The organism is Salinispora sp. CH2A1_6, assembly GCF_056820975.1.
Window position 1 is genome coordinate 1 of the sequence record NZ_JBXEDG010000007.1, and the last position, 56,829, is coordinate 56,829.

The 56,829-nt window shown below is 71.3% G+C and carries 55 protein-coding genes, 2 pseudogenes and 1 riboswitch (1 of these 58 only partly in view); of the genes and pseudogenes, 8 read left to right on the top strand and 49 right to left on the bottom strand.

Annotated features, from left to right (window positions below; translation table 11 throughout):
- Window positions 1-442 precede the first annotated feature (442 nt).
- Entirely contained in the window at window positions 443-1,729 is a 1,287-nt protein-coding gene (tyrS, locus tag AC1UKG_RS11900; RefSeq protein WP_018744058.1) for a tyrosine--tRNA ligase, read from the bottom strand.
- A gap of 74 nt (window positions 1,730-1,803) precedes the next feature.
- Between tyrS and AC1UKG_RS11905 the strand changes: the two genes are divergently transcribed.
- On the top strand, window positions 1,804-2,214 hold the full coding sequence (locus AC1UKG_RS11905; protein WP_018814023.1) for a PaaI family thioesterase: 411 nt from the start codon (window positions 1,804-1,806) through the stop codon (window positions 2,212-2,214).
- Window positions 2,215-2,234: 20 nt separating this feature from the next.
- On the opposite strand, the gene AC1UKG_RS11910 is transcribed toward AC1UKG_RS11905, so the two are convergent.
- Together AC1UKG_RS11910 and AC1UKG_RS11915 are read right to left on the bottom strand one after the other, a co-directional pair.
- On the bottom strand, window positions 2,235-2,858 hold the full coding sequence (locus AC1UKG_RS11910) for a hypothetical protein (RefSeq protein ID WP_018744056.1): 624 nt from the start codon (window positions 2,856-2,858) through the stop codon (window positions 2,235-2,237).
- Window positions 2,859-2,876: 18 nt separating this feature from the next.
- The gene (locus AC1UKG_RS11915) at window positions 2,877-3,380 is read right to left on the bottom strand and encodes a GNAT family N-acetyltransferase (protein ID WP_018735502.1); all 504 of its coding nucleotides are present in this window, start codon (window positions 3,378-3,380) and stop codon (window positions 2,877-2,879) included.
- 132 nt (window positions 3,381-3,512) lie between these two features.
- Here AC1UKG_RS11915 and AC1UKG_RS11920 point away from each other — a divergent pair, with 132 nt between their 5' ends.
- The 3 genes and pseudogenes from AC1UKG_RS11920 to AC1UKG_RS11930 all read left to right on the top strand — a co-directional run.
- The gene (locus tag AC1UKG_RS11920) at window positions 3,513-4,397 is read left to right on the top strand and encodes a universal stress protein (RefSeq protein WP_018744055.1); all 885 of its coding nucleotides are present in this window, start codon (window positions 3,513-3,515) and stop codon (window positions 4,395-4,397) included.
- Between the two features lie 141 nt (window positions 4,398-4,538).
- Window positions 4,539-5,378, top strand: a complete 840-nt coding sequence (locus tag AC1UKG_RS11925; RefSeq protein ID WP_018744054.1) for a universal stress protein — start codon at window positions 4,539-4,541, stop codon at window positions 5,376-5,378.
- Window positions 5,379-5,400: 22 nt separating this feature from the next.
- Window positions 5,401-5,490: pseudogene (locus AC1UKG_RS11930) on the top strand (DNA-binding response regulator); the annotation flags it as partial.
- Between the two features lie 35 nt (window positions 5,491-5,525).
- Here AC1UKG_RS11930 and AC1UKG_RS11935 read toward each other — a convergent pair.
- Genes AC1UKG_RS11935 through AC1UKG_RS11945 form a run of 3 tightly spaced genes read right to left on the bottom strand, consistent with a single transcriptional unit; the run spans window position 5,526 to window position 6,210 of the window.
- On the bottom strand, window positions 5,526-5,792 hold the full coding sequence (locus tag AC1UKG_RS11935) for a flavin reductase (protein ID WP_080644674.1): 267 nt from the start codon (window positions 5,790-5,792) through the stop codon (window positions 5,526-5,528).
- Complete coding sequence (locus AC1UKG_RS11940) at window positions 5,789-5,986, bottom strand: hypothetical protein (protein WP_018744052.1); 198 nt, start codon at window positions 5,984-5,986, stop codon at window positions 5,789-5,791. Before AC1UKG_RS11940 ends, AC1UKG_RS11935 begins: the two co-directional genes overlap by 4 nt.
- Window positions 5,986-6,210 (bottom strand): hypothetical protein, encoded by a 225-nt coding sequence (locus AC1UKG_RS11945; RefSeq protein WP_475889201.1) that lies wholly within the window; start codon window positions 6,208-6,210, stop codon window positions 5,986-5,988. The genes AC1UKG_RS11940 and AC1UKG_RS11945 overlap by 1 nt, the downstream gene beginning before the upstream one ends.
- 229 nt (window positions 6,211-6,439) lie before the next feature.
- Between AC1UKG_RS11945 and AC1UKG_RS11950 the strand changes: the two genes are divergently transcribed.
- The gene (locus AC1UKG_RS11950) at window positions 6,440-7,249 is read left to right on the top strand and encodes a helix-turn-helix domain-containing protein (protein ID WP_482642905.1); all 810 of its coding nucleotides are present in this window, start codon (window positions 6,440-6,442) and stop codon (window positions 7,247-7,249) included.
- Window positions 7,246-7,431: a DUF397 domain-containing protein gene (locus AC1UKG_RS11955; protein WP_025617771.1), complete on the top strand. Its 186-nt coding sequence runs from the start codon at window positions 7,246-7,248 to the stop codon at window positions 7,429-7,431. Before AC1UKG_RS11950 ends, AC1UKG_RS11955 begins: the two co-directional genes overlap by 4 nt.
- Before the next feature lie 273 nt (window positions 7,432-7,704).
- On the opposite strand, the gene AC1UKG_RS11960 is transcribed toward AC1UKG_RS11955, so the two are convergent.
- Entirely contained in the window at window positions 7,705-8,331 is a 627-nt protein-coding gene (locus tag AC1UKG_RS11960) for a DNA-3-methyladenine glycosylase (protein WP_482642906.1), read from the bottom strand.
- A 71-nt stretch (window positions 8,332-8,402) separates the two neighbouring features.
- Between AC1UKG_RS11960 and AC1UKG_RS11965 the strand changes: the two genes are divergently transcribed.
- Window positions 8,403-11,123 (top strand): AMP-binding protein, encoded by a 2,721-nt coding sequence (locus tag AC1UKG_RS11965; RefSeq protein WP_018814027.1) that lies wholly within the window; start codon window positions 8,403-8,405, stop codon window positions 11,121-11,123.
- Here AC1UKG_RS11965 and argH read toward each other — a convergent pair.
- The 24 genes and pseudogenes from argH to rpe all read right to left on the bottom strand — a co-directional run.
- A pseudogene (gene argH, locus AC1UKG_RS11970) lies at window positions 11,053-12,411 on the bottom strand (argininosuccinate lyase); the annotation flags it as partial. The gene AC1UKG_RS11965 and the pseudogene argH sit on opposite strands and share 71 nt — an antisense overlap.
- An 11-nt stretch (window positions 12,412-12,422) precedes the next feature.
- Window positions 12,423-13,631: an argininosuccinate synthase gene (locus AC1UKG_RS11975; RefSeq protein WP_018744039.1), complete on the bottom strand. Its 1,209-nt coding sequence runs from the start codon at window positions 13,629-13,631 to the stop codon at window positions 12,423-12,425.
- Window positions 13,628-14,143 carry an arginine repressor gene (locus AC1UKG_RS11980; protein ID WP_018744038.1) on the bottom strand — a complete coding sequence of 172 codons (516 nt, stop codon included), beginning with the start codon at window positions 14,141-14,143 and terminating at the stop codon, window positions 13,628-13,630. The genes AC1UKG_RS11975 and AC1UKG_RS11980 overlap by 4 nt, the downstream gene beginning before the upstream one ends.
- On the bottom strand, window positions 14,140-15,099 hold the full coding sequence (argF, locus tag AC1UKG_RS11985) for an ornithine carbamoyltransferase (protein WP_018744037.1): 960 nt from the start codon (window positions 15,097-15,099) through the stop codon (window positions 14,140-14,142). Before argF ends, AC1UKG_RS11980 begins: the two co-directional genes overlap by 4 nt.
- Window positions 15,096-16,409: an acetylornithine transaminase gene (locus AC1UKG_RS11990; protein WP_482642907.1), complete on the bottom strand. Its 1,314-nt coding sequence runs from the start codon at window positions 16,407-16,409 to the stop codon at window positions 15,096-15,098. The genes argF and AC1UKG_RS11990 overlap by 4 nt, the downstream gene beginning before the upstream one ends.
- A complete protein-coding gene (gene argB / locus AC1UKG_RS11995; RefSeq protein ID WP_018744035.1) occupies window positions 16,406-17,293 on the bottom strand; it encodes an acetylglutamate kinase in 888 nt (295 codons plus the stop codon). Before argB ends, AC1UKG_RS11990 begins: the two co-directional genes overlap by 4 nt.
- Before the next feature lie 58 nt (window positions 17,294-17,351).
- Window positions 17,352-18,524, bottom strand: coding sequence for a bifunctional glutamate N-acetyltransferase/amino-acid acetyltransferase ArgJ (argJ, locus tag AC1UKG_RS12000; protein WP_482642908.1), 1,173 nt, complete (start codon window positions 18,522-18,524; stop codon window positions 17,352-17,354).
- Window positions 18,521-19,522: an N-acetyl-gamma-glutamyl-phosphate reductase gene (gene argC, locus AC1UKG_RS12005; RefSeq protein ID WP_018744033.1), complete on the bottom strand. Its 1,002-nt coding sequence runs from the start codon at window positions 19,520-19,522 to the stop codon at window positions 18,521-18,523. Before argC ends, argJ begins: the two co-directional genes overlap by 4 nt.
- 185 nt (window positions 19,523-19,707) lie before the next feature.
- Entirely contained in the window at window positions 19,708-22,293 is a 2,586-nt protein-coding gene (gene pheT, locus AC1UKG_RS12010) for a phenylalanine--tRNA ligase subunit beta (RefSeq protein WP_482642909.1), read from the bottom strand.
- 36 nt (window positions 22,294-22,329) lie between these two features.
- Window positions 22,330-23,397, bottom strand: coding sequence for a phenylalanine--tRNA ligase subunit alpha (gene pheS, locus AC1UKG_RS12015; RefSeq protein WP_018744031.1), 1,068 nt, complete (start codon window positions 23,395-23,397; stop codon window positions 22,330-22,332).
- A gap of 166 nt (window positions 23,398-23,563) precedes the next feature.
- Entirely contained in the window at window positions 23,564-24,544 is a 981-nt protein-coding gene (locus tag AC1UKG_RS12020) for a TrmH family RNA methyltransferase (RefSeq protein WP_018744030.1), read from the bottom strand.
- Window positions 24,545-24,573: 29 nt separating this feature from the next.
- The gene (gene rplT, locus AC1UKG_RS12025) at window positions 24,574-24,966 is read right to left on the bottom strand and encodes a 50S ribosomal protein L20 (protein ID WP_018215009.1); all 393 of its coding nucleotides are present in this window, start codon (window positions 24,964-24,966) and stop codon (window positions 24,574-24,576) included.
- A gap of 33 nt (window positions 24,967-24,999) precedes the next feature.
- Window positions 25,000-25,194, bottom strand: a complete 195-nt coding sequence (rpmI, locus tag AC1UKG_RS12030; protein ID WP_011905775.1) for a 50S ribosomal protein L35 — start codon at window positions 25,192-25,194, stop codon at window positions 25,000-25,002.
- Window positions 25,195-25,214: 20 nt separating this feature from the next.
- Window positions 25,215-25,829 (bottom strand): translation initiation factor IF-3, encoded by a 615-nt coding sequence (gene infC / locus AC1UKG_RS12035; RefSeq protein WP_018744028.1) that lies wholly within the window; start codon window positions 25,827-25,829, stop codon window positions 25,215-25,217.
- A gap of 347 nt (window positions 25,830-26,176) precedes the next feature.
- On the bottom strand, window positions 26,177-26,641 hold the full coding sequence (locus AC1UKG_RS12040) for a PH domain-containing protein (protein ID WP_018744027.1): 465 nt from the start codon (window positions 26,639-26,641) through the stop codon (window positions 26,177-26,179).
- 145 nt (window positions 26,642-26,786) lie between these two features.
- The gene (hisG, locus tag AC1UKG_RS12045) at window positions 26,787-27,632 is read right to left on the bottom strand and encodes an ATP phosphoribosyltransferase (RefSeq protein ID WP_018814034.1); all 846 of its coding nucleotides are present in this window, start codon (window positions 27,630-27,632) and stop codon (window positions 26,787-26,789) included.
- Between the two features lie 49 nt (window positions 27,633-27,681).
- On the bottom strand, window positions 27,682-27,945 hold the full coding sequence (locus AC1UKG_RS12050) for a phosphoribosyl-ATP diphosphatase (protein ID WP_018744025.1): 264 nt from the start codon (window positions 27,943-27,945) through the stop codon (window positions 27,682-27,684).
- Window positions 27,946-28,021: 76 nt separating this feature from the next.
- Window positions 28,022-28,519 (bottom strand): 6,7-dimethyl-8-ribityllumazine synthase, encoded by a 498-nt coding sequence (ribH, locus tag AC1UKG_RS12055; protein ID WP_018744024.1) that lies wholly within the window; start codon window positions 28,517-28,519, stop codon window positions 28,022-28,024.
- A gap of 2 nt (window positions 28,520-28,521) precedes the next feature.
- Window positions 28,522-29,784 (bottom strand): bifunctional 3,4-dihydroxy-2-butanone-4-phosphate synthase/GTP cyclohydrolase II, encoded by a 1,263-nt coding sequence (locus AC1UKG_RS12060; RefSeq protein ID WP_482642910.1) that lies wholly within the window; start codon window positions 29,782-29,784, stop codon window positions 28,522-28,524.
- Window positions 29,781-30,479, bottom strand: coding sequence for a nicotinamide riboside transporter PnuC (gene pnuC / locus AC1UKG_RS12065; protein ID WP_018744022.1), 699 nt, complete (start codon window positions 30,477-30,479; stop codon window positions 29,781-29,783). The genes AC1UKG_RS12060 and pnuC overlap by 4 nt, the downstream gene beginning before the upstream one ends.
- Window positions 30,479-31,162: a riboflavin synthase gene (locus AC1UKG_RS12070; RefSeq protein ID WP_018744021.1), complete on the bottom strand. Its 684-nt coding sequence runs from the start codon at window positions 31,160-31,162 to the stop codon at window positions 30,479-30,481. The genes pnuC and AC1UKG_RS12070 overlap by 1 nt, the downstream gene beginning before the upstream one ends.
- Before the next feature lies 1 nt (window position 31,163).
- Window positions 31,164-32,225 (bottom strand): bifunctional diaminohydroxyphosphoribosylaminopyrimidine deaminase/5-amino-6-(5-phosphoribosylamino)uracil reductase RibD, encoded by a 1,062-nt coding sequence (ribD, locus tag AC1UKG_RS12075; protein WP_018744020.1) that lies wholly within the window; start codon window positions 32,223-32,225, stop codon window positions 31,164-31,166.
- A 163-nt stretch (window positions 32,226-32,388) separates the two neighbouring features.
- Window positions 32,389-32,563: riboswitch (FMN riboswitch) on the bottom strand.
- A gap of 58 nt (window positions 32,564-32,621) precedes the next feature.
- A complete protein-coding gene (locus AC1UKG_RS12080) occupies window positions 32,622-33,602 on the bottom strand; it encodes a response regulator (RefSeq protein ID WP_026271348.1) in 981 nt (326 codons plus the stop codon).
- A gap of 1 nt (window position 33,603) precedes the next feature.
- A complete protein-coding gene (gene rpe, locus AC1UKG_RS12085) occupies window positions 33,604-34,284 on the bottom strand; it encodes a ribulose-phosphate 3-epimerase (protein ID WP_018729984.1) in 681 nt (226 codons plus the stop codon).
- A gap of 313 nt (window positions 34,285-34,597) precedes the next feature.
- Between rpe and AC1UKG_RS12090 the strand changes: the two genes are divergently transcribed.
- Window positions 34,598-35,482, top strand: coding sequence for a septum formation family protein (locus tag AC1UKG_RS12090; RefSeq protein WP_018744018.1), 885 nt, complete (start codon window positions 34,598-34,600; stop codon window positions 35,480-35,482).
- Between the two features lie 161 nt (window positions 35,483-35,643).
- Here the strand turns inward: AC1UKG_RS12090 and AC1UKG_RS12095 are convergent, their stop codons facing one another.
- The 18 genes from AC1UKG_RS12095 to AC1UKG_RS12180 form a co-directional block, all read right to left on the bottom strand.
- Window positions 35,644-37,173: an RsmB/NOP family class I SAM-dependent RNA methyltransferase gene (locus tag AC1UKG_RS12095; protein WP_482642911.1), complete on the bottom strand. Its 1,530-nt coding sequence runs from the start codon at window positions 37,171-37,173 to the stop codon at window positions 35,644-35,646.
- A complete protein-coding gene (gene fmt, locus AC1UKG_RS12100; protein WP_018744016.1) occupies window positions 37,170-38,096 on the bottom strand; it encodes a methionyl-tRNA formyltransferase in 927 nt (308 codons plus the stop codon). The genes AC1UKG_RS12095 and fmt overlap by 4 nt, the downstream gene beginning before the upstream one ends.
- A gap of 7 nt (window positions 38,097-38,103) precedes the next feature.
- Window positions 38,104-38,664, bottom strand: a complete 561-nt coding sequence (gene def, locus AC1UKG_RS12105) for a peptide deformylase (protein WP_018744015.1) — start codon at window positions 38,662-38,664, stop codon at window positions 38,104-38,106.
- Window positions 38,665-38,711: 47 nt separating this feature from the next.
- Window positions 38,712-39,977: a cytochrome P450 gene (locus AC1UKG_RS12110; RefSeq protein WP_018744014.1), complete on the bottom strand. Its 1,266-nt coding sequence runs from the start codon at window positions 39,975-39,977 to the stop codon at window positions 38,712-38,714.
- 96 nt (window positions 39,978-40,073) lie between these two features.
- The gene (locus AC1UKG_RS12115) at window positions 40,074-41,057 is read right to left on the bottom strand and encodes an AAA family ATPase (RefSeq protein WP_018744013.1); all 984 of its coding nucleotides are present in this window, start codon (window positions 41,055-41,057) and stop codon (window positions 40,074-40,076) included.
- Window positions 41,058-41,312: 255 nt separating this feature from the next.
- A complete protein-coding gene (locus AC1UKG_RS12120; RefSeq protein ID WP_018744012.1) occupies window positions 41,313-43,235 on the bottom strand; it encodes a primosomal protein N' in 1,923 nt (640 codons plus the stop codon).
- 59 nt (window positions 43,236-43,294) lie between these two features.
- Complete coding sequence (metK, locus tag AC1UKG_RS12125; protein WP_018744011.1) at window positions 43,295-44,494, bottom strand: methionine adenosyltransferase; 1,200 nt, start codon at window positions 44,492-44,494, stop codon at window positions 43,295-43,297.
- Window positions 44,495-44,580: 86 nt separating this feature from the next.
- Window positions 44,581-45,792 (bottom strand): bifunctional phosphopantothenoylcysteine decarboxylase/phosphopantothenate--cysteine ligase CoaBC, encoded by a 1,212-nt coding sequence (gene coaBC / locus AC1UKG_RS12130; protein WP_029123636.1) that lies wholly within the window; start codon window positions 45,790-45,792, stop codon window positions 44,581-44,583.
- A gap of 13 nt (window positions 45,793-45,805) precedes the next feature.
- Window positions 45,806-46,072: a DNA-directed RNA polymerase subunit omega gene (gene rpoZ / locus AC1UKG_RS12135; protein WP_013285517.1), complete on the bottom strand. Its 267-nt coding sequence runs from the start codon at window positions 46,070-46,072 to the stop codon at window positions 45,806-45,808.
- 43 nt (window positions 46,073-46,115) lie between these two features.
- Entirely contained in the window at window positions 46,116-46,649 is a 534-nt protein-coding gene (locus tag AC1UKG_RS12140; protein WP_018744009.1) for a hypothetical protein, read from the bottom strand.
- Window positions 46,650-46,674: 25 nt separating this feature from the next.
- Complete coding sequence (gene mihF, locus AC1UKG_RS12145; RefSeq protein ID WP_007458370.1) at window positions 46,675-46,992, bottom strand: integration host factor, actinobacterial type; 318 nt, start codon at window positions 46,990-46,992, stop codon at window positions 46,675-46,677.
- A 177-nt stretch (window positions 46,993-47,169) separates the two neighbouring features.
- On the bottom strand, window positions 47,170-48,006 hold the full coding sequence (gene pyrF, locus AC1UKG_RS12150) for an orotidine-5'-phosphate decarboxylase (RefSeq protein WP_018744008.1): 837 nt from the start codon (window positions 48,004-48,006) through the stop codon (window positions 47,170-47,172).
- Between the two features lie 106 nt (window positions 48,007-48,112).
- A complete protein-coding gene (locus AC1UKG_RS12155; protein WP_029123637.1) occupies window positions 48,113-49,387 on the bottom strand; it encodes an adenosylmethionine--8-amino-7-oxononanoate transaminase in 1,275 nt (424 codons plus the stop codon).
- A 115-nt stretch (window positions 49,388-49,502) separates the two neighbouring features.
- The gene (locus AC1UKG_RS12160; protein WP_018744006.1) at window positions 49,503-50,519 is read right to left on the bottom strand and encodes a quinone-dependent dihydroorotate dehydrogenase; all 1,017 of its coding nucleotides are present in this window, start codon (window positions 50,517-50,519) and stop codon (window positions 49,503-49,505) included.
- Between the two features lie 43 nt (window positions 50,520-50,562).
- Complete coding sequence (carB, locus tag AC1UKG_RS12165) at window positions 50,563-53,910, bottom strand: carbamoyl-phosphate synthase large subunit (protein WP_482642912.1); 3,348 nt, start codon at window positions 53,908-53,910, stop codon at window positions 50,563-50,565.
- A complete protein-coding gene (carA, locus tag AC1UKG_RS12170) occupies window positions 53,903-55,063 on the bottom strand; it encodes a glutamine-hydrolyzing carbamoyl-phosphate synthase small subunit (protein WP_018744004.1) in 1,161 nt (386 codons plus the stop codon). Before carA ends, carB begins: the two co-directional genes overlap by 8 nt.
- Before the next feature lie 58 nt (window positions 55,064-55,121).
- Complete coding sequence (locus AC1UKG_RS12175; protein WP_018744003.1) at window positions 55,122-56,399, bottom strand: dihydroorotase; 1,278 nt, start codon at window positions 56,397-56,399, stop codon at window positions 55,122-55,124.
- A protein-coding gene (locus AC1UKG_RS12180) for an aspartate carbamoyltransferase catalytic subunit (protein WP_018814041.1) crosses the window boundary here: on the bottom strand, window positions 56,396-56,829 show its end. Its footprint extends 493 nt past the window's final position; only the last 434 of its 927 coding nucleotides appear in the window; its start codon lies beyond the right edge, outside the window; the stop codon is at window positions 56,396-56,398. The genes AC1UKG_RS12175 and AC1UKG_RS12180 overlap by 4 nt, the downstream gene beginning before the upstream one ends.

The following is a 56,829-nucleotide window of genomic DNA, read 5'->3' on the forward strand; positions in this document are numbered from 1 at the left end:
CAGCCCGCCACTCTCGCGCCAGGCACTTTTACTACTTTACCCGGTGGTTTCTGCCGTGTCAAACCGCTTTGCTGCGATCTGTCGGCTTTCAGCCACTTTTGGGCACCACAACGTCGCCGACTGTCCGTCGCCTTCGTCATGATTTCGGCAGACCGGCCGCTTGCGGTTTCCCGCTAGCGCGCCCGGCTCCTGCCGGCGGCTAACCTTACCCGGTCGGTTTCGCCTCGCCAAATCCGCCTACCGGCGAGTCTGGGGCACCGCCCAAGCGAACCATCCAAGCCGTGAGGCTTGGTCAGTCCGAGAGGTCGTTTCCAGCACTCCGGCCGCTCGGGGCGACCGCCCCGTTTCGTCCGTTCCGCGCTGGCAGAGAGAAAGTTACGCGTCCGACGGAGCTACCGTCAAATCCGCCGGACGCGTCCCCGGTCACATCATCAGGATCTGGCTATTTTCGCAGCTCAACACCGGCGAAGGAACGCTTCCCCCGACGCAGGACCAGGTAGCGGCCGTGCAACAGGTCCGCCGGAGTGACGACCGCGTCCGTCGAGGACACCCGGTTGTTGTTCAGGTAGGCACCCCCCTCGGCGATCACCCGACGGGCTTCCTTGTTGCTCGGCACCAGGCCAGACTCTTTGAGTAGCCCGACCACGTCGGGTAGCTCGTCGAGGTGGACCAGGCCCGCCTCGGTCAGGGCGGCGCGCAGGGTCGCGGGCGAGAGCTCCGCCAGCGACCCCCGACCGAACAACGCCTGACTCGCGGCGACCACCTGGGCCATTTCCCGCTCGCCATGCACCAGGGTGGTCAGCTCCTCGGCGAGCGCCCGCTGGGCGACGCGTGCGGCGGGTCGCTCCGCCGCCTCCTTCTCCAGGGCCTCCAGCTCGGCCCGGGGACGGAAGCTGAAGTAGCGCAGGTAGTGGGCGACATCGCGGTCGTCCGCATTGACCCAGAACTGGTAGAACGCGTAGGGACTGGTCAGCTCCGAGTCGAGCCAGATCGCCTCACCCTCGGTCTTGCCGAACTTCGTACCGTCCGACTTGGTGACCAACGGCGTGGTGAACGCCTCCACCGGCCCCGCGCCCCGGCGACGGATGAAGTCGACGCCAGCGGTGATGTTGCCCCACTGGTCGGAGCCGCCGAACTGGAGCTGACACCCGTGGCGTCGATGCAGTTCGAAGAAGTCGTTGGCCTGGAGCAGCTGGTAGCTGAACTCGGTGAAGCTGACCCCGCTCTCCAGTCGGGCCCGCACCACCTCGCGCGCCAGCATCCGGTTGACCGGGAAGTGTTTGCCGACATCCCGCAGGAACTCCACCACCGACATCTCGCCGGTCCAGTCCAGGTTGTTGACCAGCTGTGCCGCGTTCGCGCCCTGGTACGACACGAAGGGGGCCAGCTGGTTCCTGATCCGGGCCACCCATCCCGCCACCACCTCGGGCGGGTTGAGAACCCGCTCGGCGCTCTCCTTCGGGTCACCGATCTGCCCGGTCGCCCCGCCTACCAGCAGCAGCGGCCGGTGGCCGGCGAGTTGGAGCCGCCGGGCGGTGATGACCTGCATGAGGTGACCGACGTGCAGGCTCGACGCGGTCGGGTCGAAGCCCACGTAGAAGGCCGCTCCCGGGCCGTCGAGCAGCGCGCGCAGCTCGTCGAGGCCGGTGGAGTCCTGGATCAGGCCACGCCACCGCAGGTCGTCGAAGAGTGTGTCCCGCTCTGCCGGCGGGGGGCTGGTGTCGGTCACAGTCTCCGATTCTCCCCCATGACCAGCCGGCCCGGCGATCGGGATTACCGGCCCGCTATGCTGGCCGCCCCGCAATGACGAAGGGCTATGCCGTGGACGATCCAGATCTGACCGGCGGCTTCGTGGGCCTGCTGGGGCTGCGCTACGAGGAGGTCAGCGCCGACCGGGTGGTCCTCCGCTGGCAGGTCCGTCCCGAGCTACACCAGCCGTACGGCATCCAGCACGGCGGTGTCTACTGCTCGGTGGTCGAGACAGCGGCGAGTGTCGGCGGGGCCGCCTGGCTGGGCGACCGGGGGCAGGTCGTCGGCGTGTCGAACCAGACCGACTTCCTGCGGGCAGTCCGGTCGGGTGAGTTGACCGCTGTGGGCACCCCGGTCCACCGGGGCCGCAGTCAGCAGCTGTGGCAGGTGGAGATCACCGACAGCGATGACCGGCTGGTGGCACGCGGCCAGGTCCGGCTACAGAACCTGTCCGCGACCGGATAGCCGCAGCCGGTGGCCGCGCGCTAGGCGGCGGCGGGAAGGTCCAGCACGTACGCGTCGCCCTCCCGGCGGAAGCCGAGCCGGTGATAGTAGGGGGCGACCATGCCGGGCGGGGTGACGACCTGCCGGAAGCCCTTGGCGGTGAAGAGGCGGCTACGCCGGTACACGAACTCGCCCGGAGTGAAGTCCCGGAACCGCTGGGTGACATAGTCGAGGTCGACCTGGGCCACCCCACCCGGCTCCGCGTGCGCCAGCACCACCCCGACCACCTCATCGGCCTTGACGACCAGGAACGCGGACCGCTCCCCGCCTCGGTGCCAGGTGAAACCGGGGTTGAACCGGGCGATGTCGGCGGCGTGCACCCGCAGCGTGTGGGCCAGGAACTGGTCGTCAACGCCCACCTCAACCACCTGGTAGGTCGCGGTGTCGTGGCGGGTCGCCAGCATGCCGCGCAGGTACCACACGTTGATGCCGGCCAGCACGACGTTCAGGCCAACCATCGGCCATACCGGGATCGCCGCGTTGTAGCCGATCAACACGACGCACCCGACCAGGTTCAGGGCGCGCAGCCGGAGGATAGCGGTCTGCAGTAGCGACCAGACCAGCACCGCAGAGCCGGCCCAGCCGATCAGTTCCAGCCAGTTCACCTCGGCGAGGGTAGTACCTCAGCTCCGCGCGGGTGCGGGGGCGGGGTCAGTGAGCTCCAGGATCCACTCCTGGACCTCGACGCCCCGCCCTGGGGCATACCCCTGGTCCTCGCCGGTGACGACGAAGCCGCACTTGCGCAGCACGGCCAGGGAGGCCCGGTTGTCCTTGGCCACCCGGGCGTGCACGGGCCGGCGGGGCAACTCACCGAGCAGGACGACGAGCGCACCGGTCGCGTACCCCTGACCCCAGCGACCCGGATCGATCCAGTAGCTGACCTCGGTGCGTCCGTCGGCGGGGAAGACATTCACGTGGCCTACCACCTCATCACCAACCACCACCGTCCGCGACACCACCGTCGGATCGGCGCGGATCCGCGTCCAGTGCGCGTCGAACGCGGTGCGGTCGGCGGGGTCGGCCGGGCCGAACGCCGCCATCCAGTTGGCCTCGGCATCCTGCTGGTGGGTGAAGAACAACGGCAGATCACTGTCGAGTACGGGGCGCAGGCGCAGATCGGTGGGCATCGCGCGATAGTAGCTCCGGCCGAGGCCGCCGAGCGAAGGACCATTGGCCCCAGGCTTGGGCCGACCGCCCCTGATTGGGCCGCGGCCGGCCCGGCAGGCTGAAGGTGAACGAGCCGAAGGAGGGCAGACATTATGACGAGCAACGCCGGCGCCCCGGTCGTGGTGGGTGTGGACGGTTCTGCCGCCGCGTTGGACGCGGTCCGGGTAGCGGTGCTCGAGGCGGAGTACCGGCAGCGCCCGCTCCGGGTGGTGCACGCCTTCATCTGGCCGTTGACCGGGACCCCGTTGACCCCGGTTCCCGGCGCCCCGGTCACCGCCGGGCTGCGCAACCAGGCCGACGAGTATGTGCGGGAAGCGGTGGAACAGGCCCGCAAGATCTCCCCCGACCTGCGGATCACTGGCGTCGTGGTGGACGGGGCGCCCACTCCGGTGCTGGTCGAGGAGGCGCGGGAAGCGGTGCTGACGGTGCTCGGCCACCGGGGTCTCGGCGGCTTCGCCGGGCTGCTGCTCGGCTCGGTCACCGTGCAGGTCGCTGCCCGGGCGACCAGCCCGGTGCTGGTCGTCCGAGGTGAGCCACGCGCGGACGGTCCGGTTGTGGTGGGTGTCGATGGTTCGCAGCTGTCCACCGAGGCGGTCGCCTTCGCATTCGAGGAAGCGGCCCGCCGGGACGCTCCGCTGGTAGCCCTGCACGCCTGGCTCTTCCCCACCCCCGTCGGCCCGGGGGACATCCTGCCCCTGGTCTACGACCTGGACGCCGTCGAGGGCGAGGAGGAGCGGACCCTCGCCGAGTCGCTCGCCGGTTTCGCCGAACGGTATCCGCAGGTGCAGGTGCGGCACCGGGTCGTGCGTGGGGCTCCGGCGCGGGTGCTGGTAGAGGCGTCGAAGAGCGCGCAGCTGGTGGTCGTCGGCGCACACGGGCGCGGTGCCCTCGGCGGGCTGCTGCTCGGCTCGGTCAGCCACGCCGTCCTGCATCACGGGCACAGCCCGCTGGCCATCGTCCGACCCGCTACCGGCTGACTGCACCGCCGCGGAAGCGGCGGCCTCCCGCCGGTTCGGCCACGCCCCGGTGAACGCCACGATCCCGTTGACGTCGTTGCTCGCAACACCGGGCCTGCCACACCGGTCCAGGGGACAATATGCCGACAGAGGCTGAAAGGGATGCTGATGAACCGACCCGTGGTGGTAGGGGTGGATGGCTCGCCACCGAGCCTGGTGGCGGCGGAGCACGCCGCCCGCGCCGCGGTGCAGCGGTCGCGACCGCTGCACCTGGTGCACGGCTACCTGCACCCGTCCGGGTTCGGGGTTCCCATCAACCCGTACGAGTTTGGGGTTCCGGCCCCGAACGACGACGCGCAGTCGATGCTGGAACGGGCCGCGGCCGAGCTGGCCGACCGCTGGCCCGGGCTGACCATCCAGGTACGGCAGGTCGCCGGCGGGCCGGGAGCCACGCTGATTGAGGAGTCCCGCCGGGCGGAACTGGTCGTGGTGGGTAGCCGGGGTCACGGCGGCTTCGCCGGGCTGCTGCTCGGCGCGGTCGGTTCGCAGGTCACAGCGCACGCGCACAGCCCGGTACTGGTGGTCCGGCCCACCGATAGGCCGATCGAGGTGGGCGGACCGGTGCTGGTCGCGGTGGACGGGTCGGAGTCGGCGGAGGTCGCGGTCGGGCAGTCCGCCGACGAGGCCACCCGGCAGCAGGCCGAGCTGGTGCTGGTGCACGTGCACACCCCCGGCGCGACCGACGCCACGGAGGTGCTGGACACCGCGGTGGCGTCGGTGCGCGGCAGCCACCCGGGGCTGACGGTGACCGCCCGCCAGCTGCGGGCGGAGAAGCCGGACCAGGCATTGATCGACGCAAGCCGGGACGCTGCCCTGATCGTCGTGGGGACCCGGGGACGAGGCGGATTCACCGGGATGCTGCTCGGCTCGGTCAGCCAGTCCCTGGTGCAGCACGCCCACTGCCCGGTGCTCGTGGCGCACGCGTACGGTCGAGGACGCTGACCGGTCCGGGCGCAGTGGGCCCGTCACCCGCCTGCTCAGCCTCTCAGCCGCCAGAGATCGGGTCCAACTGGTCATTGCCGCTTACGAAGCCGGCCTGGTCACCGTGGCTTGACCAGGGTCTTCACCAATGCGGTCGGGTGGCTCTCATCAGACCCACGCGAGGAAGCGACGATAGAGGTCGGACGCTCGATTCACCTGCGAAAGTTGTGCATCCGCCTCGGTCATCAATGCGCTCAGATACACACGCAAGGCCACCAGGTTTCCGCGGTACTCGATCAGAAGGGCGGCTCTGGCCGCCGGGCAGGGCCACTCGGCCCGGCAGGTGCCGCAACCCCACAGGGGACGCATGGGTAGGTGTGTCCGGTCGGCGACCGAACGTCCCGGATTCGGGCGAGGGAGCCTCGGGCTGGTCATCGCAGCACCCGGAGCACGATGGCCGCCACGATGATGACCAGGATGAGCGCCGCGATCAGCTGGTGCCGGGTGGTGGCGGGCGGCGGGGGCGGGCTCGGTGTGCGCGGCCGCACCCGGTCGCCATCGGGCAACGGCGGCGTGCCGTACGGGTCGGGATGTGCGCGCCGGTCAACGGGCGGGTCGTCGTCGGCCATCACAGCCTCCTCAATCCGGTGAGCACAGCCTCAAGTACATCGATACTCGGGTACGAGGTGTAGTGCACCCGCGCACGACCCACCGCACGACCGCGAGTTTCCGCACTCAGCGGATGCCCTGGATCCTTCTCCGGCACAGCATCCTTCGGTCGGTTGTGGTTGATCGAATAGCTGAACGCGGTCCCGATTTTCCCAACTGATAGCTGTTCGGCTGTGACTGGCAAGGCAGACTCCCGGACGTGAGTGGATGTTGATAGACCGCTCCCGCACCCGCGGAATACGGGAGCGGCCCGACAGCGCCTCCGGCGGGCTCGGATACCTCCACCGGCTTACGCCGTCTGGTTCCACCATGGGCGTTGACCGACTACTCTCGGAACACCTCACGCCCGATTGCGGAGAGCGGCAGTCGTTCGAAGCACGGCAGGGAATTGATCTTTCAGACTGTGGAGAGGCATGGAATCCGTGGCTGTTTCACCCTCCGAGTACCTGTTGCGTGAGCTACGGCGGCGACGTACCGCAGCAGGGCTAACTCAGGCGCAGCTAGGTGAGAGGCTTTTTCTGTCGGACTCGCAAGTGAGCGCGATAGAGACCGGCTCTAAGGCCCCAACGCGTGAATACCTAGCCGATATGGATAAAGCGCTAGATCTGGGTGACCACTTTGTAACCATATGGGACGAGCTGGTACGAGGTGACGCTACGCCCGTCTGGCTACGTGAGTGGCTGGTGGTCGAGCGCGAGGCGACGTTGCTGCGGTGGTACGAGCCTGCCTATGTGCCCGGCATCCTCCAGACGGAGGCGTACGCGCGAGCAACCTTGAGTAACGGCCTTCTGACGGCGGACGAGGTTGAGGAACGTGTCGCATCCCGGCTAGAGCGACAATCTGCCCTAACCAGCAGTACGCCAACGCACCTCGTGGCGGTCGTGGACGTAATGGTCTTGCGCCGGCAGATTGCCGGACGGCCAGAGGTAATGGAAGATCAAATCGAACGCGTGATCAAGCTGGCGGCGCTACCGCACGTGCAGGTCCTCGTAGTTCCCGAGGAGGCAGGCATCTACCCTGGCCTACAGGGAGGATTCATCCTGGCGACAATTGAGGACGGGAGCGTGGCGGCGCACCTGGACCACCAGGTCGAGGCACGGGTGGTGAACCAGCCGGATCGACTTGCTACTCTCCACCGCGTCTGGGAGGTAGTTCGAAGTGAAAGCCTCTCACATAGACAGTCACTCGAAGTCATCAAGAAAGCGGCGCAGACATGGACATGACAGGTGCCAAGTGGCACAAGTCGACTTACTCGGGTGCTAACGGCGGATCTTGCGTGGAGGTGGCAAACAACCTTCCCGGCGTCGTGTTCGTACGGGACACCAAGGACCGAGATGGTGGCAGCCTCCGTTTCAACCCCCAGGCGTGGCAGGCATTCGTCGCGCAGTTGCCCGAGCAACACTGACCCATCGTCAGCGCAAAGGCCCGACTCGCAGGGAGTTGGGCCTTTGCGCTAGAAGCTTCAGCTACTGTGGGCGTCCTCGGACAAGGCCCCAAAGCCCACAGGTACAGATAACTGCAGTCCACCAGAAGGCCTTGGCCAGCGGACCATCCGGCGTCCCCGGGGCCCCGAACGGCCCACCTCCCCGTACCGTTCTGCGGCTCGACATGCACCATGCTGAGCCGCTGCTAACCCAGATCGATGCGGCCCTCCGGCAGCGCTACCAGGCGAAGCTGCTCAGGCGCTGGGGCGAGCGGGCCGGCGCCGGGGTATGTGGCGGCGATAGGCGCTGACGGTCGGGTCGCCGGCCAGCCAGAACCGCCACGGCACGTCGTGCGCACCGGTGACGCCGACCCGTGGCCCGGCCGCTACGGCCGTTTCCGGCACTGGTTCGAGGGGTGGACGCAGTCGGATCGGGCCGTCGCCGAGCAGGTACCGCCCGTATGCCGAGCGGTCGACGCCCAGTGCGGCGCAGAGCCGGGCCGGCCCCCGGGCGAGGTCCCGGTCGGATCGCGCCGTCTGACGGCGGGACCGGGCCGGGGCGTGGCCGGCGATCACTTCTCCCGCCCGCACCAGCACCGCCGCGGCCTCCCCCTCTGGGCCGGTCACCACATTCAAGGCCCAATGCATGCCATACGTGAAGTAGACATAGACATGCCCGGATGGGCCGAACATCGCCGCGTTGCGCGGAGTGCGCCCCCGGTGGGCGTGTGAGGCCGGGTCCTGGGCGGTGCCCGCGTACGCCTCGACCTCGGTGATGCGGAGGGTGACCTCGCCGGCGCGGAGCTGGGCGCCGAGCAGGCCGCGCGCCGCCGGCACCACCGGTCCGCCGAGCAGGACGGCTAGTCGCGCGAGATCATCCACGGCTGCGACCCTATCCCGGGGTGATGCGGGTCGCCAGAACTATGGATTAGGCCAGCCTTACCTTAGAGTCGATGCTCGTGACTTCCGCATCCGCCCTGTTCCCGGCCGTGCAGGTGCCGTTCGTCCGCGACCTGGCAACGCATGGCGAGCGCACCGCGATCGTTACCCGGGACGGGGAGATCTCATACACCGACCTCGCCGCTCGGGTCGCGCGAACCGCCGAGCAGCTTGGCGTGGGGCGACGGCTCGTGCTGGTCGTCGGCGCGAACACGGTCGACTCGCTGGTGACGTACCTGGCCGCGATGCACGCGGGTCACCCGGTCCTGTTGGTACCCGAAGACCGGGCCTCGGCGCTCGCCGGCCTGATCGAGACGTACGACCCGGACGTGCTGGTCAGCGGCGCCGACGAGGGCTGGCGGATCGAGCACCGCCGCGCCACCTCCGCGCATGACCTGCACCCCGACCTGGCCCTGCTGCTCTCCACCTCCGGGTCGACCGGCTCCCCGAAGCTGGTCCGGCTCTCCCACACCAACCTGCAGGCCAACGCGGAGGCGATCGGCGAGTACCTGGGCATCCGCGACACCGACCGGGCGGCCACCAGCCTGCCACTGCACTACTGCTACGGCCTGTCAGTGGTCAACAGCCACCTGGCCCGGGGCGCCGCGCTGGTGTTGACCGACCTGTCGGTCGCCGACACCTGCTTCTGGGAGCTGTTCCGGGAGGCCCGGGCCACCACCCTCGCCGGAGTGCCGTACACCTTCGACCTGCTGGACCGGGTCGGTTTCGCCGCCATGGACCTGCCACACCTGCGATACGTCACCCAGGCCGGTGGTCGACTCGCACCGGAGCGGGTGCGTCAGTACGCCGAGCTGGGTCGGGGCGCGGGCTGGGACTTCTTCGTCATGTACGGGCAGACCGAGGCGACCGCGCGGATGGCGTACCTCCCACCGGACCTCGCCTTCGACCACCCGACGGCGATCGGGGTACCGGTGCCCGGCGGCGACTTCCGGCTCGCCCCGGTCGCCGACCATCCGGACCCGGAGGTCGGCGAGCTGGTTTACGCCGGCCCGAACGTCATGCTCGGCTACGCCCACTCTCCCGCCGATCTGGCGCTGGGCCGCACCGTGGACGAGCTGCACACCGGGGACCTGGCTCGGCGTACCGCAGCCGGAGTGTGGGAGATCGTCGGCCGCCGTAGCCAGTTCGCCAAGATTCTCGGGCTACGGGTTGACCCGCAGCAAGTCGAGGCGCTGCTGTCCGCGCACGATGTCACCGCCAGCTGCATCGGCGGTGACGACGAACTGATCGTGGCGACCGTCGGCGCCGAAGACCCACGCCGGGTACGCCTCCTGGTCGCCGGTGAGGTGGGGCTGCCGCCGCGGGCCGTGCGGGTGCTCCCCCTGGCCGAGTTGCCCCGGCTCGCCTCCGGCAAGCCCGACCTGGCGACGCTGCGTGAGCTCGCCGCCGAGAGCGCGGCGCCGCCGGCGGCGCCGGCCGGCGACCTCTGCACGCTGTACGCGGAGGTGCTCGACCGCACCGATGTCACGCCCGATCGCAGCTTCGTCGACCTCGGCGGGGACTCCCTGTCGTACGTCGAGATGTCGGTGCGGTTGGAGCGGGAGCTGGGTGACCTGCCGGCGGACTGGCACACCCTGCCGATCGCAGACCTGCGCCGATCCAGCGCAGCTCCCGGACGCGCTCCCCGGCCACGTCGGCGGCGTTCGCTGGAGACCAGTGTGGCGCTGCGGGCGGCGGCGATCGTGCTGATCGTCGGCTCACACATCCCGATGTTCACCATCACCGGTGGGGCACACCTCCTGCTCGCGGTGGCCGGCTTCAACTTCGCCCGGTTCCAGCTCACCACCGCCGGGCGGGGAGAGCGGCTACGGCAGATCGGCGTCAGCCTGCTGCGCATCGTGCTGCCCACGGTGGCGTGGATCGGTGCGGTGATGCTCTTCGACGACCAGTACCGACTGAGCACCCTACTGCTGGCCAACAGCATCCTGCGGCCCGACGACGCCCCACACGGCTGGCACTTCTGGTTTATCGAGACGGTGGTCTACCTTCTGGTGGCGCTGTCCGCCCTCCTCGGCCTGCGCCGGGTCGACCGCTGGGAGCGGCGGTACCCGTTCGCGTTTCCGCTGGGGCTGACCGCGGTCGCGCTGCTCGGTCGGTACGACGTCCTCGGCCTCGAGGCGGGCCATGACCTGCCGGCGGCGCTCGTGGCCGGCTGGCTGTTCACGCTCGGCTGGGCGGCCGCCCGAGCCGAGGGGGTATGGCAGCGACTGTTGGTCACGCTCGCCGCGGTGGCCACCGTGCCGGGCTTCTTCGGGCAGCCGGCCCGCGAAACCCTGATCGTGGCCGGCTTCGCGTTACTGACCTGGCTGCCGACCGTGCCCAGCCTGGGCGTGCTGAACAAGGTGGCGGGAGTCCTCGCCGGCAGCTCGCTCTACATCTACGTGACCCACTGGCAGGTCTACCCGCACCTGCGGGAGCTGCCGCTGGTCGCCCTCGCCGCGTCGCTCGCGCTCGGCATCGCGTATGCCGCGCTGGTCAGCCGCGTCTGGCGTTGGGCCGCCACCCGCCGCCCGTCAATGACCTGGTCAGGTGAACCGGTCAGCGGGGAACGACCTGTTCGGCGGCCCACTCCCGCCAGCCAACGAGCTGGTCGGCGGCGGCGGCGAGCTGCTCGGCGACCGGACCCGGGCCGGTGGAGCCCGGGGTGGTGCGGGCGGCGAGCGCGCTCCGGACCGACAGCACGTCCCGGACCGACGGGTCGAGGTGCTCGCTGACCGCGGCGAGGTCGGCGTCGGAGACCTCGTCGAGCGCGCAGTCCCGGGCCACGCAGAGCGCCACCAACCGGCCGGTGATCTCGTGCGCCTCGCGGAACGGCACCCCACGGCGGACCAGCCAGTCGGCCACCTCGGTGGCGAGCGAGAAGCCCTCCGGCGCCGCGGCGACCAGCCGGTCGGCCCGTACCGTCATCGTGGAGATCATCCCCGCGAGGGCCGGCAGGAGCAGCTCCAGCGTGTCCACCGCGTCGAAGGCGGGCTCCTTGTCCTCCTGCATGTCCCGGTCGTAGGTCATCGGCAGGCCCTTGAGCATGGTGAGTACGCCCACCAGGCCCCCGACGAGCCGGCCGGACTTGCCTCGGGCCAACTCGGCGATGTCCGCGTTCTTCTTCTGCGGCATGATCGACGAGCCGGTGGCGAAGGCGTCATCCAGCTCCACCCAACCGAACTCCGGCGACGTCCACAGCACCACCTCTTCGCCGAGGCGGGACAGGTGCACGCCGATCAGCGCGGTGGTGAAGAGGAACTCGGCGACGAAGTCCCGGTCGGCGACGGCGTCCATCGAGTTGGCGAAGGACGTCCGGAAGCCCAACTCCCGGGCGACCGCCACCGGGTCCAGCGGCAGGCCGGAGCCGGCGAGGGCGCCGGCTCCGAGTGGACTGATCGCCGCGCGGTGGTCCCAGTCGCGCAGCCGCTGTAGGTCGCGCAGCAGCGGCTGCACATGGGCGAGCAGCCAGTGCCCGAAGGTGACCGGCTGGGCGGGCTGCAGGTGGGTCATGCCCGGCGTCGCGGTGTCCACGTGCCGCCCGGCCTGCTCGACCAACGCCTCGGCCAGCTCGACCAGTCGAGCGGCCACGCCCCGGGCGTGGTCACGCAGGTAGAGCCGCAGGTCCGTGGCGACCTGGTCGTTGCGGGAGCGGCCGGCGCGCAGCTTGCCGCCGAGTCGGCCGAGCCGCTCCAGCAGCCCCCGCTCCAGGGCGGTGTGCACGTCCTCGTCGTCGACGGTGGGCCGGAACGTGCCGGCGGCGCAGGCGGCCTCCAGATCGTCCAGGGCGGCCAGGATCTGCCCCAGCTCCTCGGCGTCCAGCAGGCCGGCGCCGGCCAGGACCCGGGCGTGCGCCCGGGACCCCGCGAGGTCGTAGGGGGCGAGCCGCCAGTCGAACTGCACACTCACCGACAGCCGGGCGAGTGCCTCGGCCGGGCCGCCGGCGAAGCGGGCTCCCCACAGGCTGGTCCGGTTGGTGGCTGCGCTGTTCTCGGTCAGGCTCTTGTCGTCCACCCCGCCCATTGTGGCAGCGCTCACCGCGCCCCACCCAGCCGGGCGTCCCGCTCCGCCGACATCTTGCTGGGCAGGCCCCACAGCTGCACGAACCCCTTGGCGAGGGACTGGTCGAAGGTGTCACCGGTGTCGTAGGTGGCCATGCCGAAGTCGTACAGGCTGGCCTCGGACCGCCGGCCGGTGACGGTGACCCGGCCGGCGTGCAGGGTGAGCCGTACCTCGCCGGAGACGTGCTGCTGCGAGTCGTCGACGAAGGCGTCCAACGCGTCCTTCAGCGGGGAGAACCACAGGCCGTCGTAGACCAGCTCGCCCCAGCGCTGGTCCACGCTCCGCTTGAACCGGGCCAGGTCGCGCTCGACGGTGACCGCCTCCAGCTCCTGGTGGGCGGTGATCAGCGCGATCGCGCCCGGCGCCTCGTACACCTCGCGGCTCTTGATCCCGACGAGCCGGTCCTCGACCATGTCCAGCCGGCCGACGCCCTGCGCGCCGGCACGCCGGTTCAGCTCCACGATCGCCTGGTACGGGGTGACCGTCTCCCCGTCGATCGCGACCGGGTTGCCGGCGTCGAAGGTGATGACGACCTCGTCCGCGTCCCGCGGCTGGGCCGGGTCGGCGGTGTAGGAGTACAGGTCCTCGATCGGCGGGTTCCAGATGTCTTCCAGGAAGCCGGTCTCGACGGCCCGGCCCCACAGGTTCTGGTCGATCGAGTAGGGCGACTTCGCCGACACGTCGATCGGCAGCCCCTTCTCCTCGGCGAACGCGATCGCCTTGTCCCGGGTCCAGGCGTAGTCCCGGGCCGGCGCGATGATCCGCAGGTCCGGGGCGAGCGCCCCCAGGCCGACCTCGAAGCGGACCTGGTCGTTGCCCTTGCCGGTGCAGCCGTGCGACACGATGGTGCCGCCGTGCTTGCGGGCCGCGGTCACCAGGTGCTTGACGATCAGCGGCCGGGACAGGGCGGAGACCAGCGGGTACCGGCCCTGGTAGAGGGAGTTAGCCCGGACCGCGGGCAGGCAGTACTCGGCGGCGAACTCGTCGCGCGCGTCGACCACCTCGGACTCCGCGGCCCCGCAGTCGAGCGCCCGCTGCCGGATCACCTCCAGGTCCTCACCGCCCTGCCCGACGTCGACCGCCACGGCGATCACCTCGGCGCCGGTCTGCTCGGCCAGGTACGGGATCGCGACGGAGGTGTCCAGCCCTCCGGAGTACGCCAGAACGACCCGCTCAGTCATGATGTGATGCTCCTTTCAACGTTGTCTTCGCGGCGGGCCCAGCCGGCGAGTTGGTCGCCGAGCGCGGCTCCGCCGTCGGCCTCGCGGGCCACGACGAGGATGGTGTCGTCGCCGGCGATCGTGCCGACGACCTCGGGCAGGCCGGCGCGGTCCAACGCGCTGGCCAGGTACTGGGCCGCACCCGGTGGGGTACGGAGCACGGCGATGTTGCCGCTGGCGTCCACCCCGTTGAGCAGCTCGCGCAGCAGGCGCACGAGACGCGCCGGCGCGGTCTCGGCCTCCCGCAACGGACGCTGGCCGTCCTCCGGGATCAGGTAGACGCCGCGGCCGTCGCCACCGCGCACGGTGACCGCGCCGAGTTCCTTGAGGTCCCGGGAGAGGGTCGCCTGGGTGGCCTGGATGCCCTCCCCCGCCAGCAGGTCGCCCAGCTCGGTCTGCGAGTGGATCGCCTTGTCCCGGATCAGTTCGACGATGCGGGCGTGCCGGGCGGCACGGGTCAGCGGGCCGCTCATGCGCGCTGCCCGGTGTGGCCGCCCGACGCCGGCGCGTCCGGGCCGAGGAGGAATGTCAGCAGCGCCTTCTGGGCGTGCAGCCGGTTCTCCGCCTGGTCGAAGACGGCGCTCTGCGGGCCGTCGAGCACCTCGTCGGTGATCTCGTCGCCGCGGTGCGCGGGGAGGCAGTGCAGCACGATCGCGTGCGGCGCGGCGTGTGCGAGCAGCGCCGTGTTGACCTGGTACGGGCGGAACGGGGTGACCCGGTCCAGCCCGTCGGACTCCTGCCCCATCGAGGTCCAGGTGTCGGTGGCGACGGCGTCGGCGTCGCGGACCGCCGCCACCGGGTCGATGCCGGTACGCACCGACCCGCCGGTGCCGGCGGCGATCTTCTCCGCCCGGGCCAGCACCCCTGGGTCCGGGCTGAACCCGGCGGGCCCGGCGATCCGGACGTGCATGCCGGCGGCGGCGCCGGCCAGCAGGTACGAATGGCACATGTTGTTCGCCGTGTCGCCCAGGTACGCCAGCGTCCGCCCGGCGGTACCGCCGAGGTACTCGCGGACGGTGAGCAGGTCGGCCAGGAGCTGGCACGGGTGGTACGTGTCGGTGAGCGCGTTGACCACCGGCACGGTCGCGTGCGCGGCGATCTCGGCGATCCGCTCGTCCCCGTGGGTCCGCAGCACGATCGCCGCCACGTAGCGGGACAGCACCCGTCCGGCGTCGGCGAGGGTCTCGCCCCGGCCGAGGTGGGTCACCTGGCTGTCCACCACCAGCGGATGTCCGCCCAGCTCGGCGATGCCGACGTCGAAGGACATCCGGGTCCGCAGGCTCGGCTTGTCGAAGAGCACCGCCACCGCTCGCGGGCCGGCCAGGGGGCGGTACCCGAAGCGGTCCGCCTTCATGCCGGCGGCCAGGTCGAGCACGGTCGCCTGTTCGGCGGGAGTGAGGTCGTCGTCCCGCAGGAAGTGCCGGATCATGCCCTGGCCTCCGTCGTGGTTGGGGTGGTCGGGGTCGGAATTCTGGCCGGTTGGGCCGGCGGGTTGGCGTTACCCGGTCCCGTTGGCGCGGCGGCCGGGGTCGGGTCGGCGGCGGCGCGGGTCGCGTCGAGGTCGGCCGGGGTCGGGCTGGCGGCGTCGAGGGCCGCCGGCAGGGCGGCCAGGAAGGCGTCGGCCTGGTCGGCGGTGAGAATCAGCGGTGGGGCGAGCCGGATGACACCCGGCTGCACCGCGTTGGCCAGGAAGCCCGCCTCCCGCAGCGCCTCGACGGCGACCGCCGCGACCGGCGCGGTCAGCACGATCCCGAGCAGCAGGCCGGCGCCCCGCACCTCGGCGACCAGGGGATGGTGGAGCGCCTGGACACCCCGGCGTATCCGCTCTCCGACCCGCTCGACGTGGTCGAGCAGCCCGGTGCCGGCGATCGTGGACAGCACCGCCAGCCCGGCGGCGCAGCTGATCGGGTTTCCCCCGAAGGTGGTGCCGTGGGAGCCGGGGCGCAGCAGGTCGGCCGCGGGCCCGAAGGCGATGCAGGCGCCGAGCGGCAGGCCACCGCCGAGCCCCTTGGCGAGCGTCACCACGTCCGGTTCGATGCCCTCGGCCTGGTGGGCGAACCAGTGCCCGGTACGGCCGATCCCGGTCTGCACCTCGTCGAGCACCAGCAGGGCGCCGTGCTCGGCGGTGATCCGGCGGGCCTCGGCGAGGTAGCCGGCCGGCGGTACGACGATGCCGTTCTCCCCCTGGATCGGCTCCAGGATCACCATCGCGGTCGCGTCGGTGACGGCCGCCGCCAGCGCGGCGCTGTCGCCGTAGTCGACGTGGGTGACGGTGGTGGGCAACGGACGGAACGGGTCGGCCTTGGCCGGCTGGCCGGTGAGCGCCAGCGCCCCCATGGTGCGGCCGTGGAAGCCGCCCCGGGTCGCGACGACCTCGGTCCGCCCGGTGAGCCGGGAGATCTTGAACGCCGTCTCGTTCGCTTCGGCACCCGAGTTGGCGAAGAAGACCCGTCCCGGTCGACCGGCGAGGGCGAGCAGCAGCTCGGCCAGGGCCACCGGCGGCTCGGCGGTGTACAGGTTCGACACGTGCCCCAGCGTGGCGACCTGCTTGGAGACGGCGGAGACCACCGCCGGGTGGGCGTGGCCCAGGGTGTTGACGGCGATGCCGCCGAGCAGGTCCACGTACTCCCGGCCGGTGTCGTCGACCACCACGGCACCGGCCCCGCCGACCAGTGCGAGCGGCGGAGTGCCGTAGTTGTCCATCATGGAATCTTGCCAGCGGTCACGGAGCGGGCTCATCCGGGAATCACCATGGTTCCGAAGCCTTCCGAGGTAAAGATCTCCAACAGGGTCGAGTGCGCGACCCGCCCGTCCACGACGTGCGCGGCGGGCACGCCCCCGCGCACCGCCCGCAGGCAGGCCTCCATCTTGGGAACCATCCCCGACTCCAGGGACGGCAGCAGCTTCGCCAGCTCGTTCGCGGTGACCTCACCGATCAGGCTGGACCGGTCCGGCCAGTTGGCGTACAGGCCCGGCACATCGGTCAGGACGACCAGCTTGCGCGCCCGTAACGCGATCGCCAACGCCGCCGCGGCGGTGTCCGCGTTGAGGTTGTGCGGCACACCGTCCGCATCCGGGGCCACCGTCGAGAGCACCGGGATCCGGCCAGCCTCGAGCAGGTCGGTCACCGCCGAGATGTCCGCCGACTCCACGTCGCCGACCTGGCCGATGTCGACCGGCCGCCCATTGACGTACGCCGGGCGTCGGACCGCGGTGAACAGACCCGCGTCCTCGCCGGAGAGCCCCATCGCGAACGGACCGTGCGCGTTGATCAACCCGACCAGTTCCCGGCCGACCTGCCCCAGGAGCACCATCCGGACCACGTCCATCACCTCGGGCGTGGTGACCCGCAGCCCACCCCGGAACTCACTGTCGATGCCGAGGCGATCCAGCATCGCCGAGATCTGCGGGCCGCCGCCGTGCACCACGACCGGCTTCAGACCGGCGTGGCGGAGAAAGACCATGTCCGCGGCGAACGCCCGCCGCAGCTCCGGATCGGTCATGGCGTTGCCGCCATACTTGACCACGACGGTCGAGCCCGCGAACCGGGCCAGCCACGGCAGCGCCTCGATCAGGGTGGCGGCCTTGGCCTGGGCGCCGGTGAGATCCGCGGTGTAGCTCATGCCCGAACCTGCCTTCCGTCTCCGATCGCGGTGCCGCGCCACGCGGCGATCCTCGTGCTCACGACGAGTACGCCGAGTTCTCGTGCACGTACCCGTGGGACAGGTCGTTGGTCCAGATCGTCGCCGCGGCCGCGCCCGCCCCCAGGTCGATGCAGATCGTCACGTCCACGCCCCCGAGGTCGACCTTGGAACGGTCCTCGGCGGCGGCGCCGCCGCGGCACACCCACACCCCGTTCACCGCCACGTCGACCCGCTCCGGCTCGAACGCCGCGGTGGTGGTGCCGACGGCGGCGAGGATGCGCCCCCAGTTCGGGTCGTTGCCGAACAGCGCGGTCTTGACCAGGTTGTTCCGGGCCACGCTCCGGCCCACCTCGACCGCGTCGTCCTCGCTCGCCGCGCCGACCACGTCGATCGTGATCTGCTTGGTGGCGCCCTCGGCGTCGGCGACGAGCTGCTGCGCGAGGTCGTGCGCGACGGCGGTGACCACGGCGGTCAGCTCGGCCTCGGTGGGCGTGACGCCGCTCGCACCGCTGGCCAGCAGCAGCACCGTGTCGTTGGTGGACATGCACCCGTCCGAGTCGATCCGGTCGAAGGTGACCCGGCAGGCGGCCCGCAGCGCCGCGTCCAGGGTCTCCGGGTCGGCGACCGCGTCGGTGGTGAGCACGCTGAGCATCGTGGCCATCGCCGGCGCGAGCATGCCCGCACCCTTGGCCATCCCACCGACGGTGAAGCCCGCGCCGTGCCCGACCGCGTTCTTCGGCCGGGAGTCGGTGGTCATGATGGCCTCGGCGGCGGCCGGTCCGCCGTCCTGGCTCAGCGCCTCGACCGCCGACCCCACCCCGGGCAGGAGCCGGTCCATGGGCAGCCGCTCGCCGATCAGACCGGTGGAACAGACGGCCACCTCGCCCGCGCCGAGGTCCAACCCGGGGGTGACGGCGGTCAGTACCGCCGCGGTGTGCTCCGCGGTGGCGTGGGTGTCCTGGAAGCCACCGGGGCCGGTGCAGGCGTTGGCGCCGCCCGTGTTGAGGATCGCGACGCGAACCAGACCGCCCTGGACGACCTGCTGGGTCCAGAGCACCGGCGCGGCCTTCACCCGGTTGGCGGTGAAGACACCGGCCGCCCCGGCGTGCGGGCCGTCGTTGACGACCAGGGCGACGTCGGCCACCCCGCCCTCCCTGAGCCCGGCGGGCACCCCGGCCGCCCGGAATCCACGGGGAGTCGTGACGCTCACGGGGTGACCCCCCAGACGGAGAGGCCGGTGGCCTCCGGCAGGCCGAGCATGATGTTGGCGTTCTGCACCGCCTGGCCGGCCGCGCCCCGACCGAGGTTGTCCAGGCCGCTGACCACGATCAACCGCCCGGCGTCAACGTCGACGGTCGCCTGCAGGTGGCAGGAGTTGGAGCCGAGGGTCGCGGCGGTGTGTGGCCACCGCCCCTCGGGGAGCACGTGCACGAAGGGCGCGTCCGCGTACGCCTCGGCGAGCACCGCCTGCGGGTCGACCTCGCGTACGGGCACGGCGGTGACGGTCGCGAGGATCCCCCGTGGCATCGGCGCCAACACCGGGGTGAACGACAGGCTGGTCGCCCCGGTCGCCTGCTTGATCTCCGGAACGTGCTGGTGCGCGCCGACCCGGTATGGCGACAGGTCCCCCATGACCTCGCTGGCGAGCAGGTGTGCCTTGGCGGCGCGACCGGCGCCCGAGGTCCCGGAGGCGGCCACCACCACCACGTCGGCGGGCTGGGCCGCGCCGGCGGCGATCAGCGGGGCGAGCGCCAGGATGATGGCGCTGGCGTAACAGCCGGGGTTGGCCACCCGGGTCGCGGCGGCGACCCGCTCGCGCTGACCCGGCAGCTCGGGCAGACCGTAGGTCCACTGTCCGGCGTGGGTGCCGCCGTAGTAGTTGGCCCAGGCGTACGGGTCGGCCAGCCGGTGATCGGCACCGAGGTCAACCACGCGCACCTCGGGCGGCAACTGCGCGGCCAGCGCCGCCGACTCACCGTGCGGCAGCGCCAGGAAGACCAGGTCGGCATCGGCCAGGGCCGCCGGGTCGGTCTTGGCCAGCACCAGATCCAGCCCGGTCAGTTGCGGGTGCACGGTGTCCAGCCGGTGCCCGGCCTGGCTGTGCGCCGTGGCGGCGACCAGGTCGAACTCCGGGTGCCCGGCGATCAGGCGCAGCAGTTCACCCCCGGCGTAACCGCTCGCGCCGGCGACCGCAACTCGGATCCCCATACCTACCTCCGTATGACAATGCAGGGAAGGTTAGCAGTGACTGCATGATCATACAAAGCATTGCATGGCGATGAGGTCGTGTTCTAGATCACCAGCCGCCACCGACGGAAGGGCCCGCGTCGCGATACGCGACGCGGGCCCTTCGACGGAAAACCCCAAACGGCGGGAAGAGGCCACCTCTGCCCTCACACGCCGCGGAGAGTAGCGCCGAAGCGCTCCGCGACACAGGCAACCGCCGCATCCCGCGCCGCGACCGCCTCCTCCACCGTCAGCGTCCGATCCGGCGCCCGGAAGGTCAACTTGTACGCCAACGACCGACGACCCGCGCCGAGCTGCGCACCGGCGTACACGTCAAAGAGCCGAACCGACTCCAACAACGCACCGGCCCCCGCCACCAGCGCCCCCTGCACCTCGGCCACCGGCACGTCGACATCGACCACCAACGCCACGTCGATCAGGGCGGGCGGGAAGGACGAGAGCACCGGGGCCTGCCGTACCGAAGCCGCCGGAACCGCGTCCAGATCCAGCTCCATCGCGGCGGTACGGCGGGGCAGCTCCAGCTCGGCGATCACCGCCGGATGCAGCTCGCCCGCGTACCCGACCGCCACGCCGTCCACCACCAGAGACGCACAGCGCCCGGGGTGCCAGGGAGCGTGCTCCGCGGCTCGCACAGCCACCCGGTCCTCGGGAATGCCGGCGGCGGCAAGCACCGACCGGGCCGCCGCGACCGCGTCCGCCCAGCCCGCCGCGCGTCCCTCGCCCCACCAGCCACCCGGCTCGACCTCACCGGCGAGCACCACGGCAACGTGCCGCGGCTGCTCCGGCAGCACCGCGTCGGCGGCGGCGAACTCCGCGTCCGACGGCCGGTGCTCCACCCCCATCGCCGGCGGAGAGCCAGCCGCCGCCCGCGGGTGGAAGACCGTACCGATCTCGTAGAGCGCGAGGTCCCGCTGGCCTCGGCCCAGGTTCCGCCGGAGCACCCCGAGCAGCGGGCCGAGCAACGTCGTCCGCAGCGCCGGCTCCTCCTCCGACAGCGGGTTGGCCAGCCGCACCGCCCGCCGCCGGGCATCATCGGCCGGCAGGCCCAGCTGGTCAGCCAGCTCGACCGCCACAAACGGCGCGGAGAGCACCTCCACGTACCCCTGGTCGGCGAGCATCCTGGCCACCGCCCGCTGACGCCGCTGCTGCCAGGTCAGGCCCCGGCCGGCGGGGGCCACCGGCAGCACCGCCGGCACCCGGTCGTAGCCGTCGAGGCGAACCACCTCCTCGACCAGGTCGGCCGGGTCGGTCAGATCGGGCCGCCAGGTCGGCGGGGTAACCAGGAACGACACCGCGTCACCGGCGGCGACGCCCACCGCACCCGGATCCGCGGCGAGTCGATCCGGGCCGGCAACGACCGTGCAGCCGACCTCGGTGAGCAGGGCAGCCACCCGGTCCGGCGAATAGGCCACCCCGACCCGTCGGGCTGGCAGGTCCGCCGGCAGGACCACCGGGGCCGGTGCCGACACATGATCGATGTCGAGGATCTCCGCACCGGCCGCACCGCCGCCATGCTCCACCAGCAGCCGCACCGCCCGCTCGACGGCGACCAACGGCAACGCCGGGTCCACGCCCCGCTCCCACCGCTTGGCCGCCGCGCTGAACAGCCGGTGCCGGCGGGCCGTGCGCCCCACCATCACCGGATCCCAGTGCGCGGCCTCGAACAACACGTTGCTGGTCTCCGCGACCACCTCGCTGCTCTCCCCACCCATCACGGCGGCGAGCGAGATCGGGACACCGGCGTCCGCGCCAGCAGCCGGATCCGGGTTCGGCAACCCGGCGTCAGAGATGACCATGTCCTCGGCGACCAGCGTGCGCGCCACCCCGTCCAGGGTGGTCAACCGCTCCCCCGCCACCGCCCGGCGGACCACCAGCGAGCCGGTGATCCGGTCAGCGTCGAAGGCGTGCATCGGCTGGCCCAGCTCGAGCATCACATAGTTGGTGATGTCGACCGGCAACGAGAGGCTGCGGATACCGGCGGTGGTGAGCCGCTGGACCATCCAGGCCGGCGATGGCGCGGCCGGGTTGACACCACGGACCATCCGCGCCGCGAACCGGTCACAGCCGACCGGATCCCGCACCTCCACCGGGTACGCGGGCGCCTCTGTGCCGGCCGGGGCGGACGCGAGGCCCGGGTCCCGAAACGGCACCCCGAACGCGTGCGACAGCTCCCGGGCGATCCCCCGCACCGACATCTGGTAACCCCGGTCCGGGGTCAGCTCCACCTCGACCACCACGTCGTCGAGGCCCACCACGGGGCGGGCGTCGTCACCCGGCTTGGCGGGGCTGGAGCCGGGCAGCACGATGATGCCGGCGTGGTCCTCGCCCAGGCCCAGCTCCTTCGCCGAGCAGATCATGCCCTTGGAGTTGCGCCCGTACGTCCGGCGCGCCCCGATCGTGAAGTCGCCGGGCAACACCCCGCCGGGGAGGATCACCACCACCCGGTCGCCGACCGCGAAGTTGCGCGCCCCGCAGACGATCTCCTGCAACTCGCCGGTGCCGTTGGCGTCCCCCACGTCCACCCGACAGAAGCGAATCGGCTTCTTGAAGCCGGTCAGCTCCTCAATCTCCCGCACCTCGCCGACGACCAGCGGCCCGGTGACCGTATCGGCCAGGTCCACGACGGACTCCACCTCGAGACCGAGGCCGACCAGGGACTGCTCAAGGTCGGCCGGGGTCAGGTGCGCCGGCAGGTCAACGTACTCACGCAGCCAACTGACAGAAACTCGCATGACTCAGATCACCGTCTCCGTAACTCGTGCCCGCGCCTACGCGCCGTACCCGAACGCCCGGGCGAACCGGACGTCCCCCTCCACCAGGTCCCGCATGTCGCCGACGCCGTGCCGGAACATGACCGTACGGTCGATGCCCATGCCGAAGGCGAATCCGGAGTAGACCTCCGGGTCGATGCCGCAGGCCCGCAACACCCGCGGGTTCACCATGCCGCAGCCACCCCACTCGACCCACCGCGCACCCTTGCGGTGCTCCGGGAACCACACGTCGAACTCCGCCGACGGCTCGGTGAACGGGAAGTAGTGCGGCCGGAAACGGGTTCGCGCCTGGGGCCCGAACATCGCCCGGGCAAAGTGGTCCAGCGTGCCGCGCAGGTGCGCCATCGTGATGCCACGATCCACCACCAGGCCCTCGACCTGGTGGAAGACCGGCGCGTGAGTGGCGTCCAACTCGTCGGTCCGGTAGACCCGGCCCGGGCAGATCACGTGGATCGGCGGCGTGCGGGTCAGCATCGTCCGCGCCTGCACCGGCGAGGTGTGGGTCCGCAGCACCATGCCGGAGTGCTCCGGCGCGACGTGGAAGGTGTCCATCAACCCCCGCGCCGGGTGGTCCGGCAGGATGTTGAGCGCGTCGAAGTTGGTCCACTCCAACTCGACCTCGGGACCCTCGGCCACCTCGTAGCCCATTCCGACGAAGAAGTCGGTGATCTGCTCCATCAAACTACTGACCGGGTGGCGGGCCCCGGCCGGACGCCGGTCGGAGGGCAGGGTGACATCCACCCGCTCCTCGACCAGCATCCGCTCGGCCTGCTCCCGCTCCAGTACCTGCGCGCGCGCGGCGTAGGCGCTCTCGATCGACCGGCGGGCCTCATTGACCCGCTTGCCGGCGTCGGCCTTGGCGGCCGGCGGCAACGCGCCGATCTCACGTCGGGCCAGCGACGCCGGGGCCCGGTCCCCGAGGTGGGCCGGGCGCAGCGCGGTCAGCTCATCCGGATTGGCGGCGGCGGCGAACGCCACCTCGGCGGTGGCGACAGCCTCGGCCAGTGCGGCCGGGTCGAGCAGGGCGACCTGCTTCGGGTCGTACGGGTCGTTGCGGTAGGACATGGCGTACAGGCACTCCCTCACGGCGGCGCCGGCCTTGTCAGGCGGCGAAGCGAGTCTACGGACGCGCGGCTGTGCCGCAGCCCGCCGGTGGGAGTCGTGCGGAGAGCGGGTCAGACCCGCCGCCCGCCGGCACCGGCGGGCTGGCTAAACGAACGCCGTTGCGCGTTCACGGGCGGCCGCTCTCCTTTGCTGTCTCGCTCGCGGTGCCGGCCTCAACAGCGGCTGCTTCCTCGACCGCTGCTACTTCCTCGACCGTGGGTGTGGTCTCCACCGCGGTGGTGGCCTCGACCGGGCGCGGGGACGACGGCCGGCGCTGCGCTCTCGCTGAAGCGTACAGGCACACCGCCGCCGCGGCAGCCAGGTTGAGGCTCTCCGCCCGCCCGTGCAGTGGGACCCGGACCCGGGCCTCGGCAGCCGCCGTCAGCTCGGTGGGCAAGCCGTGCGCCTCGGAGCCGAAGACCCAGGCGGTGGGGGCGGCCAACCGGCCGGCATCAACCAGGTCGTCCAGGTCGTCCGCGCCGTATCCGGTGGTGGCCAACACGGCGAGCCCGGCGGCCCGCAGGTCGGCGAGCACCTGCAGCGGATCGGGCGCCCGCACCACGTCCACGTGGAACAGGCTGCCCGCCGACGCCCGCACCACCTTGCCGTTGTAGGGGTCGACCGCCGTACCGGCGAAGACCACCATCTGGGCTCCGGCCGCGTCGGCGGTACGCAGCACCGTGCCGGCGTTACCCGGATCGCGGATGTCGGCGAGGACGGTGACCAACCGCGGCGCTCGCGCGAGAGCGGTGGCCAGCGATAGGTCGAGATGGTGGCAGACGGCGATCAGGCCCTGGGGAGCGACCGTCTCGGCGAGCCCGGCGAGCGCCGCATCGGTTACCTCCGAGACGGGGAGGTCCGCGGCGGCGGCCTGGGCGGCCAGCTCCCGGTACCGGTCCAGGGCGGCCGGCGTACCGAAGAGTTCCAGGACCGTGCCGGGGCGAGCCAGGGCCTCGCGGACCGCCTGTGGACCCTCGGCCAGGAACCGACCGGTGGCCTCGCGGTCCCGGCGGCGGTGCAGCCGACGGGCCGCCACGATCCGGGGGGTGCGGGGGGTGAGTGGTCCGGAGACGGCGTCGAGGCGCCTCCCGTGCGGTCGTGACTGCATGGGAGACGCCTCGCGCTGCCGTGGGTGGATCAGGCGGCCTGGGCGCCGGCGCCGCCGGTGCCCTGCTCCGCGACGGCCGCACGGGCCTTCTCGACGATCGCCGCGAAGGCGGCGGCGTCGTTGACGGCCAGGTCGGCCAGGATCTTCCGGTCGACCTCGATGCCGGCCAGCTTGAGGCCCTGGATCAGACGGTTGTAGGTGAGCCCGTTGGCGCGGGCTCCTGCGTTGATCCGCTGGATCCACAGCTGCCGGAAGTCGCCCTTACGGTCGCGACGGTCCCGGTAGGAGTACTGCATCGAGTGCAGCACCTGCTCCTTGGCCTTGCGGTACAGCCGGGAGCGCTGACCGCGATAGCCACTCGCGGTCGCCAGCAGGGTACGGCGCTTCTTCTGGGCGTTCACAGCCCGCTTGACGCGTGCCATCTCAGCTCCTTCGTTGGTTCAGGGTGGCGCGCGTCAGCGGCCGAGCAGCTTCTTGATGCGCTTGACATCCGGCTTGGCCACCTCGACCAACCCGGTCAGCCGGCGGGTACGGGTGGAGGACTTCTTCTCCAGGTTGTGGCGCAGGCCGGCCTGCTGCTTCACGATCTTGCCCTTGCCGGTCACCCGGACGCGCTTGCCCATCCCGGTGTGGCTTTTCATCTTCGGCATGTGGAACGTCTTCTCCCCTGCTACTCGCCGGCAGTTCCGGCGGGTCCGGCCGTCTCGGCCGGCGGTGCTGCCGCGGCGGCACCGGACTCCCGCTCGCCCCGCGCAAGCGCGCCGCCGCGGGCCGCTGTGGCGGCAGCCTTGGTGGCGCGGTGCGGTGCGAGCACCATGATCATGTTTCGACCGTCCTGCTTCGGCGCGGCCTCGACGTAGCCCAGCTCCGAGATCTCGGACTCGAGCCGACGCAGGAGCCGGTAGCCCAGCTCCGGGCGGCTCTGCTCGCGACCCCGGAACATGATCGTCACCTTGACCTTGTCCCCGGCCTTGAGGAACCGCACCACGTGACCCTTCTTGGTCTCGTAGTCATGCGGATCGATCTTCGGCCGAAGCTTCATTTCCTTGATGACGGTCTGCTGCTGATTACGCCGCGCTTCGCGCGCCTTCAGTGCGCTCTCATACTTGAACTTGCCGAAGTCCATGAGCTTGCACACCGGCGGGCGCGCCATTGGCGCAACCTCGACCAGGTCCAGGTCGACGTCCGCGGCCAGCTGAAGGGCGCGCTCCAGCGGGACGATGCCCACCTGCTCACCCTCGGGACCGACCAGTCGGACCTCACGTGCCCGGATCTGCTCGTTCACGCGTGGTTCGACGCTGATGGGGCCTCCTCGAGTCGAGTCTTCTGCGTTGCCGACCCTGCGGCTCCCGGGTAGGAACCGACCCGGAAAGCAGAAGGCCCCGGCAGCTGCCAGGGCCCGCTCGACCGGTCGGCACGACTATATAGTCGCGCATCCGACACCGAGGCATGCTCAGAATCGGGGACCGGACCCGTCCGCCGCGCGGCGAATCAGGTGGGAGCAGGCGCTCCGCTTTCAAGGCCACCCGCAAAGCCGCAGCTGGCCTGGTCGTCCCAGATAGCCTACACCCCGCGCCGGTCCGCCCCAAACCGGGCATCAGCCCCGTGCCTGATCTGACGGGTCAGGGGCGGTCAGGAGCCGGCGGCACCCTCAGCCAGCCGGGCCTGATGCAGCCGACGCAGCTTGCGGACCGCGTCCACGGCCAGCTCCTTGTCGGCGGCCTGGAGGGCAAGCATCGGCACCAGGTCGTCATCGTGCAGCTCAAGGCTCGCCCAGGGCGCCCCGCGGTCGAACCGGACGCCACGGACAAGCTCCCAGGGCAGTTCGTACGAACCGATCACGTTCTGCACCCGGACCCGCTGCGCGTCGGCCTCCACCCGCGGCCGGGTGAAGAGCAGGAAGGCAAGTGCGCCGAGCACGCCAAGGCCGACCATGCCGAGTTGGTCGCCTCGCTGAAACGAGCCATAGCCGCTGCCGGTCGCCCCGTGCAGCGACGTCGCCAGCACCGTGAACAGCAGCACCATGGCAATCGCCGAGGCCCAGCAGACCAGCCGGACCCGCCGGGGCCGGATACGGAACGCTTCGGTTTCGCTCACTGCACCAGTCTGCCACCCACGCCCGGGCGACCCGCGCCCGGCACACAGCCGGGCGCGGCGAAGCTCGGCCGGGGCGACCGGTCCGACGCGGGGTGATGACCGGTCCGGCCGGGGAAAGTAGTCCCGGCTCACGCCCCGGCCCGGGTCAGAGGCGGCAGGCCTGAATGCTCGTGACCAGAATCGCGCGGGCGCCGACCTGGTACAACTCATCCATGATCCGGTGCACATCGTCGCGGAGCACCATCGCCTGCACCGCGACCCAGCCCTCCCGGTGCAGCCGGGAGACGGTTGGCGACTCGATGCCCGGAGTCAACGAACTGGCCCGTGCCAACAGGTCGGCCGGGACGTCGTACGTCAGCATCACGTAACGCCGGGCGACAAGCACGCTGTGCAGACGACGGAGCAGCAGCTCGCACTGCGGGTGGGGCGGCGCGGCAGAGCGGCAGACCAAGACGGCGGACGAGCGCAGCAGCGGCTCACCGAAGACCACCAGGCCGGCCTGACGCAGCGTGGCACCGGTCTCCACCACATCGGCGACCACGTCGGCGAGGCCCAGCCGGATGGCGTTCTCCACCGCGCCGTCCAGGCGGATCACGTCGGCCTTGACGCCCAGCTCGGCGAGGTGCCGCTCCACCAAGCCGGGGTAGGCGGTAGCGACCCGACGCCCGTCCAGGTCCTGCGCCGAAGCGATGTCCTCGGGCCGCGCGGCGAATCGGAAGGTGGCCTGGCCGAAGGCCAGGTCGACCACCTCGGTGGCGGGCGCACCGGAGTCGACCAGCAGGTCCCGGCCGGTGATGCCGACATCCAGGTCTCCGGAGCCGACGTAGGTAGCGATGTCCTTCGGACGCAGATAGAAGAACTCAATGTCGTTCGAATCGTCCCGGCAGACCAGGTCCTTCGGGTCGGTTCGCTGGCGGTAGCCCGCCTCGCGCAGCATCTGAGCGGCCTTCTCGGCCAAGGTCCCCTTGTTGGGTACCGCGACTCGCAGCATGCTGGAATGCTCCTTGTCGAAAACGGGAGGGTCGGTCGGCACGGGACACTCACAGATGTCGGTAGACGTCCTCAAGGTCGAGGCCAGTTGCGAGCATCAACACCTGCACCTGGTAAAGCAGCTGGGAGATCTCCTCGGCGGTCCGCTCGGGCCCCTCGTGCTCGGCTGCCATCCAGGACTCGGCCGCCTCCTCGACGACCTTCTTGCCGACGAAGTGCACCCCCTTGTCCAGAGCCGCGACGGTGCCCGAGCCCGGGGTGCCGGCAGCGGCCTTGGCCTGCAGCTCGACAAACAACTCCTCGAACGTCTTCACAGCGTCGATTCTTGCAACCGACCGACCAGCGCGGCTCCACCGGGTCCGGAGTGTCCCACGATGCCGACCCCAAACCTCAGCCGCCGAAGCCCACCCGTGAGGTGGCGCCAGCCAGGTCCCGAACCGCGAGCGCCGCGTCGAGGACCGCGACGGTCGCCGCCCAGCCCTTGTCCTCCGCCGAGCCGGGCAGCCCGGCCCGGTCCCGGGCCTGCTCGATCGTCTCCACGGTCAGCACCCCATGCCCCACCGGCTTCCCCTCATCCAGGGCGATCCGGGTAAGCCCGTCGGTGACCGACCGACAGACGTAGTCGAAGTGAGCGGTGGCCCCCCGGACCACCACCCCGAGCGCCACCACCGCGTCACAGCGCCGGGCGAGCGCCTGCGCCACCACGGGTAGCTCGACCGAGCCGGCCACCCGGGCCACCGTGGCACCGGCCCCACACGCTTCGGCGGCGGCGACGGCCCGGTCGAGCATGTGGTCGGTGAGCTCGCCGTGCCAGCGGGCAGCGACCACCCCGACGGTCAGACCCGCGGCAGCAACAGCATCAGTGCCCGGTTCCCCGAAGCCCGCCATACCTATGCTCCAATCCCATCACCGACGACGGTGCGGCCCGTGGGCGCGTCGACCACCTCGTCGAACTTCAGCAGATGTCCCATCCGGTCCCGCTTGGTCCGCAGATAGTCCACGTTCTCGGGGTGCGGTCGAACCGGCAGGTCCAGGCGGCCGGTGACGGTCAGGCCATACCCCTCCAGGCCGGCCCGCTTGGCGGGGTTGTTGGTCAACAGCCGCATCGACCGCACCCCCAGGTCGTAGAGGATCTGCGCGCCGGTGCCGTAGTCCCGCGCGTCCGCCGGCAGGCCAAGCTCCAGGTTCGCGTCCACGGTGTCCCGGCCCAGGTCCTGCAACTGATACGCCTGGAGCTTGTGCAACAGCCCGATCCCGCGCCCCTCATGACCGCGCAGGTAGAGCACGACTCCGCGTCCTTCCTGGGCGACCCGCTCCAGGGCGGCGTCCAGCTGCGGGCCGCAGTCGCAGCGCAGCGAGCCGAAGACGTCACCGGTGAGGCACTCGGAGTGCACCCGCACGAGCACATCTCGACCATCACCGAGATCACCCAGCACCAACGCGACGTGCTCAGCTGAGTCGTAGTCGCCGCTGTACCCCAACGCCCGGAAGACCCCGTGCCGGGTGGGGAGCCGCGCCTCGGCGACCAACTCGACCTGCTTCTCCGTCCGCCGGCGATAGGCGATCAGGTCCGCGATGGTGACCAGAAGCAGCGAGTGCTCGGCGCAGAACCGCTCCAGGTCCGGTCCCCGCATCATGCTGCCGTCGTCGTTGACCAGCTCGCAGAGGACGCCCGCGGGGCGTAGCCCGGCCAGCCGGGTGAGGTCGATCGCGGCCTCGGTGTGACCGGGCCGGCGCAACACACCCCCCTCGCGGGCCCGCAGCGGGACCACGTGACCGGGCCGGGCCAGATCCTCCGGCCCGGTGCCGGGGTCGGCGAGCAGCCGGATCGTGTGCGCCCGATCGGCGGCGGAGATGCCGGTGCTCACGCCCTCCCGGGCGTCCACGGTCACCGTGTAGGCGGTGCCGCGCCGGTCCTGGTTGGTGTGGTGCATCGGCGGCAGGTCCAGCCGGTCGCACTCGCCCTCGGTCAAGGCCGTGCAGATGTAGCCGGAGGTGTAGCGGACCATGAAGGCGACCAGCGCGGGCGTGGCCAGCTCGGCCGCGAAGATCAGGTCGCCCTCGTTCTCCCGGTTGGCGTCGTCGACCACGACGACGGGCCGGCCGGCGGCGATCTCCGCCACCGCTCGTTCAATCCTGGCGAATGTGGTCATGCCGCAGCCTCCGCATAGCTCGGTGGGATCGGCGCGAGGTCGGTACGAGCAGCACGCGACGTCCGCCACCAGGCGACGAGACCCCAGGCGCAGAAGGCGCCGTAGACGAGGTACATGGCCGCAGAAGGGTAGAACCCGCCGCGCAGCAACAGTGGCAACCCGACCACGTCAACGGCGATCCAGATCAGCCAGAAGTCCACATACCCGCGGGCCATGCCGTACGTGGCGAGCAGGCTGCCGGTCAGGATCCAGGCATCCGGCAGCGGTCCCCACGAGCCCAGGGCGGCGAGGACCGGGTAGCTGACGGCGGTGCCGACGACGGCGGCCGCCAGCATCCCGAGCCGCTCCCGCCCGGTAGCCCAGCGGGGCTCCACCGCGGCGGCAGTGCCGTCGCCGCCCCGGCGACGGTTCCGCGACCAACGCCACCAGCCATAGAGGCCGAGCCCGAAGAAGAAGACCTGCCGGCCCGCCTGGCCGTAGAGGTCGTGTGCCTGCGGGGTGGCGAACGCTCCGCCGAGGAAGACGGTGAACAGCAGCGCGTTACCGATCATGCCGACCGGCCAGGCCCACACCACCCGGCGCAGGCCGAACATCGCCGCGGCCAGGCCGAAGACGTTGCCGACAATCTCGCGGACCAGCACCGGTGAGCCGGCGAGGCTCACCTGTGCCTCGAGCAGCCAGCCGATCGGCCCCATCACGCCGGCCCACCCACCGGCGCGGCACCGGGCCGGCCGACAGCGGCGGGCAGGTGATCAGCGGCGGGCCGGTCGTCCGGCCCGGCCAGCTGACCCCCACCGAGCAGCCGCTCGACGTATTTGGCCAGGACATCAACCTCGAGGTTGACCATGTCACCGACGCTCCGGGCGCCCAGTGTCGTCAGCCGCAGGGTGGTGGGGATCAGGCCCACCTCGAACCAGTCGGGCCCGACGCTCGCCACGGTCAGGGAAACCCCGTCAACAGTGATCGACCCCTTCGTCACCACATACCGAGCCAGGGCAGTGGGCAGGCGGAAGCGGACCGTCTCCCACCGCGCGGCCGGTTCCCGGGCCAGCAGCTCGCCAACGCCGTTGACGTGCCCCTGAACCAGGTGGCCACCGAGGCGGCTGCCGAGGGTGGCGGCCCGCTCCAGGTTCACCCGGTCACCGACGCGCAGCACGCCAAGCGCGGAGCGGCGCAACGTCTCGCCCATCACGTCGGCGGTGAAGGCACCACCGGCGAGTTCCACCACGGTCAGGCAGACTCCGTTGACCGCGATGGAGTCACCGGGCCGGGCGTCGGAGACGACCAGTGGGCCGTTGATGGTGACCACCGCGGAGTCCTCCGCGGTCTCCGCGATGTGGATGACCTCACCGAGTTCCTCGACGATGCCGGTGAACATGTCAACCCTCCCTCTTCCGGGGCAGAGCGGTGATCCGCAGGTCGGGTCCGACCTGGGTAACGTCGACGACCTCGCAGTCGATGGCATCGGTGATCGTGGTCACTCCCGCGGCTGCCAACGCGGCGGGGCCGGCGCCGAGCAGCCGGGGCGCGACGTAGCCGACGATCTTGTCGACCATCCCGGCGGCGAGGAAGGCACCGGCCAGCCGCGGCCCACCCTCCAGCAGCGCGGCGCGCACCCCGCGCTGGTGCAGCGCGCCGAGCAGCGCCGGCAGATCGACCCGGCCCGCCGAATCGGTGCCAACCTCCTCGGCGGTGGCGATCCAGGTGGGCGCGGCGTCGTCGCGGACCCGTGCTCCGGCCGGGGTCCGGCCCGCAGAGTCCACCACCACCCGCAGCGGCTGCCGGATGGCGAGGCTGCCGTCGCGCAGGTTCCGAACGGTCAGGCGCGGGTCGTCGGCGAGCACGGTGCCCACCCCGGCGAGGACGGCGTCCACCGTTGCGCGCAGCGCGTGCACGTCCATCCGTGCCGCCTCGGAAGTGATCCACATGCTGGTGCCGTCGGCCGCGGCGGACCGCCCGTCCAGCGTCGCCGCGTACTTCCAGACGAGGTACGGCCAGCCCCGACGCGTTGAGGTCAGCCAGGCGATGTTGCCCGCCTCCGCCTCAACGGCGCGTACGCCCAGGTCGACCCGGACCCCGGCGGCGCGCAGCGTGGCGGCGCCACCGGACGCGGCCTGGTTCGGGTCGGGTACGGCGATCACCACCCGGGCGACGCCGGCCTGCACCAGAGCGGTGCTGCACGGGCCCGTACGGCCGGTGTGATCGCAGGGTTCCAGCGTGACCACCGCGGTGCCGCCCCGCGCCCGCTCCCCCGCGTTGGCGAGCGCGACGATCTCGGCGTGCGGCCCGCCGGCGTACGCGTGGAAGCCCTCACCGACGACCTGGCCGCCCGGGTCGAGCAGCACGCAGCCGACGACCGGGTTGGGGCTGGTGGTGCCGAGGCCGCGCGCGGCGAGCTCGACTGCGCGACGCATCGCCTCATCTACGGAGACGCCGGCCATGCCCTGCCCTCCCGCCCGCCCGCCGATCGGTGCGCGGGCGGCGATAGGAGCGGCGGCATCGGGCCGCGGGCGTGCGGTGGCGGAGATCCGGGAACGGCACAGCCGCCCCGGGAGGACCGTACGACACGCCGACACCGGCGGCCGGGTAGGGCCCATCCGTCCCGCGCGCTGTCTCCCATCCGGACTGTCTGGACGCGGGCAATGCCCGCACCCAACCGTCGGCCCCGGATTTGCACCAGGTCCACCGGGCGGACGAACCGCTCCCGGGTCGCGGGCTTACCACGGTCAGGCCGTGGATCACCGCCGGTTCGGAATTACACCGAGTCCCGCCAGCGCGTGGTGGGTACTACCCGAAGTCTTACACGCTCTGGGGGGTCAACGGCTACCCTCAGCGCGCTACTTCACAGAACGATGACTCGAATCCGACACACCGCGACGCCGGTCCATCGCCACGTACGACCCCGGCTGACTCTTGGCCACCGACTTCATCTCGGAGGCGATCGTCATCGCCGCCAGCGGGTTCGTGAGCCGCTTGTCGGCATCCGAGACCGCGACGCCGATCGAGAGGGTGACCAGCGCGGCACGGCGTAGATTGCCCCGCCGGTCCTTGAGCTCCACGTAGCCGCGGGCGGCGTCGGGCGGGTCGTAGAGCGCGTCGGCCGCCTGCTCGAAGTCCGCGGAGACCTGTGAGGTCAGCTGCCGGACCTGTTCCGGCGTGCTGACGAAGATGAAGTCGTCGCCGCCGACATGACCCAGGAAGGCCGATGGGACCCCCACCGCGACGACCGCCTGGTGCAGGCTGCGGGCCAACGCGCTGATGAAGTCGTCGCCGCGAACAAACCCGTAGACGTCGTTGACACTCTTGAAACGGTCAATGTCGATGTAACCGACCGCATAGTCGGATCCGACCCGAATCCGGTCGGTGATCTCCCGGCGAATCCGGCTGTTGCCGGGTAGTCCGGTCAGCGGCGAGACCTCGCGAAACTCCTTGTTCCGACGCAGCGTGGAGCTGACCCGGGCCACCAACTCCGCGGTGTCGAAGGGCTTGACCAGGTAGTCGTCGGCGCCGGCGCTGAGGCCATGCACCTTGTCCACGGTCATTCCCTTGGCAGTCAACATGATCACCGGCAGGGCGGCGGTCATCGGGTCAGCCCGGAGCCGTCGGGTCAGCTCCAACCCGTCCATCCGGGGCATCATCAGATCGACCACGGCCAGATCCGGGCGATCCCGCGCAATCACCTCGAGCGCCGCCTGGCCGTCCCCGGCATGGATCACCTCGTAACCGTGCAACCGCAGGTTGAACTCGACGAACCGGGCAATGTCCTCGTCGTCGTCAACGACCAGAATGACGTCCTGGCGATCCCCGTCGGGCTCCACGTCAGGCCCGGGGCGCCGCGCACTCGGCCAGAGACCGCAGCCGGCGTACGGCCTCGGCCGGGTCGTCGGCACCAAAGACCGCGGTGCCGGCGACGAAGGCGTCCGCGCCCGCCTCGGCGGCATCGGCGATGGTGTCCACGGCGATCCCACCGTCGACCTCGATGCGCAGCTCCAGGTGACCGGCGTTGACGTGGTGACGGGCCGTGCGCACCTTGTCCAACAGGTTCGGAATGAACCGCTGCCCACCGAACCCCGCCTTGATCGTCATGATCAACAGGGTGTCGAAGCTGGGCAGCAGGTCCAGGTACGGTTCGATCGGAGTGTCCCGGTCGATCGCCAGCCCCGCCTTCGCACCGGCCGAACGGAGGTCCTTGGCCAACGCGACCGGGTCGTCACAAGCCTCGGCATGGAACGTCACGTTGTACGCCCCGGCGTCAGCGTAGCCGGGCGCCCACCGCCGCGGATCCTCAATCATGAGGTGCACGTCAAACGGGAGCGGGGTGGCGGCCCGCAGGCTCTGCACGACCGGCAGCCCGATCGTCAGATTCGGCACGAAGTGGTTGTCCATGACATCCACGTGCACCCAGTCGGCGGTGTCTTCGATGGCGCGGACCTCGTCCGCGAGGCGGGCGAAGTCGGCGGCCAGAATGCTCGGTGCGACGATTGGCAGCGGTACGGTCACGAGGCCAGTGTACGAACGCAACCCCCCAACGCCACCGGCGCGGCACGACCGGTGCGCCCGCGGGCGCACCCCCGCGGCTCCCCCGCAGGGAACTGGCCACAACGGACCAGGCGCCGTACAGCGCCATCGCTCCACAGCGGTCACGGTCGAACCGGTCGGCGGCAGCGGGCCGCGAGTGGGGAACGCTGGACCGCGCCGGCGGCAGCCCCGACGTCGATGGCCCACCCGGAACGGCTTGCCACGTGCCGTAAGCTGCCGCACCGTGGCGTGTTCGACGCCATACCTACCGACCACACCCGGAGAGGGTCGCCGGATGAAACGAGTCACGCTGTGCGCCACGCTGGTGGCCCTGACGCTCGCCGGATGCGCTACCGCACCGCCACCGGGGACCGACGGCGATCTGGTTGACGACTGGGCCCCCATCGCCGCCCCGACGGGTTTCACGCCCGAAGCGGGCATCTGCCACCCCACCGTGACCGAGATCGGTCACCGCAGCGCGTACGCGCCGACTCCCTGCGACCAGCCGCACCTGGTGGAGACCATGCACGTCGGCACGGTGACCGGGGACGAGGCGACGGACTCCACGCCACCGGAAGCCGGCTCGGCCGGGATGCAGACCGCCTACGCCACCTGCGCGCAGAAGGTGAACCAGGCGCTGGGCGGCGACTGGCGCAGCGGACGAATCGGTCTGTCCATCGTCTTGCCGTCGCCGGCCGGATGGGAGGGAGGCTCCCGCTGGTTCCGCTGCGACGTGAGCGAGCAGCAGAGCCTGGACGATCCGAGCGCGGTGTCCCGCACCGCCAGCCTGGCCGGAGCGCTCAAGGAGGGCGACTCCCCACTTCGGCACACCTGCTTCGAGCCGGTGATCGAGGATGACCAGGTGGCGGAGATGACACCGGTGGCGTGTACGGAGAAACACCACAGCGAGTTCGTCGGTGTCTGGGCCGCACCGGATGTCGACTACGCCGACTTCGAGCGCGACAGTGACCGGACCGGCAAGGGCTGCCTCGAGCTGATTGCCGAGTACGCCGGGGTGCCCCGCAGCGACGTGAAGTACCGCGCCGGCTACATCTACTACGAGCCGCTGGAGGAGCAGTGGCTGAGCGGCAACCGGGGGGTGCAGTGCTTTCTCTGGGTCCACGACCGGAGCCTGAAGCGGTCGGTGCAGGGTGCGGGCAAGGCGGGCCTGCCGGCATAGGGTCGGCGGCGCCCGGGACGAGTGACCGCCCGGGCCGGCCGAGCCGGGGTGGCCACGCCGCGCACCGCGCGGGCTGACCACCCCGGGTCGATCAACGAAACGCCTCCGGCACCGGCACCGGGCTGGGGAACAGGTCGACCACGGCGCAAGCACCGCCAGGGTCAGCCGCGGCGCAGCACCGCCAGAAACATGGCGTCGGTGCCGTGCCGGTGCGGCCACAGCTGCACCGTCGGCCCGTCGCCGAGCCCCGGCATCCCCGTTGGCAACAGCGGACGGGCGTCAACGAAGTCGACCGGCACCCCCGCGCGGCGTGCCGCCTCGGTAACCGTCACGTGCGTCTCGACAACGTGCGGCGAACAGGTCACGTAGGCCACCAGCCCACCCGGGCGGACCGCCCGCAGTCCCGCGCTGAGCAGTTCCCGCTGCAACCGGGTCAACGCCGGCAGGTCCGACGGCTGCCGACGCCAGCGCGACTCGGGTCGCCGGCGCAGCGAGCCCAGGCCGGTGCAGGGCGCGTCCACCAGGGCCCGATCGAAGTGCCCCTCCGCGAGCTTCGGCGTCGACCCGACGCTACGACCGTCAGTGTTGAGCACGGTCACCGGCAGGTCACGGGTGGCCTGCCCGACCAGACGGGCCCGGTGCTCGGACACCTCCACCGCGGTCAGGCGCGCGCCACGCTGGGCCGCGACGGCACCGAGCAGGCCGGACTTGCCGCCCGGCCCGGCGCACAGGTCGAGCCAGCGGCCGTCCGGGCCGTCCAGGGGCGCCGCCGTGAGAGCGTCGGCCACCAGTTGGGAGCCCTCGTCCTGGACGTGGGCCCGTCCCTCGATGAGCGCCGGCAGGTCGCCGGGGGCACCCCCACCGGAGTAGACCGCGTACGGGGAGAAGGCACCCGGGATACCGCCAACCTCGTCGGCCAGGGCCACCGGATCGGCCAGCCCCGGTCGGGCGCAGAGGTGCACCGGCGGACGCTCGTTGTCCTCGATGAGCAACCGGGTGGTCTCACCGAGATCACCGCCGAGCGCCTCGGCGAACGCGCGCACAATCCACTGCGGATGGCTGTACGCGAGCGCCAGGTGCCCGATCGGGTCGGTCTCCAGCGGTGGGGCGAGCCGGGCCACCCAGGCGTCGGCATCCCGGCTGGCGACCTCCCGGAGCACCGCGTTGGCGAACCCGGTCGCCCCCGCCCCGACCGATCGAACCAGGTCAACAGTTGCCGAGACAGCGGCGTGGGCGGGTACCCGGGTGTACAGCAGTTGATAGGCACCGAGCCGCAACGCGTCCCGAACCGGCGGGTCGATGCGGGCCACATCCCGCCCAGCGGCCTCGGTGAGGATCGCATCGAGAGTTCCGAGCCGACGCAGCGTCCCATACGTCAGCTCGGTGGCGAAGGCGGCGTCCCGGCCGACCAGACCCGCGTCGCGCAGGATCGCCGGGAGCACAAGGTTGGCGTACGCGTCGTCCCGGTTGACCGCGGCGACCGCTTGATAGGCGGCGTGCCGCGGTAGGTCAACAGTGCTCCGGCCGGTGGGACGGCCGCGCCCGCCAGCCGTCGGCCGCTGGCCGCCACGGCCCCGCCGTTCCGGGCCGCGCTCGGGTCCGGCACCGGAGCGACCGTGGCCGGCGGCGGGCCGACCGCCCCGGAAACCACCGGGCCGGTCCACGTCCTGGCCGTCTACCGGGTTCGTCATGCGAGGACCTCCCCAGCGCTGACCCGGACGCCGCGCGCCCAGTCACTCGCCGGCATGGCCCTCTTGCCCGCCGCCCGGATCTCCCCGAGCGCAACCGGGGTGGTGGCGGTGCCGGCAAGCACCCGGGTCTTCTCCACCAACAGCTCGCCCGGCTTCAGCTCGGGGCCATCCGCGACGAGAGTGACCGGGCCGAGCTTGACCCGCTCGTCGCGGAAGGTCGTCCACGGGCCGGGGGCCGGGGAGCAGGCGCGGACGCGCCGGTCCACGGCGAAGGCGGGGTCGCCCCAGCGCACCCGGGCATCCGCCACGGTGAGCTTCGGCGCCAGGCTCACCCCGTCGTTCGGTTGCGGCTGTGCCCGTGCGCCGCCCTCCTCGATCGCGTCCAGTATGGCGATCAGCAGCTCGGCACCGGAGTGCGCCAACCGCTCCAGCAGGTCGCCCGAGGTATCGGTGGGCCGAACCTCGTCGGTGACGGTGCCGTACACCGGGCCCGTGTCCAGGCCTTCCTCGAGCTGGAAGACGCTGGCACCGGTCAGCTCGTCGCCGTGCAGCAGAGCGTGCTGCACGGGAGCCGCGCCGCGCCAGGCGGGTAGCAGGGAGAAGTGCAGGTTGACCCAGCCATGCCGCGGAATCTCCAGGGCGGCCGGTGGGACCAACGCGCCGTAGGCGACGACCGGCACACAGTCCGGCGCCAGCGTGCGCAGCCGGTCGAGGAACTCCGGCTCCCGGGGCCGGGCCGGGGTGAGGACTTCGACGCCGTGCTCGTCGGCCCAGGCGCCGACCGGGGAACGGGACAGGCCACGGCCCCGGCCCGCCGGAGCATCCGGGCGGGTGAGAACCGCTACCAGTTCATGGCGGGAGGCGGCCACCGCAGCGAGGGTGGGGACGGCGACGGCCGGCGTACCGGCGAAGATCACGCGCATCGGCCGGTCACCGCCCCAGGCCGAACGGGTTGTTGGCGGCATGCGGGCTGAGCTTCACCGTCGGCGGGGCCGCCGGGTCGTACCACTCCGCCCGACGGATCTCCTTCATCGCCGCCTTGCGGCCGGCCGGGTCGAGCCGGTCGATGAACAGCACCCCGTCCAGGTGGTCGGTCTCATGCTGCACGCAGCGGGACATCAACCCGGTACCGACGATCTGCACCGGATCGCCGTGCCCGTTGAAGCCCTTGGCGACCACGTTCTGCCGGCGCTTCGTGTCGAAGTACAGACCCGGCAGCGACAGGCAGCCTTCGGGGCCGTCCTGCTCCTCGGCGTCGGGGAACTCCAACACCGGGTTGACCAGGTGGCCGACCACGTCGTCCACGTCGAAGGTGAACACCCGCAGGCCCACACCGAGCTGCGGCGCGGCCAGACCCGCGCCGTTCTGCTCACGCATCGTGTCGATCAGATCAGCGATGAGCTTGCGCAGTTCGACATCGAAGTCGACCACCGGGTCGGCCGGCGTGCGCAGCACCGGGTCGCCGAAGAGGCGGATGGGCTGGACGGTCACGCGGATTGGCTCCTTCGTGGGCTTGGCAACGGGCGTGCCGTACCAGTCTACGGAGTGCCCAGTGCGGCCCCGGCCGGCGTACCGTGATCAGCGGCTACGGCACCGACGGTCACCGGAAGCGTCTCGTAGCCACGCAGGGTCAGCCGGCTCCGGCGGACGGGCTCGCCGGCCAGCGCGAGCTCGGGCAGCCGGCGCAACAACAGCGGAAAGGCGACCTGGGCCTCCAGTCGAGCCAGCCCCGCGCCGAGGCAGTAGTGCGCGCCGGCACCGAAGGACAGCGGGGGCGACTGGGCCCGGCCCGGATCGAATCGGGCCGGATCAGTAAAGCGCGCCGGGTCGCGGTTGGCCGCGCCGAGCAGAACCAGCAGCCAACTCCCCGCGGGCAGCTCAACCCCGGCGAGGGGCACCGACTCGCGGACCGTACGGCTGGTCAACTGCACGGGTGAGTCGTACCGCAGAAGCTCGTCCACGTAGCTGGGGGCGAGCTCGGGCTGATCCCGCAGGGCGGTCGCCGATTCGGGGTGGGTCAGGAGCACGAACAGACCGTTGCCGAGCAGGTTCGTGGTGGTCTCGAAGCCCGCGACCAACAGCAACACAAGGTTGGCCAGCAGCTCCTCGCCGGACAGCCGGTCACCGTCGGCGTCATGCGTCTGCACCAGGGCCGTGGTCAGATCATCGGCCGGGTCCCGGCGGCGCTGGGCGATCAGCTCGGTGAAGTAGTCGCGCAACTCGGTGGCGCCGGCGTCGGCGACGGCCAACTCCTGCGGGGTGATCTCCGGCTCCAGGACACCGGTCAGATCGCCGGCCCAGCGCCGAAACTGCGCCCAGTCGGCCGCCGGCACCCCGAGCAGGGCGCAGATCACGGTGACCGGCAGCGGGTAGGCGAAGCCGCCCAGGAAGTCCACCGGAGCACCACCCCGACCGGCCCGGATCATCTCGTCAATGAGTTCGTCGGCCTGGGCGGCTACCACCTCGCGGAGGGCGGCGACCCGGCGCGGGGTGAACACCCCCGCGGCGAGACGGCGCATTCGGCTGTGGTCCGGCGGATTGGCACGAATCATTGACTGGGAGATCGACATCATCGCCGGGCTGTCCTGCCAATGCGGGAAGACACCGTCGCGCTCTTCATCGTCCATCACCGCAAACCGGGGGTTTCGCAACACCGTGTCGGCCTCGGCATACCCGGTGACCACGAAGAATCCGGCCGCCGTCGCCACCACCGGGCCGTGCGCACGCAGCCGCTCGTACGTGGGGTAGGGGTCACGCCGGCCCGGCGGAGACATCAGCAGTGCGACCGCCTCAGATGCGTCCATTCGCCACCTCCTATGTCAGGGTCAGGTGGCCCATCATGCACGCTCTGTGGGCGGTCCGTAACCCCCAGGCGGGGTACGGAGACGGTGGCGTGGCCGTCAGGCGCTGGCGCCCGGCTCCCCCGCCAGCACCGCGCCGCCCCCCAAAAGCGCCGGTGCGGGCAGCGGCAGATCGATGCCGTGCGCGACCGACCAGTCGTGGATCATGCTGGGCCGGACCTGGGCGGTGAAGTAGTCGATCGCGCTCATCCCACCGACGACGGGCTCGTCCACCTCGGCGACCAGCCCGGCGGGCACCAGCCGACACCCGTCCCGCAGCGCGGCGCTGAGTCGACGGTGCCCGTCCACCACAAAGAAGTGCTCGCCCGTGTAACCGATCCGCAGCGGCTCCGGCGGCTCGTCGCCCGCCGCAGCGGCCTCGCCCGCGGATTCGGCATCCCACTGGCCGCGGAGGGTGACGATGTCCTCGGTCGGGTATACCCGGGCCGGGTCGAGCAGCAGCAGCGGCGGAGCCTCCCGCAGCACCTCGGGGCAGAGCCGCCCTTCGTACGCGGCGACGATGTGCTCGATCACCTCCGTGGCGCCGGCCCGGGTGGTGTCGCAGATCAGGTCGTAGTTGCGCAGCTGGGCCTTGTCCACGCCGTAGCGGATGATGAACCGATTCCGCTCACTCTCGCTGCGCTCCATGAGTCGGGCCTTCGCCTCCTCGAGGGAGGTGTACTGCTCAGCCGGGCCGGAGGGGCGCAGCAGCACGCGCCGGGCGGCCTCCCCGGGCTCGGTGATCATGTGCACCTTGAGCGCGTCGGTGAAGAAGTGCCAGGCGAGCCGCGAGTCCATCACCAGGCACTCGCCGGAGGCCGCGATGTCCCGTTGGAGTTGGTCAACGTAGCCGTCAACAGCCTGGTCCAGCTCGGCGTGCAGATTGAGCTGGAGGGCGGTCATCTGCCGCTCCTGGGCCATCTGCCGGTAGAGGTCGCCCACGCTGACCCGACGCATGCCGAGGCGCTCGGCGATCTCCAGGGAGACGGTGCTCTTGCCGCTGCCGAGGTCGCCGTTGAAGACAATCGACTGAGGAACGGTCACGACTGGTCCACCTATGATTGCGGGCTGTCAACACTCGTCGGCACCGCGCCACCCGACGCGCTCCGTCGCCATCGCCGCCGAACCGGCACCAGCTCCGGCCAGGCGCATCGAACGACACACCCCTGGCCTGAGCCTTCATCCGGCTCGGCATGAGGGGCGATGCTATCACCGGAACCGCCGCCATCCCCACACAGCGTGTCCGTCGCACCAACCGAAGTAACTCATAGTAACTATTGATCTCCGCTGAGTGGCGGGTCAGAAGAGGGCCAGCGGGTCGACCTGGAGCCGGAGTGGATCCGCAGCCTTCCGGGCGGCGCGCACCCCCGCCGCGGCGTGCAGGGCCGCGGCCAGGGCGGACGCCCGGGCGCGGGGAACCCGGACCAGCATCCGTTCCCGGTCGCCGTCGGCGGGCACCGGCCCCAACAGCTCCGCCTCCGCCGGTAGCCGGGACTCGGCAAGCAACTCGGCGACGGCGGTCGGCGGCCCGGTGACGCTCGCCATCCGCACCGCCGGTGGAAAACCAAGCTCCCGACGTTCGGCGAGTTCGCGGGCCGCAAACCAGCCAGCGTCCCAGCGGAGCAGCGCCTGCACCGGGGCGAGCGCACCGTCGGCGACCACCACCACCCGGCCGCCGGCCGGGCCGGGGCGGGCCAGGGCGGCGGCGGCGAGCCAGCGCCGCAGCGCCTCCTCCCCCGCCCGCAGATCGGCGCGGGTCAGCAGGGCCCAGGAGTCCAGCAGCAGCACCGCCCCGTAGCCGCCCTCGGCTACCGGCTCGGCACCGGGGGTGGTGATGACCAACCCGGCGCCACCGGGGACGGTCGCAAGGACCTCCTCCCGCCCGGAGGTGCGCACCGGCACACCGGGGAAGGCCCGGCCCAGCTCCTCCGCCGTCCGCCGGGCACCGGTGACCGAGGCGCGGAGCCGCCGGCCGCGACACTCCGGGCAGGCGTACGCGGCGGCGACCCGCGCACACCAGCGGCAGACCGGCGCACCCCGTGCCGACGGCAACGCGAGCGGCCCGGCGCAGTGCGGGCAGCGCGCCGGAGTCCGGCAGGTGGCGCACGCCACCGCCGGCAGGTAACCGCGCCGGGGCACCTGGACGAGGACCGGCGCATCGGCGGTGAGGGCAGCGCGCGCCGCCGTCCAGGCCAGGCTGGGCAACCGGGCGGTGGCCGCACCGGGGTCCCGGGCCAGCTGGGGGTCGTCGCCGGTGGGGGCGATCGCCGGCATCCGCGCCCGGACGGCGGCGCGGGCGGCCGTCACCTCGCGGGCCCACCCGGTCTCCACGAGCAGCTGCGCCTCGGCCGTACGGGCATAGCCGCCGACCAGGGCAGCGGCACCAGCCAGCTGGGCGCGGGTCAACAACACCTCGCGGGCGTGCGGGTAGGGGGCGCGGGGCTCGGCGTGTAGGTCGTCACCGTCATCCCAGATGGCGACGAGGCCGAGTCGAGATACCGGCGCGAACATGGCGGCCCGGGTACCGATCACCACCGGCACGTGACCCCGCCGGGCGGCGAGGAATGCCCGGTATCGGCGGGCCGGACCAAGCGCGGCGGTGAGCTGGACGTGCCGGCCGGGGCCGAGCACGGCGGACAGCGCCGCGTCGAGCCGGTCGAGATCTCGGGCGTCGGCGACGACCACGACCGCGCCCCGGCCACCGGCGACGGTCGCCGCGACCGCCTCGGCGTAGCGGGTGGGCCACTCCTCCCCCGGCAGGGCAGACCAGACCGCGCGGGGGGCACGGCCGTCGGCGAGGGCCCGCAGCAGGGCTGGGCCAGTCGGATAGTCCGCCCATCCGACCGGATCGGCCGGCCCGTTCTCCGCATCCGGCGAGGACGAACCGGCCGCGGAGGACGGTTGCGGCTCCTTCTCGACCCGGGCATGCCGGGGCGGGACAGCGAGGCGAAGCACGTCGGCGAGGCTGCCGGCGTAACGGTCGGCGACGGCGCGGGCCAGGCGGGCGATCTCCGGCGCGAGGGCCGGCTCCGGGGAGACCACCTTCTCCAGGTACGCAAGCCGGGGATGGGCGGATTCACTCACCCGCTCCAACAGCCAGCCGTTGACGAGCTGACCAGCGAAGCGGACCTTCACCCGAGCGCCGGGGACAGCCTCGGCGTCAAGGGACTCGGGCACCGCATAGTCGAAGGGCCGATCGAGGTGGGCCAACGGAACGTCCACGCAGACACGAGCGACCGGCGACCCATTCGCGGGCCGCCGGTCGCTACGCGGGGTGTTACTCAGGCGCCCGCTACCGACTTGAGGTCAGCGGCGCGGTCGGTGCTCTCCCAGGTGAAGTCAGGAAGCTCTCGACCGAAGTGTCCGTACGCCGCGGTCTGCGAGTAGATCGGCCGGGTCAACTTCAGATCCCGGATGATCGCCGCCGGCCGAAGGTCGAACACCTCCGTCACCGCCTTCTCGATCCGCTCCACCGGCACCGTCTCCGTGCCGAACGTCTCCACGAAGAGGCTCACCGGCTGCGCCTTGCCGATGGCGTACGCCACCTGCGCCTCGCACCGCTCCGCCAGCCCGGCCGCCACCACGTTCTTGGCCACCCACCGCATCGCGTACGCCGCTGAACGGTCCACCTTGGATGGGTCCTTGCCCGAGAACGCCCCGCCGCCGTGCCGCGCGTACCCACCGTAGGTGTCCACGATGATCTTCCGACCGGTCAGACCCGCGTCGCCCATCGGGCCGCCGACCTCGAACCGGCCCGTCGGATTCACCAGCAGCCGATAGTCTTCGACGTCCAGCCCCAGCCCGAGACTCTCCACCTCCGGTGCGATCACGTGCTCCCGGATGTCCGGCGTCAGCAGCGACTCCAGCGACACGTCGGCCGCGTGCTGCGACGACACCAGCACCGTGTTCAGCCGTACCGGCCGCAATCCCTCGTACTCCACCGTCACCTGCGTCTTACCATCGGGACGCAGGTACGGCACCACGCCTTCCCGCCGCACGTGTGCCAGGCGGCGCGACAGCCGGTGCGCCAACGCGATCGGCAACGGCATCAACTCTGGGGTCTCCGAGCAGGCGAACCCGAACATCATCCCCTGGTCACCTGCACCCTGCGCATCCAACATGTGTTCGGATGCACCGGTACGCAGCTCAAACGCGTTGTCAACACCCTGGGCGATATCTGCCGACTGAGACCCAATCGACACACTTACCCCGCAGGACGCCCCGTCGAAACCCTTTCGCGACGAGTCGTAACCAATATCCAAAATCGTCCGACGCACGATCGACGGGATGTCGGCGTAGGCCTGGGTGGTTACCTCGCCCGCAACATGCACCTGACCGGTTGTGATCAGCGTCTCCACTGCAACCCGGCTACTCGGGTCCTCTGCCAGCAACGCATCGAGGATCCCGTCACTGATCTGGTCAGCAATCTTGTCAGGATGACCTTCGGTGACCGATTCGGAAGTGAAGAGGCGGCGTGTCACGGCACTCCTAAGTCAGGGAAACTCGTTCCGCGGCAGTTTAGTCACTCGCGTCCGGTACCGGATCCCCCTATCGCGCACTGATCCAGCTATCCGGGATGGCCGGCCAGCCGGGGGACGATGAGGTCCCAGACACCGTCGGCGAGATCTTCCTTGGACTGCTCGGGCATCCGGCTGGCCGATCCGTCCGCGCCGATGACGGTCGCCGCGTTGGTGTCGGCGCCAAAAACCCGGTCCGGGCCAACCTCGTTGATGACGATGAGGTCCGCCCGCTTTCGGGCGAGCTTGGCTCGGCCGTTGGCCTCGGCGTCACTGGTCTCCGCGGCGAACACCACCAACACCTGCTCCGGGCGACGACGTTTCCCGAGCTCGGCAGCGATGTCCGGGTTCGCAACGAGCTCGATGGTGGGCGCGCTGCCGTCGTCCGACTTCTTGATTTTGCCAGTCGCGTACGTGGCGGGGCGGAAATCGGCGGGAGCCGCCGCCAGCACCACCGCGTCCGCGCGGTCGGCAGCCGTCAGCGTGGCTTCGCGCAGCTCGGCGGTCGTGCCGACCCGCACCAGATCCACACCGGCCGGGTCGGGCAGCGCGACGTTGGCGGAGACCAGGGTGACCCGGGCTCCTCGCGCCACCGCGGCGCGGGCGAACGCGTAGCCCTGCTTGCCGGAGGAGCGATTGCCGAGGAACCGGACCGGATCGAGCGGCTCCCGGGTGCCCCCGGCGGTGACCAGCACCCGCTTCCCGGTGAGATCCGCTGGCGCGGCGGCGCCGCGGGCGAGCACGCGTCGGGCCACGGCGAAGAGCTCCGCCGGGTCCGGTAGGCGGCCCTTGCCGGTGTCCGTCCCGGTGAGCCGGCCGACTGCCGGTTCGACGACCCGCACCCCGCGGGAGCGCAGCGTCGCCACGTTGGCCACCGTCGCCGGATGTTCCCACATCTCGGTATGCATCGCCGGCGCCAGGACAACCGGGCAGCGGGCCGTCAGCAGAGTGTTGGTGAGTAGGTCGTCCGCGAGCCCATGAGCGGCCCGGGCGAGCAGGTCGGTGGTGGCCGGAGCCACCACGACCAGGTCCGCCTGCTGACCCAGCCGCACGTGCGGCACCTCGTGCACGTCGGACCAGACGTCGTCGGCGACTGGTTGCCCGGAGAGCGCCGACCACGTCGCGGCCCCGACGAAGTGGAGCGCCGATGCGGTCGGCACGACCCGGACGCGATGACCGGACTCGGTGAACAGCCGCAGCAACTCGCAGGCCTTGTACGCGGCGATCCCGCCACCGACCCCGAGGATAATCCGGGGGGACATCGTTGGGTACGCGCTACGGCTGGTCGGTGGGCTCAGCGGTGAGCAGGCCCGCGTTGATCTCCCGCATGGCGATCGAGAGCGGCTTCTCCTGCGGGGTCGTCTCGACCAGCGGGCCGACGTACTCCAGCAGGCCCTCGCCGAGCTGGCTGTAGTAGGCGTTGACCTGACGGGCCCGCTTGGCGGCGAAGATGACCAGCGCGTACTTCGAGGTGGTCTTCTCGAGGAGCTCGTCGATCGGCGGGTTGGTGATGCCTTCGGGGTTGGTGGCGATGGATCCCACGTGTTGACCTCTGCGTCTGTGACACCGCTCGCGGTGCTGGCGGTCAACCGCGTACGCGCGGTCGCGCCGGAGCTTTGAATGACGAACCGAACAATCCTACCAGCTCGTCCACGACCTGCGCAGTCCGGCCATGCACGATGGTGTGTGCGAAATGCGGTTCGGTGACCGGATCAGTCACGTAGCCGGGTGGGTGCAGCAGCACCAGCTGGGCCGCCGGCAGCACGGCCCGCAGCCGTAGCGCCCCGGCCAGGTCCATCGAAAGCAGGGCTGGCGCCCCCGCGGCCAGTCGGGACCGCAGCGGCTGTCCCGGCGTACCGCGCCGGTACCGGCCGACCTGGCTCCACTCCAGCAGACCACCAGCGGCCAGCAGCTGGTCGAACGTGGCCGAGTCGAGGAAGACCCGATCGACGCCCGCCACCTCGCAATCCCGCCGGGGTCGGGTGGTCACCGGCACCGGCGTCCACACGGTAGGCAAGCGCGCCCGGACCAACCCGACGACACCATCCCGACCGGAACCCGAGGGTCCGGTCAGGATGGTGAGCCGGCCCGCCGGGCGCGCCTCACCATCCGTGCTCACTGCTCGTTTCTACACGGCGCCAACCTCAGTTGGCGGCGAACTCCCCAAGCAGGGCCTTGCGCTGCTGCTCGCCGAGGCCACGCAGGCGCCGGCTATCGGCGATCTTGAGCTTCTCCATGATCTGGGTCGCTCGGATCTTGCCGATTCCCGGCATCGCCTGCAGGACAGCGGATACCTTCAGCTTGCCGACGACATCGTCGGACTCGGCCCGCTCGAGAACGGCTCCGAGCGTTGTCTTGCCCTGCTTGAGCTGCTCCTTCAGCTCAGCACGGGCCTTGCGGATCTCCGCGGCCTTCTCCAGCGCTGCTGCGCGCTGCTCAGGGGTCAGTGACGGGAGCGGCACCAGTTCTCCTCAGGTCCCTATCGCGACGGGCGAATGCACCGCCGCACTGTGAAACGTGGTGTCGCTGCGAACCAGGGAGGCCCATGGTTCCCAGCGCGGGGAAAACTAGCGGTCAACGGCGCATTCGGCAACGTGGGCACGCGAAGATCGCCGGAAAGTGACCGAGCCGTCAGTCAGTTACGAACCGGTCAAAGCCGCTCGACAGTCGGCTAACACCCGATCTGCGGCGCCCCGCAGGGCAGCCGGATCGGGCCCCGCAGCCAGCACCTCACGGGAGTACGTGGGGAGCACTGCGGGCAGGCTGGCACCGAAAACCACCCGTAGGTCGGCGGCGCTGGCGCCCTGCGCCCCCAGGCCCGGAGCGAGCAGCGGACCGTTGACCGCGCTGAGATCGTGACCCGTCGCACCGATGGTCGCCCCCACCACCAACCCCACGCTGCCCAATGGCTGCGCACCGGCGTTGAGCTGGGCAATCTCGTTGATTACCAGCTGCGCGACGGTCTGCCCGTCGGCGGTACGGGCCCGCTGCACCGCGGCGCCCTCGGGGTTGGAGGTGAGCGCCAGCACGAAGACCCCGCCGCCCTGCGCGGCGGCCAGCTCGAACATCGGGGCGAGCGCGCCAACGCCGAGATACGGGCTCACCGTCACCGCGTCGACATGCAGCGGACTCGATGGATCAAGGTACGCGGAAGCGTACGCGGCGACCGTCGAGCCGATGTCACCACGCTTGACGTCGAGGAGTACGAGCGAACCAGCCGCCCGTAACTGTCGGATAGTTGACTCTAGGACCGCTACGCCCCGAGACCCGAACCGCTCGAAGAAGGCCGACTGCGGCTTGACCACCGCGACCCGGTCCCCCAACGCCTCCACGACCGTGCCCGCGAACCGTTCCAGACCGCGAACATCGTCGTCGAGACCCCACCGCGCGAGCAGACCCGGATGCGGGTCGATGCCCACGCAGAGCGGACCCCGCTCGCCGACCGACCGGTGCAACCGGGCACCGAAGCTCTCCATCGCAGACCTCCCTCTCGCGTGCGCCGCACGCATCGTCTCGGCGGGCGGCTGATGCCGCCCCACCCGGCGGGCTCCGCACGCCCACCCTCCGCCCCCAGCCGGCGGATCAGCCCGCCCGAGCCGCGGCGGCGATCCCGGCACTGATCCGGGCCAGATCGGCGTCTGCAGTGACGTACGGGGGCATGGTGTAGATCAGATCCCGGAACGGTCGCAGCCAGACACCGGCGGCCACCGCCGCGGCGGTGGCCGCCGGTAGGTCCACCGCATGGTCGAGCTGCACCACGCCGATCGCACCGAGCACCCGGACGTCGGCGACGCCCGGCTGCGCCCGTAGCGGCTCCAGACCGGCCCTCAGGCCCCGCTCGATCCGCGCCACCTGCGCGGGCCAGTCGCCGGCCCGGAGCAGGCCGAGAGAGGCGTTGGCCACCGCACAGGCGAGCGGATTACCCATGAAGGTCGGACCATGCGCGAGCACACCGGTCGCGGAGATCCCACGGGCGATCTCCGGGGTGCAGAGGGCGGCGGCCAGGGTCAGGTACCCCCCGGTGAGCGCCTTGCCCACACAGAGCACGTCCGGGGTCACGCCGGCGTGCTCGGCGGCGAACATCGCCCCGGTACGACCGAAACCAGTAGCGATCTCGTCAAAGATGAGCAGAACCCCGTGGGCGCGGGTGACCTCCCGCAGCACCTGCAGGTAGCGCGGATGGTGAAACCGCATGCCCCCGGTCCCCTGGACGACCGGCTCGACGATGACCGCGGCCAGCTCGTCGGCGTGTTGGGCGACCGCGTCCGCCAGGACGGCCTCGTACGCCGGATCCGGCGGTGCGGTGAATCCCGCCGGCGGCACCGGCGCGAACACCTGCCGGGGCAGCACCTCCCCCCAGAGGTGGTGCATGCCCCCCACCGGGTCACAGACGCTCATCGGGTGGAACGTGTCGCCGTGGTAGCCACCCCGCCAGGTCCCCAGCCGACGGCGTTCCGGCCGCCCGGTGGCCCGCTGGTACTGCAGGCACATCTTGACGGCCACCTCGACGCTCACCGAGCCGGAATCGGCCAGGAAGACGTGCTCCAGCCCATCTGGCGCCAGCTCGACGAGGGTCCGGGCCAGCGTGACGGCCGGCTCGTGGGTGAGCCCGCCGAACATCACGTGGCTCATCCGGCCGAGTTGGTCGGTCACCGCCGCGTCCAGCACCGGGTGCCGGTAGCCGTGGATCGCCGACCACCACGACGCCATCCCGTCAACCAGTTCCCGCCCGTCCGCCAGGCGCAGCCGCACCCCGGCGGCGCTCTCCACGACGTGCGGCGGAATGGCCGGCGGCAGCGCCTCGTACGGATGCCACACGTGGGCCGCGTCCGCGGCGCTGATCTCCTCCGGGGTCAACGACGTCGCCTCCTCACCAGCCGGTCACCGCGTAGCGACCAGCCCTCGGGTCCGGTAGCCCGGCCGGTGACCGGCGAGCGGTCCGCAGCAACCGGGCGAGTACCCCCGCACGGTGTCACGGCGTGCGGGCCGCCGCCGCGGCAGCCCGCACCAGGGCCGGCCCCCGGTAGATGAAGCCGGTGTAGAGCTGCACCAGCGACGCGCCCGCGTCGACCATGCGCTCGGCGTCATCCGGAGTGAGGATGCCGCCGACGCCGACGATCGGCAGCCGGCCGCCCGTCTCGGCGTGCACGAAGGAGACCACCTCCCGGGCCCGGTGCGCCAACGGACGGCCGGAGAGCCCACCCGCCTCGGCGCCACCGGCCTGATCGGCGGCGGCGAGGCCGGCTCGGGAGAGCGTGGTGTTCGTGGCGATCACCCCGGCCGCGCCCCGCGCCAGGCAGACCTCCAGCAGCTCCGCGATGGCCGAATCCGGAAGGTCTGGGGCGATCTTCACCAGGACCGGCTTCTCGCCGACCAGAGCGGCCAGCAGGGCGTCCAGGTGCGCCCGGTCCTGCAGCGCACGAAGCCCCGGCGTGTTCGGCGAGGAGACGTTGACCGCGAAGTAGTCGCCGTACTCGCGCAGGGCCTGGTACGACGCCTGATAGTCCGCAACCGCCTCCTCGAGCGGGGTGACCTTGGACTTGCCGAGAGAGATGCCCAGCGGCACCCCGAGCGGGCGGGGCAGCGCCGCCAACCGCGCCGCGAGCGCGTCGGCGCCGGCGTTGTTGAAGCCCATCCGGTTCACCACCGCCCGGCTGTCGGGAAGCCGGAACAGCCGCGGCCGTGGGTTGCCCGGCTGCGGGTGCGCGGTGACCGTACCCACCTCGACGAAGCCGAAGCCCAACGCCGGCCAGGCCGGCAGCGCCACCCCGTTCTTGTCCATCCCGGCGGCCAGCCCGACCGGGTTCGGGAAGCGGAGCCCGAACACCGTTCGGGGAGCCGAGACGCCGTACCGGGCCCGGAGCACGGCCAGCGCCGCGGGCACCCGAGCCAGGCCCGCCAGCCGCCGGACCGTGAACTCGTGCGCCACCTCCGCGTCCCCGCCCCCGAGCCGGAACAGCCGCGGCCGCACGACCCGTTCGAAGATCACCCCAACCTCCCCGGCCGGGTGAGCGACCTCGGCCCGCTCGGGCTCACCGGGCGCTCCGCAGCGAGGCGTGCAGCGCCTGCAGCGGACGGACCACCATGTCACCGCGGATCCGGGCCTCGACCGCCATCACCACGGCGGCGGCGCCGGGGACGGTCGTGATGCAGGGGATGTCCGCTGTCACGGCGGCACTGCGGATCTCGTAGCCATCCGAGCGCGCGCTCGCTCCCGAACCCTGCGGGGTGTTCACCACCAGCACCACCTCGCCAGACCGGATCAGCGAGACCGCGTCCTCGCTCTCTCCCGACTCGTAGTGCTTGCGGACCTGCTCGCAGGCGACGCCGTGCCGGCGCAGCACCTCAGCGGTGCCCGTGGTGGCGATCAGCTGGAAGCCCAGGTCGGCCAGGCGCTTGATCGGGAAGATCATGCCACGCTTGTCCCGGTTGGCGACCGACACGAAGATCTTCCCGCTGGTCGGCAACGAGCCGTACGTGGCCGCCTGCGACTTGGCGAAGGCGTACCCGAAGGCCGTGTCGATGCCCATCACCTCGCCGGTGGACTTCATCTCCGGTCCGAGCAGCGAGTCGATCCCCTTCCCGGTCGGAGTACGGAACCGCTTGAACGGGAGCACCGCCTCCTTGACCGCGATCGGCGCATCCGCGGGAAGGGTGCCGCCGTCGCCGTCGGCGGGGAGCAGGCCCTCAGCGCGCAGCTCGGCGATGGTGGCACCGAGCGCGATCCGAGCCGCCGCCTTGGCCAACGGCACCGCGGTGGCCTTGGAGACGAACGGCACGGTCCGGGACGCACGCGGGTTGGCCTCGAGCACCCAGAGCTGGTCGTCCTTGAGGGCGTACTGCACGTTGAGCAGCCCCTGCACGCCGATGCCCCGGGCAATCTCCTCGGTGTACCGGCGGACCTCGGCGACGTGCGAACCGGCCAGGGTGATCGGCGGCAACGCGCAGGAGGAGTCGCCGGAGTGGATCCCGGCCTCCTCGATGTGCTCCATCACCCCACCGAGGTAGACCTCACCGGCGGCGTCGCAGAGCGCGTCCACGTCGATCTCGATGGCGTCATCGAGGAACCGGTCCACCAGCACCGGATGATCCGGGGAGATGTCGGTGGCCCGACCGATGTAGTCACGCAGCGTGGCGTCGTCGTAGACAATCTCCATGCCCCGGCCGCCAAGCACGTACGAGGGACGGACCAGCACCGGATAGCCGATCTCGGCGGCGATCGTCTTCGCCTCGTCGTACGAGATCGCGGTGCCGTGTGCCGGCGCCCGCAGCCCGGCGCGGGCCAGCAGCGCGCCGAACGCCCCCCGCTCCTCGGCGAGATGGATCGACTCCGGGGAGGTACCGACGACCGGCACCCCGGCGTCCTTGAGCCGCTGTGCCAGCCCCAACGGGGTCTGGCCACCAAGCTGTACGACCACCCCGACCACGCCGGGGCCACCGGCCGCCCGGCCGGAGGAGTCCTCCGCGTGCCACACCTCGAGGACGTCCTCGAAGGTCAGCGGCTCGAAGTAGAGCCGGTTCGCGGTGTCGTAGTCGGTGGAGACGGTCTCCGGGTTGCAGTTGACCATGACCGTCTCGTATCCGACGGCCCGCAGCGCCATGACGGCGTGCACGCAGGAGTAGTCGAACTCGATGCCCTGCCCGATCCGGTTCGGCCCCGAGCCGAGGATCAGCACCTTGGGCCGGTCCGACCCGACCACCTCGGTCTCCGCGTCGTAGGTGGAGTAGTGGTAAGGCGTCGTCGCCTCGAACTCCGCCGCGCAGGTGTCCACGGTCTTGTACACCGGCCGAACGCCCAACCGGTGCCGCAGCGTCCGAACACCGTCCTCGGCGGCCAACTCCGGACGCAACGCGGCGAGCTGCCGGTCGGAGAGCCCCGCCCGCTTGGCCCGGCGCAGCAGATCGCCATCGAGCACCGGGGCGTCGACGATCTCGGCTCGCAGCTCGACAAGGCCGGCGATCTGGTCGAGGAACCACGGGTCCATCCCGCCGGAGGCCGCCGCGACCTCGGCGATTGAGGCACCGAGCCGCAGCGCCCGTTCCACCGTGTAGAGCCGCCCGTCGTGCGGCATCCGCAACGCCGCGAGGGTCTCCTCCCGGGTGGCACCGGCCGGGTCGGGCACGGTCCAGAAACCGGCCGCCTTCGTCTCCATCGAGCGCATCGCCTTGTTCAGCGCCTCGGTGAAGTTGCGGCCCAGGCTCATCGCCTCACCGACCGACTTCATGGTGGTGGTCAGCTCCGGGTCGGCACCGGGGAACTTCTCGAACGCGAAGCGCGGAATCTTGACCACCACATAGTCCAACGTCGGCTCGAACGCGGCCGGCGTCTTCAGGGTGATGTCGTTGGGGATCTCGTCGAGGGTGTAGCCGATGGCCAGCCTCGCGGCGATCTTCGCGATCGGGAAACCGGTCGCCTTCGAGGCGAGCGCCGACGAGCGGGAGACCCGGGGGTTCATCTCGATCACGACGATCCGGCCGTCGACCGGGTTCACCGCGAACTGGATGTTGCAGCCGCCGGTGTCCACCCCGACCTCGCGCAGCACCGCGATACCGAGGTCCCGCAGGCGCTGGTACTCCCGGTCGGTGAGGGTCATCGCCGGGGCCACGGTGACGCTGTCGCCGGTGTGCACGCCCATCGGGTCGACGTTCTCAATCGAGCAGACCACCACGACGTTGTCGTGCCGGTCGCGCATCAGCTCGAGCTCGTACTCCTTCCAGCCGAGCACGCTCTCCTCGATGAGTACCTCGTGCACCGGGCTGGCGGCCAGGCCGGCACCGGCGATGCGCTCCAGGTCCGCATCGGTGTGGGCCATGCCGGAGCCGAGGCCGCCCATCGTGAACGACGGCCGGATCACCGCCGGCAGGCCCAACTCGGCGACGGTCTCGCGGACCTCGTCCATCGAGTGGCAGACCCGGGAACGCGGCACCAGCGTCGCGGGGTCCTCGAGCCCGATCCGGACACCCGCCTTGGCGACGACGTCCTTGAACAGCTGCCGATCCTCGCCGCGGCGAATCGAGTCGATGTTCGCGCCGATCAACTCGACGCCGTACTTCTCCAGTACCCCGGCCTCGTGCAGCGCGACCGCCGTGTTCAGTGCGGTCTGACCACCCAGGGTGGGCAGCACCGCATCCGGCCGCTCCTTGGCGATGACCAGTTCGACGAACTCCGGGGTGATCGGCTCGACGTACGTGGCGTCGGCGAACTCCGGGTCGGTCATGATCGTCGCTGGGTTCGAGTTGACCAGACTGACCCGGATCCCCTCGCTGCGCAGTACCCGGCACGCCTGGGTGCCGGAGTAGTCGAACTCGCAGGCCTGCCCGATCACGATCGGCCCCGAGCCGATCACCAGGACGTGTTTGAGGTCGGTCCGCTTAGGCATTAGCGCGCCCCCCGCTGTGGTTGCGACCCTCGATGAGCTCGGCGAAGCGGTCGAACAGGTAATCCGCGTCGTGCGGACCGGCCGCCGCCTCCGGGTGGTATTGAACGGTGAAGGCGGGCACATCGCGCGCCCGCAGCCCCTCGACCACGTTGTCGTTGAGGCAGACGTGCGAGACCTCGATCCCGCCGAACTCGGTCTCGATCACCTGGTTCGGCACGACGGCCCCCGGCTCGACACCGGGGAACGCGACGGCGAAACCGTGGTTGTGGCTGGTCACCTCGACCTTGCCGGTGGCCCGGTCGAGCACCGGCTGGTTGATCCCGCGGTGGCCGTAGCCGAGCTTGTACGTGCCGAATCCCAGTGCCCGGCCGAGGATCTGGCTACCGAAGCAGATACCGAAGAGCGGCACCCCGCTGGCGAGCACCGCGCGCGCCAGGGCCACCGGCCCGTCGGCGGTCGCCGGGTCCCCGGGGCCGGGCGAGAGGAAGATCGCATCCGCGCCGGTGGCCCGCATGTCGTCGATGCCCGAATGAGCCGGCAGGACATGGGTGGTGACACCCCGCGCCGCGAGCCGCCGGGGCACGTTGCGCTTGATGCCGAGGTCCAGGGCGGCGACGGTGAACCGGTGCTCCCCCTGCGCCTCGACCACGTACGGCTTCGGGGTGGTCACCTCGGCGGAGAGGTCCGCGCCGACCATCGGTGGGGCCTGCCGGACCCGGGCCAGCAGCGCCTGCGGGTCGGTCTCGACGCTGGAGACCCCGACCCGCATCGCGCCCCGCTCCCGCAGGTGCCGGGTGAGCGCGCGCGTGTCCACGCCGCTGATGCCGACCACCCCCTCGGCGGCGAGTCGGTCCTCCAGGCCACCGGTGGCCCGCCAGTTCGAGCCGACCCGGGCGGGATCACGGACCACGTACCCGGCGACCCAGATCCGGCCGGACTCGTCATCCTCGCCGTTGACCCCGGTGTTGCCGATGTGCGGCGCGGTCTGCACCACCACCTGCCGGTGGTAGGAGGGGTCGGTGAGCGTCTCCTGGTAGCCGGTCATTCCGGTGTTGAAGACCGCTTCGCCGAAGGTCTCCCCGACGCTGCCGTACGCCTCGCCGTGGAACGTGCGCCCGTCCTCCAGGACGAGAATCGCCGGTCGCCGCCTCACGCCACGCACCCCGCACTCCGGGCCACGGGGCACTGCCCCACCGCACTCCGTACTCGCATCACTTCACTGCCTTTCCGTCCAGAACCGTCGCCTCGCCGCGCAGGAAGGTCGCCACGATGCGACCCGGCAGCGTCATGCGGGCGTACGGGGTGTTGCGGCTGCGGCTGGCCAACTCGGTCGGCTCGACGACGCGCCGCGCCGCCGGATCCACCAGGGTCAGGTTCGCCGGTGCGCCCGGCGTCGGGTCGTGGCCGTGTTCGGTGAGGCCGGCGATCCGGGCGGGGGTGCGGGACATTCGCTCGGCGATGAGGTCCCACCGCGGGCCGAGCACGTCCAGCGTGATGGAGAGCGCCGTCTCCAGGCCGAGCATTCCCGGCCGGGCGTACGCCCACTCGCACTCCTTGTCCTCCACGGCGTGCGGAGCGTGGTCGGTGGCGACGATGTCCACCACCCCCTCGGCCAGCGCGGTGCGCAGCGCGGCGACATCGGCGGCGGTCCGCAGCGGCGGGTTGACCTTGTAGACCGGGTCGTAGGTGACCGCCTTCTCGTCGGTCAACAACAGGTGGTGCGGGGTAACCTCGGCGGTGACCTGAACACCGCGGGCCTTGGCCTGTCGCAGCACGTCGACGCTGCCGGCCGTGGAGACGTGGCAGATGTGCAGGCGGCTCCCCACGTGCTCGGCGAGCAGCACGTCCCGGGCAATGATCGCCTCCTCGGCGACCGCCGGCCAACCGGTCAGGCCGAGGCGGGTGGAGATCTCCCCCTCGTGCATCTGGGCGCCCTCGGTGAGCCGTGGCTCCTCGGCGTGCTGGGCGACGATGCCGTCGAACGCCTTCACGTATTCCAGGGCCCGGCGCATCAGCCGCGGGTCGGCGACGCAGTGTCCGTCGTCGGAGAAGACCCGGACCCGGGCGGCGGAGTCGGCCATCGCCCCCAACTCGGCCAGGCGCTCGCCGGCCAGCCCGACGGTGACGGCGCCGATCGGCTGCACGTCGACCAGCCCGGCCTCCCGGCCCAGCCGCCAGACCTGCTCGACCACCCCGGCGGTGTCGGCGACCGGGGAGGTGTTCGCCATCGCGCAGACCGCCGTGTAGCCACCGAGCGCCGCGGCCCGAGAGCCGGTCTCGACGGTCTCGGCATCTTCCCGGCCGGGCTCGCGGAGATGGGTGTGCAGGTCCACCAGGCCGGGCAGGGCGACCAGGCCGGTGCCGTCAACCACGACCGCGCCGGGGGCCGTGCGCCCCACGCCGGTCTCGGCCACGACGCCGTCGCGGATCAGCAGGTCGGTCGGCGCGGCGCCGAGGACGCTCACGTTGGTGATCAGATACGCGGTCACCGGTTGTTCCCTCCGAGCAGCAGGTAGAGGACGGCCATCCGGACGGAGACGCCGTTGGCGACCTGTTCGACAATCGTGGAGCGGGGCGAGTCGGCCACCTCGGAGGTGATCTCCATGCCCCGGTTCATCGGGCCGGGGTGCATCACGATCGCGTGCTCCGGCAGCCGCCGCATCCGCGAGCCGTCCAGGCCGTAACGGCGGGCGTACTCACGGGCGGAGGGAAAGTAGGAGTCGTTCATGCGTTCCCGCTGCACCCGCAGCATCATGACCACGTCCGACTGCGGCAGCACCGAGTCCAGGTCGTAGCAGACGGCGGCGCCGGGCGCGAGGGCCCCGGCGATGTCCACCGGGATCAGCGGGGGTGGCCCGACCAGGGTGACCTTGGCGCCGAGGGTGGAGAGCAGCAGGACGTTGGAGCGCGCCACCCGGC

Bases quoted from the DNA above. Each gene is read 5' to 3' on its own strand.
- AC1UKG_RS12110 (WP_018744014.1), bottom strand. From the start codon at position 39,977: ATGGACGCATCTGAGGCGGTCGCACTGCTGATGTCTCCGCCGGGCCGG.
- AC1UKG_RS12060 (WP_482642910.1), bottom strand. From the start codon at position 29,784: ATGACCACATTCGCCAGGATTGAACGAGCGGTGGCGGAGATCGCCGCC.
- AC1UKG_RS11965 (WP_018814027.1), top strand. From the start codon at position 8,403: ATGCTCGTGACTTCCGCATCCGCCCTGTTCCCGGCCGTGCAGGTGCCG.
- AC1UKG_RS12020 (WP_018744030.1), bottom strand. From the start codon at position 24,544: ATGCAGTCACGACCGCACGGGAGGCGCCTCGACGCCGTCTCCGGACCA.
- ribH (WP_018744024.1), bottom strand. From the start codon at position 28,519: ATGGCGGGCTTCGGGGAACCGGGCACTGATGCTGTTGCTGCCGCGGGT.
- AC1UKG_RS12095 (WP_482642911.1), bottom strand. From the start codon at position 37,173: ATGACGAACCCGGTAGACGGCCAGGACGTGGACCGGCCCGGTGGTTTC.
- AC1UKG_RS11935 (WP_080644674.1), bottom strand. From the start codon at position 5,792: ATGACCAGCCCGAGGCTCCCTCGCCCGAATCCGGGACGTTCGGTCGCC.
- rpmI (WP_011905775.1), bottom strand. From the start codon at position 25,194: ATGCCGAAGATGAAAAGCCACACCGGGATGGGCAAGCGCGTCCGGGTG.
- AC1UKG_RS11950 (WP_482642905.1), top strand. From the start codon at position 6,440: ATGGAATCCGTGGCTGTTTCACCCTCCGAGTACCTGTTGCGTGAGCTA.
- argF (WP_018744037.1), bottom strand. From the start codon at position 15,099: ATGATCCGGCACTTCCTGCGGGACGACGACCTCACTCCCGCCGAACAG.
- AC1UKG_RS11975 (WP_018744039.1), bottom strand. From the start codon at position 13,631: ATGACTGAGCGGGTCGTTCTGGCGTACTCCGGAGGGCTGGACACCTCC.
- AC1UKG_RS11940 (WP_018744052.1), bottom strand. From the start codon at position 5,986: ATGGCCGACGACGACCCGCCCGTTGACCGGCGCGCACATCCCGACCCG.
- argC (WP_018744033.1), bottom strand. From the start codon at position 19,522: ATGGGGATCCGAGTTGCGGTCGCCGGCGCGAGCGGTTACGCCGGGGGT.
- pyrF (WP_018744008.1), bottom strand. From the start codon at position 48,006: ATGGAGAGCTTCGGTGCCCGGTTGCACCGGTCGGTCGGCGAGCGGGGT.
- AC1UKG_RS11915 (WP_018735502.1), bottom strand. From the start codon at position 3,380: ATGCCCACCGATCTGCGCCTGCGCCCCGTACTCGACAGTGATCTGCCG.
- AC1UKG_RS11905 (WP_018814023.1), top strand. From the start codon at position 1,804: ATGACGAAGGGCTATGCCGTGGACGATCCAGATCTGACCGGCGGCTTC.
- rplT (WP_018215009.1), bottom strand. From the start codon at position 24,966: ATGGCACGCGTCAAGCGGGCTGTGAACGCCCAGAAGAAGCGCCGTACC.
- ribD (WP_018744020.1), bottom strand. From the start codon at position 32,225: ATGGCCGGCGTCTCCGTAGATGAGGCGATGCGTCGCGCAGTCGAGCTC.
- argB (WP_018744035.1), bottom strand. From the start codon at position 17,293: ATGAGCTACACCGCGGATCTCACCGGCGCCCAGGCCAAGGCCGCCACC.
- AC1UKG_RS11925 (WP_018744054.1), top strand. From the start codon at position 4,539: ATGCTGATGAACCGACCCGTGGTGGTAGGGGTGGATGGCTCGCCACCG.
- pheT (WP_482642909.1), bottom strand. From the start codon at position 22,293: ATGCGAGTTTCTGTCAGTTGGCTGCGTGAGTACGTTGACCTGCCGGCG.
- coaBC (WP_029123636.1), bottom strand. From the start codon at position 45,792: ATGTCCCCCCGGATTATCCTCGGGGTCGGTGGCGGGATCGCCGCGTAC.
- AC1UKG_RS11980 (WP_018744038.1), bottom strand. From the start codon at position 14,143: ATGAGCGGCCCGCTGACCCGTGCCGCCCGGCACGCCCGCATCGTCGAA.
- pnuC (WP_018744022.1), bottom strand. From the start codon at position 30,479: ATGGGGCCGATCGGCTGGCTGCTCGAGGCACAGGTGAGCCTCGCCGGC.
- AC1UKG_RS11990 (WP_482642907.1), bottom strand. From the start codon at position 16,409: ATGAGCCCGCTCCGTGACCGCTGGCAAGATTCCATGATGGACAACTAC.
- AC1UKG_RS11955 (WP_025617771.1), top strand. From the start codon at position 7,246: ATGACAGGTGCCAAGTGGCACAAGTCGACTTACTCGGGTGCTAACGGC.
- fmt (WP_018744016.1), bottom strand. From the start codon at position 38,096: ATGCGCGTGATCTTCGCCGGTACGCCGGCCGTCGCCGTCCCCACCCTC.
- AC1UKG_RS11920 (WP_018744055.1), top strand. From the start codon at position 3,513: ATGACGAGCAACGCCGGCGCCCCGGTCGTGGTGGGTGTGGACGGTTCT.
- pheS (WP_018744031.1), bottom strand. From the start codon at position 23,397: ATGTCCTACCGCAACGACCCGTACGACCCGAAGCAGGTCGCCCTGCTC.
- AC1UKG_RS12070 (WP_018744021.1), bottom strand. From the start codon at position 31,162: ATGTTCACCGGCATCGTCGAGGAACTCGGTGAGGTCATCCACATCGCG.
- hisG (WP_018814034.1), bottom strand. From the start codon at position 27,632: ATGCTGCGAGTCGCGGTACCCAACAAGGGGACCTTGGCCGAGAAGGCC.
- AC1UKG_RS12090 (WP_018744018.1), top strand. From the start codon at position 34,598: ATGAAACGAGTCACGCTGTGCGCCACGCTGGTGGCCCTGACGCTCGCC.
- carB (WP_482642912.1), bottom strand. From the start codon at position 53,910: ATGCCTAAGCGGACCGACCTCAAACACGTCCTGGTGATCGGCTCGGGG.